The organism is Sphingobium sp. AntQ-1 (genome assembly GCF_028538045.1).
GTDB classification, from domain to species: Bacteria; Pseudomonadota; Alphaproteobacteria; order Sphingomonadales; family Sphingomonadaceae; genus Sphingobium; species Sphingobium cupriresistens.
On record NZ_CP117159.1, the window covers coordinates 200,001 to 256,540 of the forward strand.

The 56,540-nt window shown below is 65.0% G+C and carries 55 protein-coding genes and 3 pseudogenes (1 of these 58 only partly in view); 22 read left to right on the plus strand and 36 right to left on the minus strand.

Going from position 1 to position 56,540, the window contains the following annotated elements; genetic code table 11:
* The 4 genes from sphantq_RS19740 to sphantq_RS19755 all read right to left on the minus strand — a co-directional run.
* Positions 1-196, minus strand: the 5' portion of a protein-coding gene (locus sphantq_RS19740) for an aldo/keto reductase (protein WP_129927712.1). Its footprint begins 815 nt before the window's first position; the window shows 196 of its 1,011 coding nt (coding positions 1-196); its start codon is at positions 194-196; the stop codon falls past the left edge of the window.
* Position 197: 1 nt separating this feature from the next.
* Positions 198-1,367 (minus strand): 4-hydroxybenzoate 3-monooxygenase, encoded by a 1,170-nt coding sequence (pobA, locus tag sphantq_RS19745; RefSeq protein ID WP_066609207.1) that lies wholly within the window; start codon positions 1,365-1,367, stop codon positions 198-200.
* A gap of 168 nt (positions 1,368-1,535) precedes the next feature.
* The gene (locus tag sphantq_RS19750; protein ID WP_443021581.1) at positions 1,536-3,959 is read right to left on the minus strand and encodes a hypothetical protein; all 2,424 of its coding nucleotides are present in this window, start codon (positions 3,957-3,959) and stop codon (positions 1,536-1,538) included.
* A gap of 3 nt (positions 3,960-3,962) precedes the next feature.
* On the minus strand, positions 3,963-4,133 hold the full coding sequence (locus tag sphantq_RS19755; protein ID WP_169793972.1) for a hypothetical protein: 171 nt from the start codon (positions 4,131-4,133) through the stop codon (positions 3,963-3,965).
* 54 nt (positions 4,134-4,187) lie between these two features.
* Between sphantq_RS19755 and sphantq_RS19760 the strand changes: the two genes are divergently transcribed.
* From sphantq_RS19760 to sphantq_RS19770, 3 genes are all read left to right on the plus strand, one after another.
* A complete protein-coding gene (locus sphantq_RS19760) occupies positions 4,188-4,751 on the plus strand; it encodes a DUF3237 domain-containing protein (protein WP_244884548.1) in 564 nt (187 codons plus the stop codon).
* Between the two features lie 140 nt (positions 4,752-4,891).
* The gene (locus sphantq_RS19765) at positions 4,892-6,094 is read left to right on the plus strand and encodes an MFS transporter (protein ID WP_443021582.1); all 1,203 of its coding nucleotides are present in this window, start codon (positions 4,892-4,894) and stop codon (positions 6,092-6,094) included.
* A 53-nt stretch (positions 6,095-6,147) separates the two neighbouring features.
* The gene (locus sphantq_RS19770; protein ID WP_066609209.1) at positions 6,148-6,423 is read left to right on the plus strand and encodes an HU family DNA-binding protein; all 276 of its coding nucleotides are present in this window, start codon (positions 6,148-6,150) and stop codon (positions 6,421-6,423) included.
* A 169-nt stretch (positions 6,424-6,592) separates the two neighbouring features.
* Here the strand turns inward: sphantq_RS19770 and sphantq_RS19780 are convergent, their stop codons facing one another.
* The 3 genes from sphantq_RS19780 to sphantq_RS19790 are packed head-to-tail and all read right to left on the minus strand — an operon-like array spanning position 6,593 to position 8,308.
* On the minus strand, positions 6,593-7,114 hold the full coding sequence (locus tag sphantq_RS19780) for a hypothetical protein (protein ID WP_242496158.1): 522 nt from the start codon (positions 7,112-7,114) through the stop codon (positions 6,593-6,595).
* Between the two features lie 43 nt (positions 7,115-7,157).
* Positions 7,158-8,159: an IS3 family transposase gene (locus sphantq_RS19785; RefSeq protein ID WP_239659610.1), complete on the minus strand. Its 1,002-nt coding sequence runs from the start codon at positions 8,157-8,159 to the stop codon at positions 7,158-7,160.
* On the minus strand, positions 8,042-8,308 hold the full coding sequence (locus sphantq_RS19790) for a transposase (protein WP_048575054.1): 267 nt from the start codon (positions 8,306-8,308) through the stop codon (positions 8,042-8,044). Before sphantq_RS19790 ends, sphantq_RS19785 begins: the two co-directional genes overlap by 118 nt.
* Before the next feature lie 134 nt (positions 8,309-8,442).
* Here sphantq_RS19790 and sphantq_RS19795 point away from each other — a divergent pair.
* From sphantq_RS19795 to sphantq_RS19805, 3 genes and pseudogenes are all read left to right on the plus strand, one after another.
* Positions 8,443-8,799: pseudogene (locus sphantq_RS19795) on the plus strand (glycoside hydrolase family 3 protein); the annotation flags it as partial.
* Between the two features lie 162 nt (positions 8,800-8,961).
* On the plus strand, positions 8,962-9,213 hold the full coding sequence (locus sphantq_RS19800) for a fibronectin type III-like domain-contianing protein (RefSeq protein WP_242496085.1): 252 nt from the start codon (positions 8,962-8,964) through the stop codon (positions 9,211-9,213).
* 11 nt (positions 9,214-9,224) lie between these two features.
* The gene (locus sphantq_RS19805) at positions 9,225-10,889 is read left to right on the plus strand and encodes an alpha-L-rhamnosidase-related protein (protein WP_272800482.1); all 1,665 of its coding nucleotides are present in this window, start codon (positions 9,225-9,227) and stop codon (positions 10,887-10,889) included.
* Between the two features lie 282 nt (positions 10,890-11,171).
* Here sphantq_RS19805 and sphantq_RS19810 read toward each other — a convergent pair whose 3' ends face one another.
* The 6 genes from sphantq_RS19810 to sphantq_RS19835 all read right to left on the minus strand — a co-directional run bounded on the left by sphantq_RS19810 (position 11,172) and on the right by sphantq_RS19835 (position 16,922).
* Positions 11,172-12,113, minus strand: coding sequence for a Gfo/Idh/MocA family oxidoreductase (locus sphantq_RS19810; protein WP_129927121.1), 942 nt, complete (start codon positions 12,111-12,113; stop codon positions 11,172-11,174).
* Between the two features lie 158 nt (positions 12,114-12,271).
* Positions 12,272-13,168, minus strand: coding sequence for a class III extradiol dioxygenase subunit beta (locus tag sphantq_RS19815; RefSeq protein WP_272800483.1), 897 nt, complete (start codon positions 13,166-13,168; stop codon positions 12,272-12,274).
* Position 13,169: 1 nt separating this feature from the next.
* Entirely contained in the window at positions 13,170-13,625 is a 456-nt protein-coding gene (ligA, locus tag sphantq_RS19820; RefSeq protein WP_066609102.1) for a protocatechuate 4,5-dioxygenase subunit alpha, read from the minus strand.
* Complete coding sequence (locus sphantq_RS19825; protein ID WP_066609103.1) at positions 13,622-14,647, minus strand: amidohydrolase family protein; 1,026 nt, start codon at positions 14,645-14,647, stop codon at positions 13,622-13,624. The genes ligA and sphantq_RS19825 overlap by 4 nt, the downstream gene beginning before the upstream one ends.
* Positions 14,648-14,713: 66 nt before the next feature.
* Positions 14,714-15,601 carry an NAD(P)-dependent oxidoreductase gene (locus sphantq_RS19830; protein WP_272800484.1) on the minus strand — a complete coding sequence of 296 codons (888 nt, stop codon included), beginning with the start codon at positions 15,599-15,601 and terminating at the stop codon, positions 14,714-14,716.
* A 175-nt stretch (positions 15,602-15,776) separates the two neighbouring features.
* Entirely contained in the window at positions 15,777-16,922 is a 1,146-nt protein-coding gene (locus sphantq_RS19835) for a LysR substrate-binding domain-containing protein (protein WP_443021583.1), read from the minus strand.
* A gap of 143 nt (positions 16,923-17,065) precedes the next feature.
* Between sphantq_RS19835 and ligK the strand changes: the two genes are divergently transcribed.
* The 3 genes from ligK to sphantq_RS19850 all read left to right on the plus strand — a co-directional run bounded on the left by ligK (position 17,066) and on the right by sphantq_RS19850 (position 19,833).
* Positions 17,066-17,740, plus strand: coding sequence for a 4-carboxy-4-hydroxy-2-oxoadipate aldolase/oxaloacetate decarboxylase (gene ligK / locus sphantq_RS19840; protein ID WP_066609217.1), 675 nt, complete (start codon positions 17,066-17,068; stop codon positions 17,738-17,740).
* 99 nt (positions 17,741-17,839) lie between these two features.
* Positions 17,840-18,901, plus strand: a complete 1,062-nt coding sequence (locus tag sphantq_RS19845) for a 4-oxalomesaconate tautomerase (RefSeq protein WP_129927122.1) — start codon at positions 17,840-17,842, stop codon at positions 18,899-18,901.
* 59 nt (positions 18,902-18,960) lie between these two features.
* On the plus strand, positions 18,961-19,833 hold the full coding sequence (locus sphantq_RS19850) for an amidohydrolase family protein (RefSeq protein ID WP_066609106.1): 873 nt from the start codon (positions 18,961-18,963) through the stop codon (positions 19,831-19,833).
* A gap of 53 nt (positions 19,834-19,886) precedes the next feature.
* Here sphantq_RS19850 and sphantq_RS19855 read toward each other — a convergent pair.
* Positions 19,887-20,069, minus strand: a pseudogene (locus sphantq_RS19855) (hypothetical protein); the annotation flags it as partial.
* A 215-nt stretch (positions 20,070-20,284) separates the two neighbouring features.
* On the opposite strand from sphantq_RS19855, the gene sphantq_RS19860 reads away from it, so the two are divergent.
* Positions 20,285-21,277, plus strand: a complete 993-nt coding sequence (locus sphantq_RS19860; protein ID WP_272800486.1) for a hypothetical protein — start codon at positions 20,285-20,287, stop codon at positions 21,275-21,277.
* 585 nt (positions 21,278-21,862) lie between these two features.
* Here the strand turns inward: sphantq_RS19860 and sphantq_RS19865 are convergent.
* The 6 genes from sphantq_RS19865 to sphantq_RS19890 all read right to left on the minus strand — a co-directional run bounded on the left by sphantq_RS19865 (position 21,863) and on the right by sphantq_RS19890 (position 29,017).
* Positions 21,863-23,110 carry a replication initiator protein A gene (locus tag sphantq_RS19865; protein WP_244884553.1) on the minus strand — a complete coding sequence of 416 codons (1,248 nt, stop codon included), beginning with the start codon at positions 23,108-23,110 and terminating at the stop codon, positions 21,863-21,865.
* A gap of 107 nt (positions 23,111-23,217) precedes the next feature.
* Positions 23,218-24,237: a ParB/RepB/Spo0J family partition protein gene (locus sphantq_RS19870; protein WP_272800487.1), complete on the minus strand. Its 1,020-nt coding sequence runs from the start codon at positions 24,235-24,237 to the stop codon at positions 23,218-23,220.
* Complete coding sequence (locus sphantq_RS19875; protein WP_272800488.1) at positions 24,234-25,427, minus strand: AAA family ATPase; 1,194 nt, start codon at positions 25,425-25,427, stop codon at positions 24,234-24,236. Before sphantq_RS19875 ends, sphantq_RS19870 begins: the two co-directional genes overlap by 4 nt.
* Positions 25,428-25,840: 413 nt before the next feature.
* Positions 25,841-27,232 (minus strand): carboxylesterase/lipase family protein, encoded by a 1,392-nt coding sequence (locus tag sphantq_RS19880; protein WP_272800489.1) that lies wholly within the window; start codon positions 27,230-27,232, stop codon positions 25,841-25,843.
* A gap of 16 nt (positions 27,233-27,248) precedes the next feature.
* A complete protein-coding gene (locus tag sphantq_RS19885) occupies positions 27,249-28,298 on the minus strand; it encodes an oxidoreductase (protein ID WP_272800490.1) in 1,050 nt (349 codons plus the stop codon).
* Positions 28,295-29,017, minus strand: coding sequence for an arylesterase (locus sphantq_RS19890; RefSeq protein WP_272800491.1), 723 nt, complete (start codon positions 29,015-29,017; stop codon positions 28,295-28,297). The genes sphantq_RS19885 and sphantq_RS19890 overlap by 4 nt, the downstream gene beginning before the upstream one ends.
* On the opposite strand from sphantq_RS19890, the gene sphantq_RS19895 reads away from it, so the two are divergent.
* The 3 genes from sphantq_RS19895 (at position 29,016) to sphantq_RS19905 (ending at position 33,076) form a co-directional block, all read left to right on the plus strand.
* Positions 29,016-29,717 carry an ABC transporter ATP-binding protein gene (locus tag sphantq_RS19895; RefSeq protein WP_272800492.1) on the plus strand — a complete coding sequence of 234 codons (702 nt, stop codon included), beginning with the start codon at positions 29,016-29,018 and terminating at the stop codon, positions 29,715-29,717. The genes sphantq_RS19890 and sphantq_RS19895 overlap by 2 nt on opposite strands.
* Positions 29,714-32,236: an ABC transporter permease gene (locus tag sphantq_RS19900; RefSeq protein WP_272800493.1), complete on the plus strand. Its 2,523-nt coding sequence runs from the start codon at positions 29,714-29,716 to the stop codon at positions 32,234-32,236. Before sphantq_RS19895 ends, sphantq_RS19900 begins: the two co-directional genes overlap by 4 nt.
* A 114-nt stretch (positions 32,237-32,350) precedes the next feature.
* Complete coding sequence (locus tag sphantq_RS19905) at positions 32,351-33,076, plus strand: cupin domain-containing protein (protein ID WP_272800494.1); 726 nt, start codon at positions 32,351-32,353, stop codon at positions 33,074-33,076.
* 64 nt (positions 33,077-33,140) lie between these two features.
* Here sphantq_RS19905 and copD read toward each other — a convergent pair whose 3' ends face one another.
* On the minus strand, positions 33,141-34,004 hold the full coding sequence (copD, locus tag sphantq_RS19910) for a copper homeostasis membrane protein CopD (protein WP_272800495.1): 864 nt from the start codon (positions 34,002-34,004) through the stop codon (positions 33,141-33,143).
* Positions 34,004-34,378, minus strand: a complete 375-nt coding sequence (gene copC, locus sphantq_RS19915) for a copper homeostasis periplasmic binding protein CopC (RefSeq protein ID WP_272800496.1) — start codon at positions 34,376-34,378, stop codon at positions 34,004-34,006. The genes copD and copC overlap by 1 nt, the downstream gene beginning before the upstream one ends.
* A 153-nt stretch (positions 34,379-34,531) precedes the next feature.
* On the opposite strand from copC, the gene sphantq_RS19920 reads away from it, so the two are divergent.
* From sphantq_RS19920 to sphantq_RS19945, 6 genes are all read left to right on the plus strand, one after another.
* On the plus strand, positions 34,532-34,795 hold the full coding sequence (locus sphantq_RS19920; protein ID WP_244884557.1) for a hypothetical protein: 264 nt from the start codon (positions 34,532-34,534) through the stop codon (positions 34,793-34,795).
* Complete coding sequence (locus sphantq_RS19925) at positions 34,792-35,229, plus strand: periplasmic heavy metal sensor (protein ID WP_272800497.1); 438 nt, start codon at positions 34,792-34,794, stop codon at positions 35,227-35,229. Before sphantq_RS19920 ends, sphantq_RS19925 begins: the two co-directional genes overlap by 4 nt.
* Positions 35,226-35,789 (plus strand): RNA polymerase sigma factor, encoded by a 564-nt coding sequence (locus sphantq_RS19930; RefSeq protein ID WP_272800498.1) that lies wholly within the window; start codon positions 35,226-35,228, stop codon positions 35,787-35,789. Before sphantq_RS19925 ends, sphantq_RS19930 begins: the two co-directional genes overlap by 4 nt.
* 24 nt (positions 35,790-35,813) lie before the next feature.
* Positions 35,814-37,556, plus strand: coding sequence for a copper resistance system multicopper oxidase (locus sphantq_RS19935; protein ID WP_272800499.1), 1,743 nt, complete (start codon positions 35,814-35,816; stop codon positions 37,554-37,556).
* Complete coding sequence (locus sphantq_RS19940) at positions 37,553-38,515, plus strand: copper resistance protein B (RefSeq protein WP_272800500.1); 963 nt, start codon at positions 37,553-37,555, stop codon at positions 38,513-38,515. Before sphantq_RS19935 ends, sphantq_RS19940 begins: the two co-directional genes overlap by 4 nt.
* A gap of 137 nt (positions 38,516-38,652) precedes the next feature.
* Positions 38,653-39,366, plus strand: a complete 714-nt coding sequence (locus tag sphantq_RS19945) for a copper resistance protein B (protein ID WP_129927139.1) — start codon at positions 38,653-38,655, stop codon at positions 39,364-39,366.
* A 41-nt stretch (positions 39,367-39,407) separates the two neighbouring features.
* Here the strand turns inward: sphantq_RS19945 and sphantq_RS19950 are convergent, their stop codons facing one another.
* The 6 genes from sphantq_RS19950 to sphantq_RS19975 form a co-directional block, all read right to left on the minus strand.
* Complete coding sequence (locus tag sphantq_RS19950; RefSeq protein WP_129927140.1) at positions 39,408-40,562, minus strand: M20 aminoacylase family protein; 1,155 nt, start codon at positions 40,560-40,562, stop codon at positions 39,408-39,410.
* A gap of 16 nt (positions 40,563-40,578) precedes the next feature.
* Positions 40,579-41,073 (minus strand): Lrp/AsnC family transcriptional regulator, encoded by a 495-nt coding sequence (locus tag sphantq_RS19955; protein ID WP_066609125.1) that lies wholly within the window; start codon positions 41,071-41,073, stop codon positions 40,579-40,581.
* An 18-nt stretch (positions 41,074-41,091) separates the two neighbouring features.
* Entirely contained in the window at positions 41,092-42,480 is a 1,389-nt protein-coding gene (locus sphantq_RS19960; RefSeq protein WP_272800501.1) for an aminotransferase class III-fold pyridoxal phosphate-dependent enzyme, read from the minus strand.
* A gap of 142 nt (positions 42,481-42,622) precedes the next feature.
* Entirely contained in the window at positions 42,623-43,699 is a 1,077-nt protein-coding gene (locus sphantq_RS19965; RefSeq protein ID WP_272800502.1) for a tartrate dehydrogenase, read from the minus strand.
* A gap of 102 nt (positions 43,700-43,801) precedes the next feature.
* A complete protein-coding gene (locus tag sphantq_RS19970; protein WP_272800503.1) occupies positions 43,802-45,265 on the minus strand; it encodes an NAD-dependent succinate-semialdehyde dehydrogenase in 1,464 nt (487 codons plus the stop codon).
* Positions 45,262-46,134 carry a GNAT family N-acetyltransferase gene (locus sphantq_RS19975; protein ID WP_272800504.1) on the minus strand — a complete coding sequence of 291 codons (873 nt, stop codon included), beginning with the start codon at positions 46,132-46,134 and terminating at the stop codon, positions 45,262-45,264. The genes sphantq_RS19970 and sphantq_RS19975 overlap by 4 nt, the downstream gene beginning before the upstream one ends.
* A 204-nt stretch (positions 46,135-46,338) precedes the next feature.
* Between sphantq_RS19975 and sphantq_RS19980 the strand changes: the two genes are divergently transcribed.
* The 3 genes from sphantq_RS19980 (at position 46,339) to sphantq_RS19990 (ending at position 48,448) form a co-directional block, all read left to right on the plus strand.
* A complete protein-coding gene (locus tag sphantq_RS19980; protein ID WP_272800505.1) occupies positions 46,339-47,811 on the plus strand; it encodes an aldehyde dehydrogenase family protein in 1,473 nt (490 codons plus the stop codon).
* Positions 47,812-47,876: 65 nt separating this feature from the next.
* Positions 47,877-48,164 (plus strand): CopG family ribbon-helix-helix protein, encoded by a 288-nt coding sequence (locus sphantq_RS19985; RefSeq protein WP_066609130.1) that lies wholly within the window; start codon positions 47,877-47,879, stop codon positions 48,162-48,164.
* Positions 48,161-48,448, plus strand: a complete 288-nt coding sequence (locus sphantq_RS19990; protein WP_066609131.1) for a type II toxin-antitoxin system RelE/ParE family toxin — start codon at positions 48,161-48,163, stop codon at positions 48,446-48,448. Before sphantq_RS19985 ends, sphantq_RS19990 begins: the two co-directional genes overlap by 4 nt.
* Positions 48,449-48,457: 9 nt before the next feature.
* Here the strand turns inward: sphantq_RS19990 and sphantq_RS19995 are convergent, their stop codons facing one another.
* The 8 genes and pseudogenes from sphantq_RS19995 to sphantq_RS20030 form a co-directional block, all read right to left on the minus strand.
* Positions 48,458-49,591: an NAD(P)/FAD-dependent oxidoreductase gene (locus sphantq_RS19995; protein ID WP_272800506.1), complete on the minus strand. Its 1,134-nt coding sequence runs from the start codon at positions 49,589-49,591 to the stop codon at positions 48,458-48,460.
* Positions 49,588-50,961, minus strand: a complete 1,374-nt coding sequence (locus tag sphantq_RS20000; RefSeq protein WP_272800507.1) for an FAD/NAD(P)-dependent oxidoreductase — start codon at positions 50,959-50,961, stop codon at positions 49,588-49,590. Before sphantq_RS20000 ends, sphantq_RS19995 begins: the two co-directional genes overlap by 4 nt.
* Positions 50,943-51,248, minus strand: a complete 306-nt coding sequence (locus sphantq_RS20005; RefSeq protein ID WP_129927148.1) for a (2Fe-2S)-binding protein — start codon at positions 51,246-51,248, stop codon at positions 50,943-50,945. The genes sphantq_RS20000 and sphantq_RS20005 overlap by 19 nt, the downstream gene beginning before the upstream one ends.
* A complete protein-coding gene (locus sphantq_RS20010) occupies positions 51,245-52,168 on the minus strand; it encodes an ABC transporter ATP-binding protein (protein WP_272800508.1) in 924 nt (307 codons plus the stop codon). The genes sphantq_RS20005 and sphantq_RS20010 overlap by 4 nt, the downstream gene beginning before the upstream one ends.
* Before the next feature lie 400 nt (positions 52,169-52,568).
* Positions 52,569-53,066, minus strand: a pseudogene (locus sphantq_RS20015) (ATP-binding cassette domain-containing protein); the annotation flags it as partial.
* Positions 53,063-53,890, minus strand: coding sequence for an ABC transporter permease (locus sphantq_RS20020; protein ID WP_066609136.1), 828 nt, complete (start codon positions 53,888-53,890; stop codon positions 53,063-53,065). The gene sphantq_RS20020 and the pseudogene sphantq_RS20015, both read right to left, overlap by 4 nt.
* Complete coding sequence (locus tag sphantq_RS20025; RefSeq protein WP_207212418.1) at positions 53,887-54,867, minus strand: ABC transporter permease; 981 nt, start codon at positions 54,865-54,867, stop codon at positions 53,887-53,889. Before sphantq_RS20025 ends, sphantq_RS20020 begins: the two co-directional genes overlap by 4 nt.
* A complete protein-coding gene (locus tag sphantq_RS20030; protein WP_272800509.1) occupies positions 54,867-56,399 on the minus strand; it encodes an ABC transporter substrate-binding protein in 1,533 nt (510 codons plus the stop codon). The genes sphantq_RS20025 and sphantq_RS20030 overlap by 1 nt, the downstream gene beginning before the upstream one ends.
* Between the last annotated feature and the right edge of the window lie 141 nt (positions 56,400-56,540).

The window sequence follows — 56,540 nt, forward strand, 5'->3', positions numbered from 1 at the left end:
ATTCCTCATTCGCGCCGAAGCCATAAAGCGCCGCGGTGTCGAAGAAGGTCACGCCGACGTCGAGCGCATGGCGCAACAACCGCTCAGCCTCCGCCGTATCGGGCCGCGGCAGATAGGCGTGGGACAGGTTCATGCAGCCAAGGCCGATGGCCGAAACAGTGAAGGGGCCGACAGTCCGAGTGGGGAGGCTGGTCATATTATAAAGGCAATCCTACATAATTTTCCGCGATCGTCGTCTGCGCCGCGACCGAGGAGGCGATATAGTCGAGGTCGGCGACCTGCATCCGGCGATCGAACGCATCGCTATCGGGGAAGCGGTGCATCAGCTTCGTCAATTGCCATGAAAAGCGTTCGGATTTCCAGACGCGGGCCAGCGCCTTGTCCGAATAGCCGGCCACCGCGTCGCTGTCATGACGTTTCAGATAGGCGATCAGCGACTGCGACAGGTAATGCACGTCGGACATGGCCAGGTTCAGGCCCTTGGCGCCGGTCGGCGGCACGATATGCGCGCTGTCGCCCGCCAGCATCAGTCGGCCATGGCGCATCGGTTCGAATACGAAGGAGCGCAGCGGCGCGATCGACTTTTCCAGCGCGGGGCCACGGGTGATATGCGCCGCCGCCTCCGGCCCCAGCCGGATCGCCAGCTCGTCCCACAGCCGGTCGTCGGACCAGTCCTCGACTTTTTCGTCCAGCGCCACCTGCACATAATAGCGGCTGCGCGTCGCCGACCGCATCGAGGCCAGCGCAAAGCCGCGCTCGTGATTGGCGTAGATCAGCTCATGGTTGCACGGCGGCACATCCGCCAGGATGCCGAGCCAGCCGAAGGGATAGACCTTCTCATAATGGCGCGCGACCGACGCCGGCATCGCCTTGCGCGAGGGGCCGTGGAAGCCGTCGCAGCCGCACAGGAACTGCGCGTCGATCCGATGGGTCGCGCCGTTCTTGCTATAGGTGATGTAGGGCGCGTCGCCATCGACATCGTGCAGCGCCACATCGGCGGCGTCGTAGATGATCTCCAGCCCGCGTTCGGGCGCAGCCTCCATCAGGTCGCGGGTCACTTCGGTCTGACCATAGACCATCACCTGCCTGCCGGTCAGCGCCGCTATGTCGATGCGGATCAGCCTTTCCCCATCGGCCAGATGAAAGCCGTCATGCGGCAGCCCCTCCGCGTGCATCCGCGCGCCCAGCCCCAGCCGGTCCATGAGGTCGGTGGTGGTGCGCTCCAACACCCCGGCGCGGATGCGGCCCAGCACATAGTCGGGCGACGCCCGCTCGACGATGACCGCCTCGATCCCCTCGACCCGCAGCAGATGCCCCAGCATCAGCCCGGCGGGTCCAGCGCCCACGATCGCGACCTGCGTCTTCATGATCATCCTCTCCATGTCCTTTGGCATTGGAGGACATGATGCCGGGTCGCCAAGCGCACGCCCATGGCGGGACCAGCCGCTTATTTGGACGATTCAACCGACCTGGCGCCGTCGGATCAGCACTTCAGGGGCAACGCGACCAAGCATGAATGGACTATCCGCCGACGATCAGGCCGCAGGCAGCGTCACCACGCTATCGGGTGCGTCGCGCAGCCGCAAATAGAGTTTGCCGTCCTGCGGCGCGGGCGCCTTGAGCGCAGAGCCGGTATAGCCATGCGCCACCTGCGCCGCCTGGTCGAGAGTCGGCGTCGCGCCCACCGCATCGATCAGGAACAGGTCGCGCCCCGTGATCGTGCAACCGTCCGCCTTCGCTGCGCACGAAACCGCCGCGATCTGCGGCAGCCGCGCCAGCGTCACCAGCGGTTGCCAGTCGCTCGCCTCGCCCCCGCGCAGCAGGCGAAAGCGCAAGGGGCCAAACAGGGACGGCGCCATCGCCTTGGGGTCCAGCGTGGCGACCATCACATAGGGACTTTCCAGCCGCAGGCCATTGGCGGCGGTCAGTCGGATCGTCGCGCCATCCTCGACCGGCGCAACCTCGATCGCGTCGCTCGCGCTCAATTTCGTGCCCTCGCCCGCCCGCACCGAAAAGACGAGCTGGCCATTGTCCGGCAACAGATTGTCGCCATTGAGCGCCAGCACCTTGCCGTTCGCGGGCGGCGCGCCCAGGCTGACATCCTTGCTCAGCAGTCCTATCTGCGGTCGCGCGTCCGCCACCGTCAGGGCAAGGCTCACGCTCCGCTCGTCGCGCAGCTTGACCCGCGCCGTCGCCGCGCTGCCGGCTTCGAGCGCGACCGCATCGCTCTGCCCCACCAGCCGCAGCCGGTCCACCGCCCCGTCGCGCGTCAGCCCGTCCGGCCGCATCACCAGGCCGTTCACATCCACGCTCTCCACTTGGTCCAGCCGTTGCCCGGACAGTAGCGCCGTTTTGTCCCCGGCATGGAGCAGCAGTCCGTCCAGTCGGCTCGCCTGCGCATAGCTGCGCAGCGCAATCGCCGACGGCTGGGCGACGCCCTGATATTTGACCTCGATGCTGAGCGCGCCGGGCTTGCGATCGGTCAGCGGCACGGTCAGCGCCAGCGCGTCGCGCCCCTGCACCTTCCATTCCATCGGTTTGGGCGCGCCCTCCCCCTGTCGCAACATCACGCTTTCGACGCAGGCGGGCGTGCCACCCTTCAGCACCAGCCCATTGTCGCGCCCGACGACCAGAGCGGCGCTATCGCCCTCCACCGTCCATCCGCCCGCATCGGGCATCTGCACCATGAAGTCCGGCCCCTCGAACCGATCGAAGCCCCATCGGCCAAAAAGATGGCCCTGCACCGTTCCTTTGAACACTGGCGGCGCATCATCGCCGGTCAGCACATAACCGCCCCGGTCGGCGCGCGCCTCCAGCGGCAGGTCTACCGTCTCGCCCGACGCCGTCTTCAGCGCCAGCTTCACCTCGCGCGCATAGGGGGTGGAGAAGATCAGCGGAGCGCCCTCCACTGGCAACACCGTGCCCGCACGCGCCACGCAGATCGGCGCGTCGCCGCTGCGGCGCAGGCGCGGCGGACTGTCCGCCTCGATCGAGGGCATGGCGACCACCATCACAGACTTGGGTTTCTGGAAGGACGGCGCGGCGTTCAGCAGCAGCGACATCCCCTCTGGCTTGCGCACGCTCAGGGTCGGCAGATAGTCGAATTGCGGGCTGCTGAACGCGCCGAATATCTTCGCGATGTCGCGCACCACTCCGATATAGGGGCTGTAAAAGCCATAGCCCGCCTCGCGCGTCGCGGCCAGTTGCAGCGCCAGGTCGGTGGGCGCCCCGGTCAGCGTTTCGGCGATCGAACTGCTATGGACGTCCGACAACACCAGCGCGTCGCGATTGTCGAGCAGGCAGGCCGCCTGCATCTCGACCACCTTGGACAGGCATTCCTCGTTCAGCTTCATCGCCAGGCTGCGCGCCAGCGTCGGCGCGACGCTGCGCAGATATTCGGGATGGCTGTTTTCCTGCGCCTTGATCGCCGACATGAAGGCGTCCAGCCGCGACCGGTCCAGCGACGCCTGGTTCAGATCCTGCGTCGCGCGCACGAATTCGCCAGGCTTCCCCCGCACCGCGTCGGACAATACGCCCTCCGCTCCGCCGGTGTCGGGCACCAGGAACAGCACCATCTGCCGCGCGCCCTTGGGCACCGTCAGCACCAGCGCCTTGTCCTTGTCCTTCTTCTTCCAAGTCTCGGCGAACCGGACCCAATCCTTGGGCGGCGGATTGGTCGCGCCGCGCAGGAAGGCGGACACCAGGATGAAGCGCGCGCCCTGATCGGCGGGCAGATCCGCCTCGATCGACAGCCGGTCGCCTTCGGACAGGCTGGGCACTTGCGCGATCGGCAGGCTCTGGTCGCCGCGCATCACCAATATGTCCAGCGCCGGGCCGGGCAATTCGAACGGCGCAGGTTCCGCCGCACCCACCGCGGCAGGCGCCAGCATGGCCAGCGTCAGCCCACCCAGCGCGCAACGGGCGGCCCGCATCATCCTGTCGATCGGCAACGGCTTCATAATCTATCCGGCATCCAGTTTCACGCACGCCCCCCAGCGCCTTTCCCAAATGGTCAGGCATAAGCCAAGCGGAAGGATGAAGTCGCCAGCCTCCGCCCGGTTCACCCACACCGCACCGCGCGTGCCGGAACCGACCTGGTTTTCGGCAAAATCATGGACCATATTTGCCATCACGCCATCATCCTTTATGCCTGTGGCAAACGCCGCCACGTCGGCGGGCAGGGAGAGATGATGACGAGCGACATGCACCGCCGCGGCCTGCTCACGGCCTTGCCCGGCCTGGCTCTTGCCGGCGCCGCCGCCCCGCTCGCCGCGGCGCCCGGCGGCGCGCTCGCCACCCCCTCGCTCAGCCTCGCCATGCGCCTGCGCGTTCTGATCGGCGCGCCGCAGGAACTGGGCATGGTCGATGGCGTGCGTAAGCGGGTCATACCCATCACCGGCGGCAGCGTCGATGGCCCGCGCCTCACCGGCAAAGTGCTGCCCGGCGGCGCGGACTGGCAATCGATCCGGACGGACGGCACCGCCGACATCCTCGCCCGCTATTCGCTGCAAGCGGATGATGGCGCGGTCATCTCCGTCGTCAATCCCGGCTATCGCCATGGCCCCGCGCCGGTGCTGGCCCGCATCGCGGCGGGCGAAGTGGTGGACCCATCTCTCTATTATTTCCGCACCACCCCGCGTTTCGAGGTGGCGGGCGACGGCCCCCACGCCTGGCTCGGCCGCACCGTCTTCCTGTGCGCCGCCGCCCGCTTCAAGGACCATGTCGCGCTGGACATTTTCGCGGTCGGCTGACACTGACGGATGATAAAGTATAGGGGGACGGGACCAAGGATGACCGACATCAGGCATAGGCTGGACGAAGCCCCCATGGCCGGCTCCAGATCGCGGCGATCATCCTGTGCATCCTGCTAAACGCGCTCGACGGCTTCGACGTGCTGGCCATTAGCTTCGCCTCGCCCGGCATCGCCGCGGAATGGGGGATTGATCGCGCCGCGCTCGGCCTCGTCCTGTCAATGGAATTGATCGGCATGGCGATCGGATCGGTGCTTCTTGGCAACCTGGCCGACCGCATCGGCCGCCGCCCGACCATATTGGGCTGCCTCGTCGTCATGGCGGCGGGCATGGCCGGCGCGACCCAGGCGTGGGACGTAGTGTCGCTCTCGCTTATCCGTCTGCTTACCGGCCTCGGCATCGGCGGGATGCTCGCCTGCACCAACGCCATGGTCGCCGAACTGTCCAACGCCCGCTCGCGCAGCCTCGCCGTCGCGATCATGGCGGCGGGCTACCCGGTCGGCGCGATCCTGGGCGGGTCTGTCGCCTCGCACTTGCTGGTTGCGGGCGACTGGCGCGACATCTTCCTGTTCGGCGGCGGCGTTACGGCCCTCTTCCTGCCCGTCTCGCTCTGGCTGCTGCCCGAATCGATCGGCTTCCTGTTACAAAAGCGCCCCAAAGGCGCCTTGGCGCGGATCAACCGCCTGCTTGCCCGCATGGGCCACGCCCCTGCCGACGCCTTGCCCGCGCCCGATCCTACCGCGACAAAGCCGTCCTTCGCGGCTCTGTTCGCACCCGGCCTTGCACGAACCACCATATTGCTGACGCTCGCTTATTTCTGCCACATCATGACCTTCTACTTCATCCTGAAATGGGTGCCCAAGATTGTCGTGGACATGGGTTTCGCACCATCCGCCGCGGGCGGCGTGCTAGTCTGGGCCAATGTCGGCGGTCTCGCCGGCGCGCTGCTGCTGGGCGCGCTCAGTTGGCGGCTACCGCTGCGCGCACTTGTCATGTTGGCGATGGTCGCCTCCACCGTGATGGTGACGCTCTTTGGCCAGGGGCAGACGACGCTCGTCGGCCTCAGTCTGATCGCCGCCTGCGCGGGCTTCTTCACCAATGGCGCGGTGGTCGGCCTCTATGCGCTGGTAGCCCATTCCTTCCCGACCGCGGTGCGCGCCGGCGGGACCGGCATCGTCATCGGCATCGGCCGCGGCGGAGCAGCACTGGGTCCGATCCTCGCAGGCTTCCTTTTCACGCTCGATTTCGGCCTCCCGGCTGTGGCTCTCGTCATGGCGCTCGGTTCGCTGGTCGGCGCAACCCTGCTCGCGATGCTGCGGCACCCAATTAAAATCAGGCTTTGATACGATCGTTGCAGCCTCTAATGGAAGCGCTTCACTATCAAGAAGGATGCGATATGAACAATAGCGACCTAGCCGACGCCCTCGCCGGCGAGCATGACCTCACCAAGGCTGATGCTCGCAAGCTCGTCGACGCCGTATTCGTGCAGATCGCCGGCGCTGCTGCGAAAGGCGAAGAAATCTCGCTAAACGGCTTCGGCAAATTCAAGGTCAAGGATAGCCCGGCCCGTGAAGGCCGCAACCCCTCGACTGGCGCGACCATTCAGATCGCTGCGTCGAAAAAGCTTACGTTCACGCCGGCGAAGGCCGTGAAGGATCAGCTGAACGGCTGATCTTGTGCTGGAGGCGTTCCACATCAGGGGCGCCTCCTCTCATGCGACATCTCGATGGTGACGCATTTCGGGGCGATGGCGATGCCGGGGTAGAGGATGCGCTCGCTTCCAACAAGCGCCTCGTCGCCGCCCGCGATGCCGGCGTGCCGGTGATCTTCACCAACCTGGTCTATGAGCCGGGCGGCGCGGATGGCGGCATGTTCTTCCGAAAGGCGCCAGCGTTGCGCGCCTTCCCACGCGGATCGCCGGACGGCGCTTTCCCCGACACATTGCAACCGCGCGCGAACGAGATGGGCGTGGACACGGTAATGGTGACAGGCTTTTCAACCAGTGTCGCGGGCACCTCCGCGATCGCAGTCCAGCTTGGGCAGAGGAGCGGCGTGTCGCGCACCATGGTCACGCCATGGTCGCTCATAAAATTGGCGACCTCCGCATTGGCGACAGGGTAATAGGGCGACAATGCCGCTATTTTCCTGATTCCGCCATGAGCGTTGAATGCGGCGATCAGCGATTGCGCGCCCGTGCAAAGCGGAATGCCTGCGACATCCTCAATCGCCTTCGACCACCGCGCTGATCCTTCCGCACCGCCGTAGAAGGTGACGGCGGACAGCGCGTTGGCATCCTCCACGATGATGCGGCTGTAATGATTGGTGACGCCGGCACGCAGATCGTCGAAATCGGGCTGCACCACCGTTGGTCGATGGCCGCTGACGTGCTCCCCTGATTGTTACCAGTCAGAGGTAGAGTCCGGCTCCTTCATGATGGTTGGTTGAGGTGATGGCAACCTGTCTGGGGGCATGCCCCCAGACAGGTTCGCCGGCTTTCTCGGCGGGGGTTCTCCCGCCCAGTTTCGAGTGTGGCCTGACGTGGTTGTAGTCGTGCCGCCAGGCATCCAACACGAACCGGGCATGCGGCAGCGACGTGAACAGGGTCTCGTTGAGGCATTCGTCGCGCAAGCGACCGTTGAAGCTCTCGACGAAGCCGTTCTGCATCGGCTTGCCCGGGGCGATGTAATGCCACTCGACCCGCCGCTCTTGCGACCAGCGCAGGATGGCCGACGAGGTCAGTTCGGTGCCGTTATCGCTGACCACCGTATGCGGCTTGCCGCGTATCCCGATCAGCCGCGTCAGTTCCCGCGCGACCCGCACGCCCGACAGCGACGTGTCCGCCACCAGCGCCAGGCATTCGCGCGTGTAGTCGTCTACCACGCACAGGATGCGGAACCGGCGGCTGCAGGTCAGGGTGTCGGAGACGAAGTCCAGCGACCAGCGCTGGTTCGGCCCATCCGGCAGCACCATCGGCGCCCTGGTGCCCAAGGCGCGCTTGCGGCCACCTCGGCGACGGACCCGCAGGTTCTCTTCGCGATATACCCGCAGCAGCTTCTTGTGGTTGGGCGTCATGCCCTCGCGCGCCAGCAGATAGCCCAGACGCCGATAGCCGAACCGGCGACGCTCTGCCGCCAGCTCCCGCAGACGCTGCCGCAACGGACCATCGTCCGGCCGCGACGATCGATACCGGATCACCCGCCGGCTCACGCCGACCAGGCCGCACGCCCGACGCTCGCTCAGCCCGTGGTGTTCACGAGCATGAGCGACGGCTTCCCGCTTAGCGCCGGGCGTTACCATTTTTTTGATGCCAGATCCTTCAGCACCACGTTGTCCAGCATCGCCTCGGCCAGCAGCTTCTTCAGCTTCGCGTTCTCGTCCTCGAGCGCGCGCAGTCGCCGCGCCTCGGATACCTCCAGCCCGCCATACTTCGACTTCCACTTGTAAAACGTCGCCGAGCTGATCCCATGGCGGCGACACACGTCCACCGTCGCCATGCCCGCCTCCTGCTCCTTCAAGATCGCAATGATCTGCTCTTCGCTGAACCTGCTCCGCTTCATGTTCGTCCGACTCCTTTGCGTCGGACTCTACTCAAAATCGGTCACATTTCAGGGGAGCACGTCAGACGCCGCAACAGCGCGAGGCCAATTACCGCCACGCTGTCGAAACCGCGGCAAAAGCCAAGAAGGCTGTCGTCTTCGCCTGGGCGCGGCAAAATCCCATCTTCGGCCTCACCCCTGAGCAGAACAGGCTGATCGATGATGTGAGCGCGGCCAACCCCAACACCATCGTGGTGCTGAACAGCAGCTACCCCGTCGCCATGCCTTGGTTGGGCAAGGTGAAGGCGGTGCTCAACATGTGGTGGGGCGGCGACAAGGGCGGCGAGGCGACCGTCGACATCCTGACCGGCCGGGTCAGCCCGGCGGGCCGTCTGCCCTTCACCTGGGGCAAGGCGCTGGAGGATTATCCCGCGACCGACCCCCGTCATCCCGAACGCGGCGCGCGCGAAGATGGCGTCGTCACCTATTCGGAGGGGCTGGATGTCGGCTATCGCTGGTTCGACCGGCAGAAAAAGGAGCCCCTCTACGCCTTCGGCCATGGCCTCAGCTACACCAGCTTCGCCTATTCTGGCCTGACCGTGAAGCCCGCCGCCGACGGCGGTCTGGACGTCCGTTTCACCGTCGCCAATACGGGAAAGCGGGCATCGGACGAAGTGGCGCAGATCTATCTGGGGGCGCCCGCCAATGCCCCCAGGGGCATCGCCTTCCCGGTCAAGGCGCTCGCCGGATTCGACCGCGTCCATCTGGCGCCATCGGAATCGAAGACGGTGTCGATTCATGTCGCGCCACGCAGCCTGCAATATTGGGATGAAAGGGCGGCCAGCTGGACCACGCCGCAGGGCGTGCGTGCGGTTTATGTGGGCGGCTCCTCACGCGACCTGCCGCTTGCCGCCAAAAGCCGGTAGGGGATTGCGATATGCAGGGGCAATCGCTCGCCATCCGCAGGCGGCAGATCCTTGGTGGCGCGCTGGGCGTTACCTTCGCCACCCTGCTGGCGGGACCGAAGGTGCTGGCGCAAAATAGCCGTTTTGCGCCAGCGATTGCGGGCGAACCCAATGCCGAATGGGCGCGCAAGGCCGACGCTCTGATGCCGACGCTGCATAGCATCGAGCAACAGCCGGTCGCTCTGGTGAACATGATCCCCGACCCCGCGCAGATATTGCGTTTCCGCGTGGAAAAGGCCGCCACCATCGCGGACTTCGCTACCCGCAGCTTCCGCAAGGGCGACAGCTTCATCCTCGATTTCGAAGGGCACCGGACGGGTTATCTGTCCTTCGACCTCGAAACGGTCGGGCGCGAACCGGATGCGCCGGTGCGGCTGAAACTGACCTTCGGCGAAGTGCAGACCGACGTCGCCGAACCGCTGCATCCCTATAAGGGCAAGATCAGCGAAGCCTGGTTGCCCGAAGAGATCATCACCGTCGATTATCTGCCGCAGTCGGTGAAGATGGCGCGACGTTACGCCTTTCGCTATGTCCGGGTCGACGTGATCGACACTTCGCCGGGCTTTGCGGTAAAGTTCCTCAATGTCCGCGCTCACGCGGTGACGTCGGCTGGTCCCATGCCCGCGCCCATGGGCGCGACCCCGCGCCTGCGCCGGATGGACGAGGTCGCGATGGCGACGCTGCGTGACTGTATGCAAACCAGTTTCGAGGATGGTCCGCGCCGAGACCAGCGACTGTGGGTCGGCGATCTGCGGCTTCAGGCGCTCGCCAATTATGCGAGCTTCCAGAACAACGATCTGGTCAAGCGCTGCCTGTATCTGTTCGCGGCCTATCGCGACAAAGACGGGTTGGTCGCCGCCTGCGTCTACGAAAAGCCACATCCCCGCTACGGCGGTATGCACATCGTCGATTATGCCGCGCTCTTCAACGTCACCCTGCGCGATTATGTGCTGGCGACCGGCGATGTTGCGACCGGGCGCGACCTGTGGCCGGTGGCGCGACGCCAGCTGGAACTGATCGCGCGCTGGATCAATGCCGACGGGCTGTTCGTCGATCCGGGCAATATGTGGATTTTCATCGACTGGGCGGACAAGCTGGACAAGGGCGCCGCGATCCAGGGCCTGCTCACCTTCGCCTGGAGGGCGACCGCGGAACTGGCCCGACGACTGGGGATGAAGCAGGAGGATGCCAGCCTATCCCATAGGGCTGGAACGATGACCACCGCCGGCCGCGCCGCCTATTGGGACGCGCACAGCGGACGGGTGGTCAGCGGCCCCAGGCGACAGGTCAGTTGGGCCGGCGCGAGCTGGATGATGCTGGGCGGACTCCTGTCGCCGCGCGAAGGGCGCAAAGCCCTGTTCGCTACGCTGGACGATCCGGCGGCGATCAAGCCCTCTACCCCTTATCTTTATCATTATGTCGTGGAAGCGCTCATCGCATGTGGCGAAAAGAAACGCGCCATGGCGCTGCTCGAAAGCTATTGGGTGGCGATGATCGACGCGGGTGTCGATACCTTCTGGGAAGTGTTTGATCCGACCACTCCGCTGTCGTCTCCCTATGGGGACATCCATATCAATAGCTATTGCCATGCCTGGAGCTGCACGCCGTCTTATTTTCTCAGGCAGAAACTCTCCTGATGGCCCCATTCTGACATTCGCTACCAACAAGACGTGCGCTTGTTCGATGCGGGCGAAAAAGCCTTCCATGCCCATCGGCGTCGACAAGCGATGACATCATAGGGCAGGCGAACGCTGCGATGTCGGGATCATCGAATACCGCCTCGAATATCCGTTCGATGACCCCTTGCTCGACCCAGCGATAATAGCGCCGCTTGGCCGTTGCGGGAATCGCTACAGCCTAGAAAGGGCGCGACCGGTTGCCCGGCCACGCCCTTACTGCGCGCCCGAAATTATGGTTGATCAACCCGCCAGCTGCGTTTCCAGTTCACCCAGTACGCGATAGCAATCGAACACCTTGGCGACGCTGCTGTTCGGATCGCGGCCTTCGCGGATGGCGCTGATGAATTCGCGGTCCTGCAATTCGATGCCGTTCATCGACACGGCGACCTGGCTGACGTCGATCGCCTCTTCCTTGCCGTTCACCAGATCGTCGTAACGCGCGATATAGGTGTCGGTATCGCCGATATAGCGGAAGAAGGTGCCGAGCGGCCCGTCATTGTTGAACGACAGCGACAGGGTGCAGATGGCGCCGGTCTCGCTCTTCAGCTGGATCGACATGTCCATGGCGATGCCCAGGTCCGGATGGATCGGCCCCTGGAGCGCGTGCGCCGACACGATTCTGCCCGCCTGATAGGCGAACAGGTCGACCGTATGGGCGGCATGATGCCACAGCAGATGGTCGGTCCAGGACCGCGGTTCCCCCTTCGCATTGATATTCTTGCGGCGGAAGAAATAGGTCTGCACGTCCATCTGCTGGACATTGAATTCGCCCGCCTCGATACGGTTGTGGACGAACTGGTGCGACGGATTGAAGCGGCGCGTGTGGCCGACCATGCAGACGAGACCGGTTTCCTCCTGCTTCTTGAGTACCGCCTGCGCATCGGCCCAGCTATCGGCCAGCGGAATTTCCACCTCCACATGCTTGCCCGCATCCATGCAGGCGATCGCCTGCGCCGCGTGCATCTGCGTGGGCGTGCACAGGATCACAGCGTCCACATCGTCACGCGCCAGCGTCTCGTTCAGGTCGGTCGTCACATGGCCGATGCCATATTTCTCCGCGACCTTCTTCGTCGCCTCCAGTTCGCGGCCGATGATCGAGGTGACGGTGACGCCATCGATATTCTTGAGGCCATCAAGATGCTTTTCGCCAAAGGCGCCGGCGCCAGCCAGGGCAATACGCATGAAAAACTACTCCAAAATAAGCCCCTCCCTTTTAAGGGAGGGGGAAGGGGTGGGTGCGAGCGAAGCGAGCCAGCGCCCATCTTGAAGGCAGAAGCGATTGCTAACGCAACCGCCCCCACCCCAACCCCTCCCCTGAAGGGGAGGGGCTTTAAGTTGGTTTATTCAGCCGCGATCGCGTTCACCGTATCGTTGCCGGTCATGTCCAGCCCTTCGCCATTGTCGGGGCGCAGCACCATATGGCCGATCGCGGTGTTGGAGCAGGGCACATGATAATGGCGATGCAGCGCGCGGGTTTTCTTGCCCAGCGCCCCGCGCATCACCAGCCACATCACCATTTCGATGCCTTCGCTGCCGGTTTCGCGCAGATATTCGATATGCGGGATGCGGCGCAGATGGTCGCTCTCGCCGATCAGCCCGTCCAGGAACATATTGTCCCATTCCTTGTTGATCAGCCCGGCGCGCGGCCCCTGCAACTGGTGGCTCATGCCGCCCGTGCCCCAGATCTGGACGTTGAGGTCTTCGGGGAAGCTCTCGACCGCCTTGCGCACCGCCTCGCCCAGCGCCCAGCAGCGATTGCCCGATGGCGGGGGATAGGTGACGACATTGACCGCCAGCGGCACGACCTTGCACGGCCAGGCGTCGGGCTTGCCGAACATCATGGAGAGCGGCACGGTCAGGCCATGATCGACGTCCATCTCGTTGATGATCGTCATGTCGAACTCGTCCAGGATCAGGCTCTGCGCCATGTGCCATGCGAGGTCGGGATGTCCCTCCACGTCCGGCACCGCGCGCGGCCCCCAGCCTTCGTCGGCCGACTTGTAACGCTCGCCACAGCCGATCGCGAAGGTCGGGATGATCTTCATGTCGAAGGCGGAGGCGTGGTCGTTATAGACCAGGATGATGACATCGGGCTTTTCGGCCTTCTCCCATGCGCGGGTCCAATCGTACCCGGCAAAGATCGGTCCGAAATAATCGTCGCGATCCTTGTTGAAGTCCGACGCCACGCCCAGCAGCGGCACATGGCTCGACGCCACGCCAGCAGTAATCCGCGCCATATCAGCGATCCTCTTTCTTCGCGGCGGCGGCCGCCGCTTCATTGGCCTTGATCGACCGGGCGCCTTCGGGCGAACGCCCGCCCCGCATCATCATTTCCCGATATTCGGGGAACGCCATGTCTGTCATGGTGCTGACCGCCTCGGCAAAGGGAACGCCGTCGGTCGAAAACAGCTTGGACAGGAAATAGACATTGCCGCCCAGGTCCAGGCACTTGTTATAATCGCGCGCCAGCACGCCCAGCTTCTGCTCCTCGGTCAGCGGCCATTCGTCCAGATAGGCGCGCTCGTCCGCCTTGAACTTCGCGCGATTTTCATCCTTCATCAGGCTCATCGCAAACTGGTTCAGATGATAGCCCTGCCGGGCGCGCTTGGCGGTGAAGACGCGGGTGCCCGGAATATCCTCCATCTCGGCGAGATATTCGTGGATGTCCTGATGTTTGGGATCTTCTGTTATCATAGTCCCCTCTCCTTCAATTGGGCGTCGAGGCGCGGGAAGACGCGACGGGCATTGCCCGCGAAGATTGCGGCGCGTTCCTCGTCGCTCACGTCCAGCGCATCGACATAGCGTTTGGTGTCGTCGAAATAGAATCCGGTGGTCGGGTCGATGCCGCGCACCGCGCCGACCATTTCCGACCCGAACAGGATATTCTTATTCTCGATCACGTCGGCCAGCAGGTCCACGCCCGGCTGGTGATAGACGCAGGTGTCGAAGAAGATATTGTTCATCAGGTGCGTCGACAGGTCGGGCTTCTTGAGCATGTCCGCCAGCCCGCGATAGCGCCCCCAATGATAGGGCACCGCGCCGCCGCCATGCGGGATGATGAAGCGCAGCGTCGGGAAATCCTTGAACAGATCGCCTTCCAGCAACTGCATGAAGGCGATCGTATCCGCCGCGATATAATAGCCGCCGGTCGCGTGCATCGCCGGGTTGCAGCTGCCCGACACATGAATCATCGCCGGCACGTCCAGCTCGACCATCTTCTCGTAGAAGGGATACCAATATCTGTCGGTCAGCGGCGGATGGGTGAAATGCCCGCCGCCCGGATCGGGATTGAGGTTGCAGCCGATAAAGCCCAGTTCGGTGACGCAGCGCTCCAGCTCCGCGATGCTGTTGCTCATGTCGGCCTTGGGCGACTGCGGCAACATGCACACGCCGACGAAGGTTTCGGGGAACAGGCCGACGACGCGCGCGATCAGGTCGTTGCAGCGGATCGCCCATTCCTTCGCCACCGCCTCGTCGCCCACATGCGGCGCCATCGCGGATGCGCGGGGCGAAAAGATCGTCAGGTCCGCGCCGCGCTCCTTGATCAGGCGCAACTGGTTCGCCTCGATCGTCTCGCGAATCTCCGCGTCGCTGATGTCGGGATAGGGCGGGCACGGCGTCCCGGCCTTGAACGCCGCCTTCTGTTCCTCGCGCCAGGCGTCATGGCCCTTGGGCAGGACGGTGTAATGACCGTGGCAATCGATAATCAGGCTCATCGCGTCTCTTTCCTCAACCCTTATTCCGTCACCCCAGCAAAGGCTTGGGCCTCAGGCGACAGCACGCTACGCCCGCCCCAAAAACTCCGTCACTTCCGCCTTCGCGGAAACGCCGTCGGAAGAAATCACCCCGATCTTCGCGCCCAGCCCTTCCGGCGGCGCCTTCACGCCCAGTGCGCCGATCGCCGCCTGCCGCGCCACCGTGCCGCGCGTCATCGCAGCCCCGGTGCCAAGGCCATCCAGTGTCTTGACGACTTCCTCCATCTCCGCCGCGCGCCGCGTGCCATGCACCAGCATCCGGTCGAGATTATAATCCGCCCGCACGCCCCAAGTCTTCGCCTTCTCGCTCGCATCGAGCGAGGTCAGCACCTCGTCCAGCACATCCGCCTGCGCCGCGGCCATCACACATTCGGCGGTCAACGCCTCGATCCCCTTGACCATCACCGAGCGGATCATCTTGATCGAGGAGGCCCGGCCGACATCCGCGCCCACGACCCGCGTCTTCGCAAAACCCAGCGCGCGCAACCGCGCCTCCGCCTTTTCCGCCCGCGCCCCGCTCAGCAACAGCGGCACCGCCATGCCCGCCGGATCGACCGGCGCCATCACCGCGACATCGACATAATGGCCGCCCGCCGCCGCGATCAGCGCGGCCGCCGCCTGCTTGGTCTGCGGCGCAACGCTGTTCATGTCGCAGAACAGCGTCCCCGGCCCAATCAGCGCCGCGGCGTCGCGCGCCACCGCCAGCGCCTGGTCCGCCGTCACCAGCGACAGGATCATCGGCACGTCCCGCACCGCATCGCCCAGCCGATCGCGACAGGCGACGCCCTGCTGCGCCATCACGCTGGCCCGCGCCGGATCGCGGTCATGCGCCAACGCGCGCGCTCCCCACGCGCCAGCCGCAGCGAATGTGCTGCCCGCCTCGCCAAATCCGATCAGGAGAATATCGGTCGTCATGGCGGGAAATCTGCCTGCCCATGCCCTCGGCGACAAATCGGATCAGCCGCATAGCCATAAGCTGGCGCTGAATATGATCCTATGGCGCAGCCCGTCCCTCTCGCCGATCATCCGCCACCGTCATGGACAATGCCCGCACGGACGGCGCACAGGGCAGCGCATATTCTCCGCTGCGTCACCCCTGCGACACCGCCTCCAGATCGGCCATGAATTCGCCCTGCACCGTGGTCGGGCGCCAGGAGGCCCGCGTTGTCACGCCGATAGATCGGCTGGCGGGCGATACCGGCGTGTCGATCCGGCACAGCCACCCCGCCTCCAGCTCCACCGTCACCTGATCGGGTGACAACAGGGTCAGGAAATCATTGTCGATCAGCAATTGCCGGATGGTCATGACCGATCCCGATTCGATCGGCACGACCGGCAAAGCGATGCCATGTTCGCTGAATAACGCCTCCCAGCTTTCGCGCAGCGGCGCGCCCGGCGCGGCGATGATCCAGGGATAGCGCGCCAGATCGCTCATGGCGGGCTGTGTCCCGGCCAGCGGATGACCTGCCCGCGCGATCACCACCGGCCGGTCTTCGAACAGCGCCGCCTGCTCGAAATCCGCCTCCAGCAGCGGCAGGCGCAACGCCCCCACCATCATGTCGATCGCGCCGTTGCGCAACGGCTCGATCAGTTCGGCGCGCGACCCTTCCAATATGGTGATGCGCACGCCCGGCCGCCGCCGCAGGAAGCGCGACACGGCGGCGGGCAGCACCCGCGCGCGAGACAGCGGCATCGCGCCAATGGCGATGCTGCGCGTCTCATGCCCCTTGAGCGCCGCCAGTTCGGCCAGCGCCGCCATCAACTCGACCCGCGCCAGGCGAAAGGCGCGCGCCATCCGCACACCGGCATCGGTCAGCATCACCACCTTGCCGCGCCGCCGCACCAGCGGCCGCCGCAGCGACAGGCTAAGGTCGTTGACCGCGCGATGCAGCGAAGGGATCGACAGGCCGGTCGCGGCACTCGCCGCAGGGTAACTGCCCGCATCCGCCAGCGCGATCAGCGCGCGGAACCGCGCCATCGTCACATGCGGGCTGGCGATATGGTCCAGCGCGGCGTGGAAACGCGGCACCAGCAGCGCGCCCGCATCGGTCACCGTCATCCCGTCATGGCGGCGGTCGAACAAGGGCACGTCCAGCATGGCTTCGAATCGGGCCAGCGCCTGGGTTATCGCCGGCTGGGTCAGGTTTACCGCCGCGGCGGCCGCATTCATGGTTCCGCGATCCGCGATTTCCACGGTTGCGCGCAGGTGACGAAGGTTGATGTCGGTCCAGTCCACATTGCCATATTTAGTGAAAACTAATGGCTTGGCCAGATTTCCTTTTTGCCCTTTCCCCCGAACGGGTCCAGCCACCATCCTGTCCCGCGCCGCCCAACCATCCGCTTGGTCCGTGCGCCGTCATGAATAAGGAGAAGGTCAGCATGTCCGGCATCGTCGTCCAGAATATCGAACGGGCGGACCTTAGCGTCGTCGACGGCCTCGCCAAATGCGGCGTCGCCACCGTCCATGAAGCGCAGGGCCGCACCGGCCTGCTCGCCTCGTACATGCGTCCGATCTACACCGGCGCGCGCATCGCCGGCAACGCCGTCACCATCTCCGCCGCGCCCGGCGACAATTGGATGGTCCATGTCGCGATCGAGCAGTTGAAGGAAGGCGACGTCCTCCTCCTCGCTCCCACCAGCCCCTGCACCGACGGTTATTTCGGCGACCTGCTCGCCACCTCGGCCCAGGCGCGCGGCTGCCGCGGTCTCATCATCGACGCGGGCGTGCGCGACGTGCGCGACCTCACTCAGATGAACTTCCCGGTCTGGTCGAAGGCGGTCCATGCCCAGGGCACGGTCAAGAACACGATCGGATCGGTCAACGTCCCCGTCATCTGCGCCAATGCGCTGGTCAATCCGGGCGACGTGGTGATCGCCGACGATGACGGCGTGTGCATCGTACCACGCGCCGACGCCGCTGCGGTCCTCGAAAAGGCGCAGGCCCGCGAAGCCGCCGAAGAAGCCAAGCGCGTCCGCCTCGCCGCCGGCGAACTCGGCCTCGACATCTATAATATGCGCCCGCGCCTGGAAGAGATGGGCCTGAAATATATCTGACCGCCTGCCCCCTGTCGCGTCCCCCTCTCCGTTCGGTTCGAGCTTGTCGAGAACCATCGCGCAGGGTTCTCGACAAGCTCGAACCGAACGGAGCTGTAGATGACAGCACATAGCCAATCCCCCGTCCTGTGGATGCGCGGCGGCACGTCCAAGGGCGGCTATTTCCTCGCCCAGGACCTGCCCGCCGACACCGCCGCCCGCGACGCCTTCCTGTTGCGCGTCATGGGTTCCCCCGACCCGCGCCAGATCGACGGCATGGGCGGCGCCGATCCGCTGACCAGCAAGGTCGCGGTCGTGAAAAAGTCACAGCGCGACGGCGTCGATGTCGATTATCTCTTCCTTCAGGTCTTCGTCGACAAGGCGGTGGTCAGCGACGCGCAGAATTGCGGCAACATTCTCGCCGGCATCGGCCCCTTCGCGATCGAACGGGGCCTCGTCGCTGCGCAACAGGACGAAACCCGCGTCGCCATCTTCATGGAAAATACCGGCCAGATCGCCATCGGCACGGTGCAAACACCCGGCGGCAAAGTCCGCTATGACGGCGACGCCAAGATCGACGGCGTCCCCGGCAGCGCCGCCCCCATCCCGCTGGAGTTTCGCGACACCGCCGGCTCCTCTTGCGGCGCCCTTCTTCCCACCGGCAACGCCTTCGACGAAGTGGAGGGCGTGCGCGTCACCCTGATCGACAACGGGATGCCCTGCGTGGTGATGAAGGCGCAGGACGTCGGCATCACCGGCTATGAAGACCGTGACACGCTGGACAATGATACGGCGCTGAAAGCCCGTATCGAAAAAATCCGCCTTGCCGTCGGCGAACGCATGAACCTGGGCGACGTAACCGACAAGTCGGTGCCCAAGATGATGCTGGTCGCCCCGCCCCGCAACGGCGGCGCAGTCACGGTGCGCAGTTTCATCCCGCATCGCGCCCATGCTTCCATCGGCGTGCTTGGCGCGGTCAGCGTCGCTACCGCCTGCCTGGTCGAAGGATCGCCCGCGGCCGAGGTCGCTTCCATTCCCGGCGGCGATCGCAAGACGCTCTCGGTCGAACATCCGACGGGCGAAACGACCTGCGTCATGGAACTGGACGACAGCGGCGCCGTCACCAGCGCCGCCATGCTCCGCACCGCGCGTAAATTGATGGACGGCGTCGTCTTTTCTTAAACCAGAAACTAGGGCCTATCGCCCTGAGCCTGTCAAAGGGCCGAACGGAGTTGGAACCAATGACCCGCATCACCTCATGGCATGGCGCGCCCTCCAGGCCGCTCTATACGCCCCCCGCCGGCGCGATCGACGCCCATTGCCATGTCTTCGGCCCGATGGCAGACTTCCCCTTCAGCGCGAAGGCGAAATATCTGCCCGAAGATGCCGGCCCGGACATGTTGTTCGCATTACGCGACCATCTGGGCTTCGCCCGCAATGTCATCGTCCAGGCGAGCTGCCACGGCACCGACAATAGCGCGACCCTGAACGCCATCGCAAAGGCGAACGGTAAGGCGCGCGGCGTCGCCGTGGTCGATCCGGCCATTTCCGATGCCGATCTCGCCGCCCTCCATGATGGCGGCATCCGCGGCATCCGCTTCAATTTCCTCAAGCGTCTGGTGGACGACGCCCCCAAGGACAAATTCCTCGACGTCGCCAAACGCCTGCCCGCCGGCTGGCATGTGGTGATCTATTTCGAAGCCGACATCCTCGAAGAACTGCGCCCGTTCATGGACGCCATCCCGGTCCCGCTGGTGATCGACCATATGGGCCGCCCCGATGTGACCCAGGGACCGGACGGCGTCGACATGAAGGCCTTCCGCGCCTTTCTGGAGAGCCGCGACGACATCTGGTTCAAGGCTACCTGCCCCGACCGGCTCGATCCTACTGGCGATCCCTGGAACGCCTTCGCCGACGCGGTCGCACCGCTGGTCGCCGACTATCAGGACCGCGTGCTGTGGGGCACCGACTGGCCGCACCCCAATATGCAGGACGATATTCCAGATGACGGCCATCTGGTCGATATGATTCCCCGCATCGCGCCCACCGCCGAACTCCAGCGCAAATTGCTGATCGACAACCCGATGCGCCTCTACTGGCCGGAAGAAGCATAAGTAATTGATATATAATGACAAGAGCGGCGCTGGTGGGCGCCGCTCTTGTCATTTCAATTGTCCAACTCGCCGTCTCGGTCGTCAATATTGCGGCGGAAGGTTTCCGGCAGGAACAACAGTCCGATGACCGCCGTCGCCGCCGCGATGACGACCGGATACCAGAGGCCGTAATAAATATCCCCGGTCGCCGCGACCATGGCGAAGGCGGTGACGGGCAGGAAACCACCGAACCAGCCCGCCAGATCGCCGACAGTCCTCTCTAGCGTGTGGACGCCAATCGGTCGAAAAGATGAAGGATTGGCGTTCGGGCGGAGAGCGTATAGGATCAAACTAGCTTAAATGGCCATATCGTTTAATATATCATATTATATCATTGATATTAGCTTATATATTCTAGGATATGATATCCATGGGAAGGTTGTCGTGTAGGGATGATTGCGACCAAGGGACCATGGACGATGTCACCCTACTCTCTCTCTACGCCGAAGCGCAGGCGGCGCTCGCACGGATCGAGGAGCGGCGACGGCTTAGCCCGGTGCGTCGCCCTTGGAAGATACGATGCTTCATCACCGAACGCCAGGCCTTGGCATGGCTCGATACGACATCGGTTGAGGCGAGCGCGTTCACGGTCAATGGCCGCGGCAGCGTTGGTGGAGCCGCCTACGACCTCACCCATTGGCGGCAAGCCGTCGGAGCGCCGGTAACGCTTGGTACGCTGCGTGCGGACAGCATCGGCCTTCTCGATTGGCTGGGCGTGCATGACGCCCCCGCCCCTGCTGGCCCGTGGGCAACCCCCGGCCTCCCGCTCGCAGACGTCCGACAGCGGGTCGCGCAATGGCAGGCGGAAGCGGCGACCCTGCCCCCCTCCCCTCCCCTGCTCCATGGCGCGCGCCTTGCCCTGGCATGGAGGCGTCGCGCGCCGATCGGACGGGGCGATGCGGTGGCCAGCTTCCTCATCGGCGATCGCCACGGTCCGGGTCGATGGGATGCATCATTCGGTGGTCTTGTCTCCCTGGGCTTTCGGGCCAGCGGCGCCGCGTGGAAGATCGCCGACCCGGCCCAGTTCGATCGTCTATGGCTTCGGGCCATCGCCTTGGGCGCCTGCGATCATCTGGATCAGGAAGTTCGTCTGCGTGCCTATGCGGAGCGCGCCGCAGCCCATATCGCATCGCGTCGTCGGCCCGGCCGTCTGAAGGATGTATTGATGATGGCAATGTCGCGACCGTTTATCACCAGTCGGCTCGTCGCCGATCAATTGAACCTGACTTCTGCCGGGGCGATCAAATTGCTGGGCATCGCAACCGACGCCGGACTCCTGCTAGAACGATCGGGGCAAAGCAGTTATCGCAGTTATATCATTCCGGTGAGCCACGCGCCGCACGCCTCTACCGCGCCAGATCCGCTTATTGATCCTCAAATCACCGATTTTTGGTCCGAAGCCTAGAAAATAGTCCTCGCCAGAAGGCCGCTGAGGGCGGCTCCTGCGGCCTCTATTCGCATTTTCAGCTTTTGTTCTCTGCGCCGGTCGAAATTTTTTTTGTTCGAGCGCTCCGACCTCTCCCGGCGACCTGCGTCAAAGCAAGGACGACGTCGATTGCATGTGGCCCATACAGGCTGGCTAGCATCCATCTGGGCAACTCCGTGCCGATGCAGATCGCCAATCTATGTCGTCCACCAGATCCAAAAACACGTCTAAGCTCGCCCTCAACATCCTCTAACGTGAGATGCCCGTCTGCCTTTCGGGCTCGGCACTGAAATGGCGATACAAGGCAGAAGGGTCGATAGGGGTAGGGCGCGCGCGATGGCTTTTCACGCGATCATCGTGTTTTCAGAATCACGGCCACAGGGGCAATCGCAACATCATTTTATCGCCATCACGATCTGTCGCGCATCAGCAAAACGGTCAGACGCACGCTTTTCCCGCTATTATTAATGTCCGTTTCGCACGGTCCGACAAGCGAATCAAAGCCAAGTCGCGCGATACTTCATCCGAAACACGCGATTCTGAAAACACGTCGATCGATAGCTGTCAGGGACGCAGCCGATATTTGTTGCGGCGGTGGTGTTCCTTCACGAAGCCATAAAAGCGCTTCGAATAGTTACGCGGCAGCTCATGCGGGTTTGCGCCGAGGAAAGCGTCGAATCGGCGCATCAACTCATCATAATCCCAGCCCGGAAAATCGCTGCGAATTGCGGCATGAATGTCGGCATCCAACATCTCGCGGGCGCGGCCACTGACCACCGGCGCACGACGCGCCTTGCTCTTGTCCGCACCCGGACTGCGCAATCCGCCCGCTGCCTGCGCGATCAGCTTCATCGCCTGGCGCGGATCGATCATTGCGTCGATGTCATCGGGAGCCGCCTGAGCGGTGGGGGAGGGGAGGGGGGCGGCGCGCCCGGCACGGACCCGTTCGGCCATATGGCGGCGCATCACCATGCGCATCTTGGGCTTTGGACTATCGGGATTGACGACTTCCAGACTGATGTCCGGCAACTCGTTGGTGCGGGCCAGGTCGAGCAGTTTGCGCTTGAACACTGGATAGTTGCTTTCGCTGCCGCTTTTCTGATGCAGCGTTTCGAATCCGATGACGAAGCCGTCCGCGCCATTGCCGCCAGCATGTTTGCGCGACGCGCGGTAAAGCCATTTGCCCAGCCCGCTGGTGATCTCGAAATAGAGCGGCGATATGGCGAGCACATTGCGCTTGTCCATCACGCCGTCGAAGAACCATTTGGACAGGGTGATTTCCATGCCCAGAGATCGCTGCGTCCTCTCGTCCACCAAATGCGTATAGCTGTCGATCCAGGAGAAGGTTGTCTCCCGGCTCTTGGCGCTGGCGCGAATGTTGGTCTTGATCGTTGTCGCCTGTAACCGGTCGAGCGCGCTTACCAACCGTTCATAGGCCCGGCCGCTGGTGCCCCAGCAGATCCGCTTGAGCAGGTCGCCAGGCTGGAGCCGAATGACCGGAGTCAGGTCGTTTAGCCCGCGCTCGCGCAGTTCGTTCAAGTGCGACGCCAGATAGATCATGATGTCCGCATCCCAGATGGTCGCCATGCCATATGTCGGATTGGCGGAGACATGGACCGTCACCGACCTGTCGGGACTGATATATTCAATGGGCTTCACCCGCTTGCGTTTTGAAAGGCTGAAAAAAGGGCGCTGCATCGTCTCTTGGTAGTCGCGCAGCGAAATGTCGCTGAAATCGGGCAGGGTGAAGAACATTTCGAACTGGACCTTGCGCTCCTTCAGCGCCGTCTTAAGTTCGCCTTCATTCCCCACTGCATCATCCCGTTCCCGCTGTCCCCCCAAGGGGAAATTTGCATAACAAACTGAAATATAAGGGTTATTCCGCTATTTTCAGCTTTTCATCCCCGCATGATCGCCTGTCAACGTCGTCTCGCGCTCCGAATTCGCGCTGCATCGATCACCGGCCGCAATGCCTCCAATATCGCATCGGTCGACAGGTCGGACGGTGTAAGCGACAGCATCAATATCTTCTGCTGGTCTTTCACCACCTCGCCGATCGCTTTGCCATCGCCAACCGCGATCGCCGCCTTCTGCACGCGCCCCTTGACGGTGACGGCCTTGAGCAATCGGCCCATCACCTCGGCGCCCGCGATGGGCTGCTCGTCGCCCGACCGGCGGAAACTCTGCTCCGACGCGATCTGGTCGGCCGCCGCCTCCAGCTTCGTCCGGCTGGCCGGATCACGCAGTAAGGGCAGAAGCCGCTCGCCATATTTGGCTTGCAAATCCATCGGTGAATGGAAGGCGCTGACTAGGAAGGGGGGGATCTCGGTCAGGGCGATATAGCGCGACAATTGCGATTTGGAGATTTTCAACCGCTCGGCCATCCGCAACTGAACGCCGCCATAGAAGCGATCGACCGCCGCCTTATAATTGACGCCCCGCTCTAGGTCGGAAATATCCTCCCGCTCGCGATTCTCGATGTCGGCCAGCCGGAACGCCGCCTCATCGTCTAGATCTTCGATGATTGCGATCAGGTCAATGTCGGGATAATGATTGCTGTTGAGCCAGCTGATCGCCCAGTGCCGCCGCGTCCCTGTCACCAGTTCATAGGGCAGGGGGCCATTGGGCGTGCGCCGCACCACCGCGGGAATACGATTGCCGCCTTCCGCCAACACCGAATCGATCAGGCTGCGCAGCCGATGTTCGTCCAGCAACGTATAGTCGCGCGCATTGCCTGGCCAGATCGAACATTCCGCCGGCTTTAACCGGATGGTCGGTCGCTTCACGATTCGCGCGGCTTCGCCAAAAGCTTCCAGGCGCTTATTGGTGAAATTGACGCGCCCGGCTGTGGCCGTCGCTTCCGCTTCTGTGGGCGCGATAGGCGCCGGTTCATTAGCGACGGCGGCCAGCGCCTCGCTGATCAGTGACCGCCGGCTCATGCCGCCACGCTCACGCCAGCATCGACGCCGGTCAGGCTGGTCGATGGCCATTGTTGGCGGATCTGCTGCTCGACTTCCCCGAACACCGCGTCCAGATTGTCGCGGCATCGCGTATAGGTTTGGTGCGATGCCGACGGCTTGGATTCATAGATGGATCGAAACGCCTGCGTTGCGTTCTTGATTTCTTCGGACGCCAATATGGGTTGCCCCAGCAACAGCCCGGCATAGGTCGCCTGCATGATCCGCCACATGTCATTCTCGCCCGGCTTGTTGGGCGAGAAGGTCGAACATACGACGCGGATGAAGCCATAATTGACCGGCGTGCCATTTTGTTCGAGAATCTCGATATTGTCCGCGATCGTGTCCATGAAATGGATGGTCGACAGATAATCCAGTTGGCGCGCCGGCACCGGGATCAGCAATCCCGTCGCCGCGGCCATCACGTTGAGCCCCAGGAAACCCATGGCTGGCGGCGGGTCGAGCAGGATGACGTCGAAATCCTTGGTCACGCTGGCGATGCCGATACGCAGCGCTTGCAAACTTTCGCGCACTGCCTGCCCGCCTTCGCGCAGGGTAGAGGTCAAATCCCATTCCGCGTCTTGCAGACCCAGGCTCGACGGCACGATCTTGATCGTCGGCCAGGGCGTGTCACGAATGGTTTCGGCAAAATTGCTGAAGGTGCTGCGCGGGGACAGGAACGCGCCAAGCGTCTGGTCGTCGTCGATCAGCGTTTCGGGCTGGATGTCGAACATAGTGGTGGTCGACGCCTGCGGATCGCAATCGATCACCAGCACGCGATAGCCATGCAGCGCCAGATAATCGGCCAGATGCTTGGTGATCGTGCTTTTTCCGACGCCGCCCTTGAAATTCTGCACCGCCAGCACGACCGCATCCTCGTCCGGTTGCTTGCCGACATGGATGCCCAACGCTTCGCGAATCTGGGTCAGATCTTCCAGCGTATAATAGCGACGGCCATTGGGCAGTTGCTTGGGCTGGGGCAGGCGCCCCTTGGATTCCGCCTTGGCCAAAGCCTCCGGCGTGCGTCCGATCAATTCGGCCGCGATGGTCGGGCCGAATGTGATGTCGAGCGTCTTGTGCGCGTCGGGACGGAACACGATCGTCTTGATATGATCGCGCATTTGCTGACATGCTGTCGTGACGTTGCGCAGCGTGTTGACGGTAAACGACATAGCGCCCCTCATAACCGAATCATGACGATAAACTGGTTGGTATTTTATGCGCTCAATATCGAACGAAAGTCAAACCGATGGATAAGTGCCGCTACGAAGGCGTCCCTCATCTGCTGCGGTGCGTCAAAAGACAACCGGAAGGTGAAGCACAGCGGGAAGGGATTGGACCTGGTTGATAGCCCTTCAACCTTTAACCGCGGCATAGCCTGCGGGGCCAAGCGGCTTTAGGGATTTTATTGAGGGATTAGAGGGGTTAACCGATCAAAATCCGGTTTAAAACCCGCAAAATAACGCGAGTCGCCAATGAAGCCCAAAATCCGATCCCACGTTCATGACCGTGCGATAACACGCTACGATGATTCCGAAAGCACGATCGATCAGTTGTGATAGCACGTCGCATCATGGCGCCGATCTCAACGATCGGGGACCGCCTTGGCGCTGTCCTCCACACCGATATCCATAATCTCTGGCGATGCGGGATCATAGCGTCGCCAGCCTGGCAGCTCGCCGCCATTAGGATCGCCCTTCTGAACGAAATTGACCAGATAGCGGCTGCTGATCCGGGCGATCGCGCGATCCGTGGCCGTCGTCGCGGCGCCATATTTCACTGCGACCGTATCGAAGAAATAGGGGATTTCGCTGGCATGACCCGCGCCCTTCGTCTCCCCGTTCCGCAGCGCCTGTGCGACATAGGAAAAGCGATAATGATAGGTCGGCACGCGCGCCCGCGCGAATAGCTGCGCCATCGTGCGGGCGCCTGTCACCATCGGCCCGGCCGGCCCGCCAATATCGTCGCTCGTCGCGCCGATCATCACCGGCGCCTTGGCGAAACGTCCCGCCCGATAGGCGTCCAGACTGCCCACCGCGACGCGGCCGTCGGCGATCGGGCTGCTATGGGTGCGCGGGCCGCTCGCAAACAGCGCGGCCAGGTTCAGCCCATCGACCACGGCGTCAGCGGGCAACGCCCGCAATTGCGCCAGCGCCTGGGGATCGTCTGGCGCTATCCCCTTCTTTCGCCCGAACGCCGCGCCGATCGCCTCGGCGGCCGCCAGCGTAGCGTCGCCCATCGGCATCGGTCCGCCGGACTGGATCACCGCTTTGTGGAACAGCCCCTGAGCCATTGGCGAGGTCAGCAACGCATGGATCGACATGCCGCCCGCGCTTTCGCCGATGATGGTGACGTTGGTCGGGTCGCCGCCGAATGCCGCGATATTGTCCTGCACCCAGCGCAGCGCCGCGATCTGGTCCATATAGCCATAATTGGCCAGCCGCCCCTCGTCCGCATCCGCTTTGGTCAGTGCGGGATGCGCAAAAGTGCCAAAGCGCCCCAGCCGATAATTGAAGCTGACCACCATGATGCCCTGCCGCGCCAGCGCCACCCCCGCATAGGTCGGCGGCGACGAACCGCCATTGACGAAGCCGCCGCCATAGATCCACACCATCACAGGCAGCTTGGCTATCCGCCGCTGCGGTTTCCATACATTCATATAAAGACAATCCTCCGCCGGCGGCGTGCCGAGCGGCGCGGCATCGCTGGGGAAGGGGAGTTGCATACAGTCATGGCCGTACAGGCTGGCGTCGCGCACGCCTTGCCAGGGCGTCACTGGCTGCGGCGCGCGCCACCGCAGATCGCCCACCGGCGGCGCGGCGAAGGGAATGCCCTTGAAGGCGACGACGTCCTCTTCATTGACCCCGCGCAGCGCGCCGTCCGCGATGGTGATGACCGGCGCCGTGTCCGACCGCGCGCTGGCGACGGGCGCGGTCAGGGCAGCGGCCAACAGCAAGGCGCGCAAAGGCAAAGCCATTTCTTTCTCCCATCGTTCAAGGCAGCGGCATCGCCACGACCCGGTCCTTGCGCGCCGACAGTAGCGCCGCCTCGATGACTTCCTGCACCGCCACCGCTTCGTCCAGCAAAATCGGCGCGACGCTGCCGCGTGTCCATGTATCGGCCATCTGCCGATAAAATTGTTCCTGGCATCCCCTCGTCGCCGGACGCAACGTCATCCCGCCAGCGCCGTCATATACTGCGACCGGATCGGAATCGACGCCCCACCCGGCATCGCCCGGCCGCATCCCGCCGATCAACTGCGCCTCCTGCGGATCAATTCGCCGTTTGATCAGCGATCCTTTATCACCATGCACGGCGAAGCGCGGACTCCCGCCGCCGCCATCATCCGGCGCATTCAGGCTAGCGTGCAACACGACGCGCATCCTTTCATAGCGCAGCACCACATGCGCCCAATCGTCCGCGCCCGATCCGGGGCGCAGCGCGACGATATCGGCGCTCACCGCCAGCGGCCGCCCGAACAGCGCCAGCGCCTGATCGACCAGATGCGGCCCCAGGTCGAACCACACGCCCGATCCGGCCGACCCGTCTTCGCGCCAGCGGTCGCGCACTTCCGGCCGAAACCGGTCGAAATGCGACTCGAAATGCGTCACCTGACCGATTGCGCCTTCCTCTATCGCGGCCCGGATGCTGAGAAAATCGCTGTCGAACCGGCGATTGTGGAACACCGCCAATCGCCGTCCGCTGTTCCGGGCCAGCGCTGCCAGCGCCTTTGCCTCGTCCAGCGACAGGGCGAAGGGCTTGTCCACCACCACATGCTTGCCCGCCCGCAGCGCATCCGCCGCAATCGCTGCATGTGTCGCACTCGGTGTCGCAACCACCACCGCTTGTATGGCCGGGTCGGCCAGGAGATCGGCGGTGAGCGCCACGCAGGGGATCGCCGGGTCGAGCGCGTCGACCGCCTCGGCCCGGCTGGTGACGATCGCCGCCAGTTCCAGTCCCGGCGCGGCGCGGATCAGCGGCGCATGAAAGACGCGCCCCGCCATGCCATAGCCGATCAGGCCGACCCGGATCCGCGCCGTCAAGATGGCAATGCCTCGGCAACCACCGGCGCCAGCTTGCCGACGATGACGGTCACGCCCTTGTCATTGGGGTGGATGCCGTCGGGCAGTTGCAGCGCCCGGTCGCCGATCACCCCGTCCAGCATGAAGGGATAAAGCGTCGCATCATATGTGCGCGCCAGATCGGGGAAAATGGGGTTGAATGCTGCGGCATAGTCCGGCCCCATATTGGGCGACGCCATCATGCCCGTCAGCAGCACCGGGATGCCGCGCTTCTTCAGTTCCGCCAGGATCGCGTTCAGATTGGTCCGCGTCTCGGCGGGAGCAAGCCCGCGCAGCATATCGTTGCCGCCCAGCCCCACCAGCATCAGGTCGGGCTTGCGCGGTAATCCGTCCAGTGTAAACGTCAATCTCGCCAGCCCCGCAGCAGTCGTATCGCCCGATACCCCGGCATTGACCACCCGCGCCTTCACGCCGCGCGCCTTGAGCGCCGCTTCCAGCACCGGGGCCAGCCCCTTGTTCTGGTCCAGATTATAGCCGGCATAAAGGCTGTCGCCGAACGCCACCACAAGCCGCTCGTCGGCTGCCGGCGTCGCCACTATCGCCGCGTCAACGGCCTGCTGCTCATGCCCGACCGGCGCTGGCGCCGCTGCTTTATCCGAACAAGCCACCGCCAGTTGGACAATCAGCGCCAACGCCCCATATTGCATCCACCTGCCCGCCAAGGAGCGCTCCTTTTCCATGCATTTGCCCATCGATCCCACCACTATCGCGATCCGCGCGCAGGATGTCACCCTTTCGCTGGGAACGCGCGACGCGCCGGTGGCGATCCTCAAGGGCGTCGACCTCACCATATTGCGCGGCGAAAGTCTGGCCATCCTGGGCGCATCTGGATCGGGCAAAAGTTCGCTGATGGCGGTGCTGTCGGGCCTGGAGCGCGCCAGCGGCGGCAGCGTCAGCGTGGGCGGCGTCGATTTCGGCGCGCTGGACGAGGACGCTTTGGCCCGCGCCCGGCGTGGCCGCATCGGCATTATTTTGCAAAGCTTCCACCTGCTCCCCACCATGACCGCGCATGAAAATGTCGCCGTGCCGCTCGAACTGGCGGGCCATGCCGATGCCTTCGATCGCGCGGCCGACGAACTGCGCGCCGTGGGCCTGGGCCATCGGCTCGACCATTATCCCGCCCAATTATCGGGCGGCGAGCAGCAGCGCGTCGCCATCGCCCGCGCCGTCGCGCCGCGCCCCACCCTGATCTTCGCCGACGAACCGACCGGCAATCTCGACGTCACGACCGGCGCCACCATCATGGACCTGTTGTTCGAACGGCGGCGGGCGGCGGGCGCGACCCTGGTCATCATCACTCATGATCCGGCACTGGCCGAACGCTGCGGCCGGATCGTGGAAATGCGCGACGGCCTCGTCGTCTCGGACCGCGCCGCATGAACGCCATCGGTTGGGGCGCAAGCTGGCGCATCGCCCGGCGCGACCTGCATCTGGGCTTTCGCGGGCTGCGGCTGCTGTTCCTCTGCCTGTTCCTGGGCGTCGCCACGCTCGCCGCGATCGGCAGCCTGACCGCCGCGATCACGCAGGAACTCAGCGATCGGGGCCGCAACTTGCTGGGCGGCGACATCGAAATCGCCATGACCCAGCGCGAAGCGCGGCTGGGCGACAAGGAAGCCTTTCGCCAACTCGGCACGCTCAGCGAAACCATCCGCCTGCGCGCTATGGCTCAGCATGAAGGGCAGGGCAGGGGGGATGCCCCGCCTGCCGTGCTGACCGAATTGAAGGGCGTCGATGCCGTCTATCCGCTTTATGGCACGCTTGCGCTGCGGCAGGGCGCTTATCGCCCGCTCGACCCCGACCATATCCTGATCGGCGATGCCTTGGCGGAGCGGCTCGACGTCCGCCCCGGCGACCGGCTGCGCTACGGCGTCGCCAGATTCACCGTCGCGGCCATCATCGCCGACGAACCCGATCGCTTGGGCGAAGGCTTCACTCTTGGTCCGGTCGCCATCGTTTCGCTCGACGGCCTGCGCCGAACCGGCCTGATCCAGCCGGGCAGCCTCTATTCCGCCAAATATCGCATCCGCCTCGCCCCCCGTTTCGACGCCGCGACCGTGCGCGCCGACATGGAAAAGGCGCACGATGCCGACGGCTGGACCCTCAAGGACCGGGATCGCGCCGCGCCCGGCGCCAATCGCTTCATCGATCGAATGGGGCAGTTCCTGTCGCTGATCGGCCTCGCCGCGCTGGTCATCGCCGGCATCGGCGTCAGCAACGGCGTCGCCTCCTATCTCGCGGCCAAGCGCGGCGGCATCGCCACCTTGAAGGTGCTGGGCGCGACCGCGACCGACATCGGCCGCATCTACCGGATGCAGGTCGGCGCGGTCGCCCTGCTCGGCATCGTGACGGGCCTGATCGTCGGCGCGCTCTTGCCGCCGCTGATCGTCGCGCTGGCGGGCGACGTCCTGCCGGTCAGCCCCGGCTTCCGGCTCCACCCGCTGCCGCTATTGACCAGCGCCGCCTATGGTCTGCTGATCGCCTTCCTCTTCACCTTCCCGCCGCTCGGCCGCGCCCGCACCCAGCCGGCCGCCGCTATCTTCCGCGGCGCGGTGGAAAGCGGTAGCGGTACCGACCGGCGCAGCCTGGCCGCCATGGCCGGAGCGGGCGCGCTGCTGGTCGCCTTGGCGCTGCTGACCGCGCGCGAACCGCTCTTCTCCGCCGCCGTGCTCGGCGCGACGGCCGCCGTCCTGCTGCTGCTGCTCGGCCTCGGCTGGGCCGTCCGCCGCCTCGCCCTCATCGCTCCGCGCCCGCGTCGTCCGCTGCTCCGCCTCGCCGTCGCCAATCTCCATCGCCCCGGCGCGCAGACCGCCGCGCTCATCGTCGCGCTCGGCCTCGCGCTCACCCTGTTTGTGACGCTGGCGGGTATCCAGACCAGCCTCGACAGCGAAATCCGCAACGTCGTGCCGGAAAAAGCGCCCAACCAGTTCGTCCTCGACATCCCCTCGGCGCAGGTCGGCTGCTTCCGCACCATCGCGATGCGCCAAGCGCCCGAAGCGGAGCTTAACATCGTCCCGTCGCTGCGCGGCACGATCGTCGCCTATGGCGCTCAGCGCGTCGCCGACCTCAAGGAACTACCCGAAGGCGCCTGGTTTCTGCGCGGCGAACGCGGCGTCACCTACAGCGCCGTCCTGCCGCAGGGCAGCGATCTGACCGCCGGTCAATGGTGGCCGCGCGACTATGCCGGCCCGCCGCTCGTCTCGCTTGATGAGGAAGCGGCGAAGGTCATGAATATCGGCATCGGTGACACGCTGACCGTCAGCATATTGGGGCGTGAGATCACAGCGCGCATCGCGTCGCTGCGCAAGGTCAACTGGGACACGATGGGCTTCAACTATATATTGGTTTTTTCGCCCAACGCGCTGGCCGCAGCACCCCATAGCATGACCGCGACCATCACCATGGACCCCGGCCGCGACGGCGGCATGACCCGCGCGCTGCTGTCGGCCTTCCCCGGCATATCAGTGATCGCGGTCGGCGACGTCATCGATCAGGTCGGCACGATCATGACTCAGATGTCGCGCGCGATCGTTGCCGCTGCCTCGGTGGCGATCCTCGCGGGCATCGCCGTGCTGGTCGGCGCGATCGCCGCCTCGCGCCAGGCGCGCAGCTATGACAGCGTCATCCTGAAGACGCTGGGCGCGACCCGCTGGCAGATATTGGGCGGCCAGGCGCTTGAATATGGCCTGCTCGCATCCATGCTGGCGCTCGTCGCGCTGGCGCTCGGCACGACCGCCGCCTGGTTCGTCATCGTGCGCATCTTCGACTTCACCTGGTCGCCCGACTGGGCAGTGGTGCTGGCGACGCTGGGCGGCGGCGCGCTGCTGACTTTGGGCATCGGTCTTGCCGGGGCCATCCCGCTCATGTCGGTCCGCCCGGCGCGCGCGCTGCGGCAGTTGTAGCGGCCTGACCTGCGGCAAACGGCAGAGCGCACGGCCAGGCCTTGCGCTCTTGGCGCATAGTGCCGCGCGCACCGGATATCCTGCTCCCTTCCATTCTCTCCAAGGAGGGTCGGCATGACCAGCACCGCAACCCAAACCCGCACCCGTTCCTTCATCGACCTGCGCGCCTGGGCGGCCGATGCGCGTCCCGCCACGCCGTCGGCCGATCCCTTCCTGACCGCGCGCGCAGACCTGCCGCTGGCGGACGGGCCGATCAGCGTCGGCCTCATCGCGCTGCCGCAGGGGGCGGGCGAAGTAACGCTGCTGCCCGCCGAAGAATTTATCATCGTGGAATCTGGCGCGTTGCGCATCGAACAGAGCGGCGCCAGCATCGCTCTGGCCGAAGGCGCCAGCATGCTCCTGCGCGACGGCGCGGCCTTCACCTGGTCTGCGCAAGCCGACACCCGCCTGCTGTTCATGCGCCGCCGCGGCGGTCCGGCCGGCGACGGCGCGATCATCCCGGTCGACACCGACGCCCCGCTCGAACCTTCAGGTGCGCCTTTGGCCGAACTGCTGGTTGGCCCGACGCCGCAATGCCGCAACCATGGCGATTACAAGTCGTCGGATGGCGAACTCATGGTCGGCACCTGGGATTCGACACCCTATTATCGGCGCGCCATGGCCTATCGCCATTATGAACTCATGTATCTGCTCGACGGAGGCGTCACCTTCATCGACGCAGCCGGAACCGAAGGCACGTTCGCCAAGGAGGACATCTTTCTGGTGGAACAGGGCGCCAGTTGCAGCTGGGACAGCCAGGTCCATGTGAAGAAAGTCTATTGCATCTACCGCCCGGCCTGAAACGCCTCGCGGCGTTCGCTAAACATCAGTGTTCCCGCGCAGGCGGGAACACGCTATTCTATATTCACCCCATCGGATCGAGCGTCCCCAGCCAGCCCACCAGCCCGATAATGGCTACAGCCGCGCTTGTTTCCACCAGCAGCGACAGCCGCAGATGCGCGATCGCACGTTGCGGGGTCCCGCTCTCCAGCATCGGCGTCAGGCGCCAGCGGTTCAGTCCCGCCAGCGCCAGCATCGCCCCAAACAGCGCCAGCTTGGCGCCCAGCAGCCAGCCATAAAGGCTCCCCGCCAGCTCCGGCAATTGCGCCAGCCCCACGATCATCGCGCCATTGATCGCTCCACTGACCAGCAACGTGCCGACGATCAGCGTCCCCATCAGGGCGAAGCGCGATAGCATCGTGGCCACGCGCCGTATCGCCGCCGCCGTCGGCCGCAGCGTCAGCACGGCATGGCACAACACCACCAGCGCGCCGATCCACCCCGCCGCCGCCCAGATGTGGGCGATATCGGCGACGCGATGGACAGTCCCGGCGATATCCTCGGTCGCCCCCGCATGGCCGGTCCAGGCCAGCGTCGCCGCCGCGACGGCAGCGGCTACTAACGTCAGTCGCGGGCGGTTCAAGCCCGTAAAAACCAGCGCCAGCAACAGCGCGCCACCACGCACCGTCAGCACCGGGCCGATCGGCATCATGGTCAACAAAATCTGCGCGCTGACCCAATCCGGGGCCGTGATCGGCGTGCCGGTCATCGCGGCGACGCTCGCCATCAGCCACAGCGCGGACAGCGCTATGCCCCCCAGCGCCAGCGCCACTAACACACGCCGGTCCCCCGCCATGCCCATCACCCACCAGAACAGCGGCAGTCCCATGAGCAGGGCAAGGTCGATCATCAGCGCAAACCGCGCGCCGATCAAAGCCCCTTCGATCATTACTTGACCTTGAAGCTGTAGCCGCCTTCCATCTTATGTTGGTCCGCGCCCACGATATGCCATTTCAGGTCATAGCTGCCGGCGGGCAGGGCGCGGGGAAAGGTCAGCGTCATGGTCTTGCCCTCGATCGCGGTCTTGAAACCCTTGATTGGCATGGCGGGATGGTCGCTCATGCCGGGCATCCCGGTCATCACCAGCTCAGCGCCGCTCATCGGCGCCAGGAAAGTCTCGGAAAAAGTAAGCACCAGCTTGGTCGGCTTGGCCACGGTCGCATTGGCGGCAGGGGTGGACGACAACAGCTTGCTGTGCGCGCTCGCAACGCCCGGCAGGGCCAGCGCGAAAGCGGCGGCGGCGGTCAGGAACAGGCGGGTCATATCGGCATCTCCAACAGATGGGTGGGACAGGGGGTATCAGGGGGATTTACGCATGGACTTGCCGGACCCCTCGCCCCATGCGCATAATTTTTACGCCTCGTGCCATGAGGGATGCACGTCCCCCGCGCGTATGCGGGAATGAGGATGGAGACGATGATGACCGATCTGGATCAGTTGCTGGGCACGGTGCGCGCGATGCCGACCGATGCGCGGCTTGCGGACATGGACGTCGCGGTGATGGGCGGGCTCGCCGAACGCCGCGACCGGATGACGGCGCGGCGCAGCCTGGCGCTCGCAGGGCTGCTCGCGATCGGCATCGGCTGGGCCGGCAGCATCGTGCCGTCCGCACCCGCGCAAGCCGCGCCCATGCCGATCGGCATGTCCGACTATGCGCCGTCGCGCCTGCTCGGCCAGTGACCCTGCGCCGCTACGCGCTGGTCGCGCTGGTCGCTTTCGCCGCCGCGCTGGCGGCGGTGCTGGTCGCACGCACCTGGCTCGCACCCACGCCGCATGTGGAAAGCGAAGTCCACGCCCTGCTGCACCAGCGGATGACGCTCGACGCCGCGCAGGAACAGCGCATTCACGCCCTGGAGGCTGCCTTCGCCCAGCGCCGCGAAGCACTGGAGGCGGAAATGCGCGCCGACAATGAGCGGCTCGCCGCCGCGATCGAGGGCGAACATGGCTATGGCCCCAAAGTGGCCGAAGCGGTCGACCGCTCGCATCATGTCATGGGGCAACTGCAAAAGGAAACGCTTCAGCACATCTTCGCGATGCGCGGCGTGCTGCGGCCCGATCAGGCGGCGCAATTCGACGCCGCCATCGTCAAGGCGCTGACCCAGCCCGCCCGGTGAGTGCGGCCGACTCCGAACCCGACGACCGGACGCTTGCTACCCGCGCGCTGGCGGGGCATCAGTCCGCCTATGGCGCGTTGATGGCGCGCCACCGCGACGCCGTCTGGCGCCTCGCTCGCGGCCATGTCAGCGATGGCGATGAGGCGCTCGACATCACGCAGGAAACCTTCGTCGCCGCTTTCGCCGCGCTCGCCCGCTATGATGGCGCTCGCCCGTTCCGCGTCTGGATCGCGCGCATCGCGCTCAACAAATGCCGTGACTGGGCGCGCCGCCGCACGGTGCGGCGCTTCTTCGCCTTCGCCAAACCGCTCGACGACGCGCTCGATATCGCCGCGCCCGACGCCACGCCGGAGGAAGCCGCCCATTCCCATCGCGAAGTCGCGCGCATCAACGCCGCCATCGCCAGTCTGCCCGCCAATCTCAAGGACGTGCTCCTTCTGCGCACCATCGAACAGATGAGCCAGGCGGAGGCGGCGCAGGTGTTGGGCATCACCGAAAAAGCGGTCGAAACCCGCCTCTACCGCGCCCGCGCAAAATTGACCGAAATTGTGAGGGTTTAGCGCCCCGTCTGCGTATGACAGGGCATGACGACATCCATCGCCCTTGATCGCCGTACCCTTTTCAAAAGCGCCGCGGCGCTCAGCCTCGCGGGGGCTTTCCCCGCCTGGGCGCGCAGCGGCACGGCGGGCCTGCGCCCAGCACCCGGCGTCCTGTCGGGCGACCATATTGCGCTCACCGTGGGGGAAAGCCATTTCGGCACCGGGGGCCGGTCCGCCCATGCGATTACGATCAACGGCACCGTCCCTGCGCCGCTCATCCGCTTGAAGGAAGGGCAGCGCGTCCAGATCGCCGTCACCAACAGGCTGAAAGAGGACACCTCGATCCACTGGCACGGCCTGATCGTCCCCTTCCAGATGGACGGCGTGCCGGGCGTCAGCTTCCCCGGCATTCGTCCGGGCGAAACCTTCACATACGACTTCCCCATCCGCCAGTCTGGCACCTACTGGTATCACAGCCATTCGGGGATGCAGGAGGCGATGGGCCATTATGGCCCGATCGTCATCGACCCCGCCGGGGTCGATCCGGTGCAGGCGACGCGCGAACATGTGATCGTGCTGTCCGACTGGTCGCCGGTCCATCCGCATGTGCTGCTGAAACGCCTCAAGCAGATGGGCGGCTATCATAATTTTCAGCGTCAGACGCTTGCTGGCCTGCTCGCGGGCAAGGACCAGAGCCTCAGGGAGCGCATGGACTGGGGCAAGATGCGCATGGACCCGACCGACATTTCCGATGTCACCGGCTCCACCTACAGCTTCCTCATTAACGGCCATGGTACGCCCGAAAACTGGACCGGCCTGTTCACGCCCGGCGAGCGCGTCCGCCTGCGCATCGTCAACGCATCGGCCATGACCAATTTCAACGTCCGCCTGCCCGGCCTGCCGATGACCGTGGTCCAGTGCGACGGCCAGCATGTCCAGCCGATCGACACCGACGAGTTCCAGATCGGCATCGCCGAAACCTATGACGTCATCGTCCGGCCGGCCGAGGCGAAAGCCTATGGCCTGATCGCCGAAGCCATCGACCGCTCCGGCCAGGTCCGCGCCACCCTCGCGCCGCAGCTTGGCATGGTCGCGCCGGTCCCGGACCTGCGCAAACGCCCGCTGCTGACCATGAAGGATATGGGCATGGACATGTCCGGCATGGATATGGGGCAGGGGGGCGTGATCGACCTCAGCCAGCCCGCCAATGACAGCATGTCCGGCCACAGCATGAAAATGCTCGACCCGTCAGTCGCCCCCGACGTGCCGATGGGACCGGGCGTCGCGACCCTCTCCGCCATGCCCGCCGATCGCACCGCGGATCGGCCGACGGGTCTGGAGGATGTCGATCATCGCGTCCTCACCTATGCGGGCCTGCGCGCGCTGGAACCCAATCAGGACATCCGCACTCCCACCCGCACGCTCGACATCCACCTGACGGCGAACATGGAACGCTATATGTGGTCCTTCGACGGGGTGAAGCTGTCCGACGGCGCTGACCCTATTGCCTTCCGCCACAATGAACGGGTCCGCGTCACCCTCATCAACGACACGATGATGCCGCACCCCATCCACATCCACGGCCATTTTTTCCAGTTGCTGACCGGCGACGATCCGCTCCACAACCCGCGCAAGCATACGGTGAACGTCCTGCCCGGCGGCAAGGTCAGCTTCGATCTCACCGCCGATGCGCTGGGCGACTGGGCCTTCCACTGCCACATGCTGATGCACATGCACGCCGGGATGATGCGCGTCGTCACGGTCCGTCCCGCGGAGGACGCGGCATGAAGCGCCTGATCGTCGCCACCCTGCTGGCCGGCATCGCAACGCCCGCGGTCGCGCAGGACCATAGCCAGATGGACCATAGCGCCCATCAGATGCCGCATCCGGAAGCGGCTCCGGCCGCCCCAGAACCCGCCGATCCGCACGCCGGCCATAGCGACCCTGCGCCAGCCGAACCGTCCAACCCCCATGCCGGCCACGCCATGCCCGCATCCGATGACGCGGTGCCCAAAGGAGTCGCGCCTCCGATCCCCACCGATCACGCCGCCGATGCCCTCTACGATCCCGCCACCATGGCCAGCGCCCGCGCCGCCATGACGAAGGAAAATGGCGGCATGACTTTCTCCCAGCTCATGATCGACCGCTTCGAATATCGCGCGCAAAAGGGCGGCGATGGCTATGCCTGGGAAGGCGAAGGCTGGATCGGCGGCGACATCGACCGCCTTGCCATCAAGTCGGAAGGGGAGGGTGAAGCCGGCGGCCGCCTGCACCAGGCCGAACTTCAGGCGCTCTACAGCCGCGCGATCGATCCCTGGTGGAATATCGTCGCGGGCGTCCGCCAGGATTTCCGCCCCCAGCCCCAACGCACCTATGCCACCATCGGCATCGAAGGCCTCGCCCCCTATTGGTTCGAACTGGAGGCGCAGGCCTTTCTCTCCGACAAGGGCGACGCTCATCTGCGGCTCGAAGGCAGCTACGACCAGCGCATCACCCAGCGCCTCGTCCTGCAACCCGCCGCCGAAGTGAATATCGCCGCGCAGGACGTGCCGGAACTCGGCGTCGGGTCCGGTCTCTCGACCATCGAACTGGGCCTGCGCCTGCGCTACGAAATCGCCCGCGAATTTGCGCCCTATATCGGCGTCAATTGGGAACGCAGCCTCGGCGACACCGCCCGTTACGCCCGCGCGGCGGGGGAGGGGGCGTCTGCCACCAGCCTGGTGATGGGCATCCGCTTCTGGTTCTAATGCAAGTCATGTCGGCATAAGCTGCCGCATCCCGGCAATAATTTGTCATCAACGCGGCGACCGGTGACAGGCTTCGCGCAATCGCGCCGTACCGCCCGTCTAGTCTCTGCCCGATACCGCAAAACGGATGAGGGTAGATGCTGCGTTCCGCCTGTCTGGGCTTGTCCTTCCTGAGCGCGCTGGTGATGGCGTCGCCGGCCGCCGCCCAGGCGGACGATAGCGGCGCATGGGCGCTTAGCGGCGGCTTCGATCTCATCGAATTGCGCGCCGGCAAGGGCGACGATGTTTTCCTGTGGGACGGCACTTTCTCCCTCGGCAACGCCACCGACCAGTTGATGCTGGTGACGCAGGGCGGCGGGGCGCTCGGCAACCAGATCGACGAAGTGCAGGCCCGGCTTTTCTACGGCCGCACCATCGGCAATGCGACGCTGCTCGTGGGCGTGCGCAAGGATTTCACCCCCCATCCGCGCGACCTCCACGCCATCATCGGCGTACAGGGCAATGTCGGCACGCGCCTCAGTTGGGAAAGCTACGCCTTCCTGTCGGACAATGGCCGGCTGACCGGCGAGGGGCAGATCGTCTATCAACTGCCGATCACCGACAGCCTCTATCTGGAACCGCGCGTCGGCGTCGGCTGGTCGGCGCAGGGGGTGGCGGTGGATGCGGTGGAATCGGGCTTTACGGAGGGGGAGGGGACGCTGCGCCTGCGCTACCGCCTGACACCCAAGCTCAACATCTATACGGCGGTCGTCCATGAACGACTGCTCGCCGGCACCCGCCGCCTCGCTCGCGCTCAGGGCGATACGCTGCAATCGACCATGGCGGTGATCGGCTTCGGCTTCAGCTTGTAATTTCTACAGATGTTCCCGCCTGCGCGGGGGCACGCAGCGCTCTAGTCACCCAACGCCAAATGCCGCTCCGCCAGCGCGACATGCAGCCTGATACCCAGTTCCAGCACATCGTCATTGAAATCATAATGCGGGTTGTGCAGCGGTGCGGACCCCTCCACCTTCGCCTGACCAAGCCAGATATAGGCGCCCTTGCACGCCTGGAGCATGAAGGCGAAATCCTCCGACGTGAAGGCCGGATCGGGCGCCAGTTGCGCGACGCCCACCGTCGCTGCGGCGTCCAGCGCCTCCTGCGTGGCTTCCGCGTCGTTGATCGTCGCGGGATAGTAGCGCTGGTAATCGACCGTCGCCGTCAGTTCGCCCGCCAGCGCCACCCCCGCCACGATCTGTCGGATCGAATCCTCGATCCGATCCTGGACGGCCGGATCGAATGTGCGCACGGTGCCTGAAACTGTCACCAGTTCAGGGATCACATTATGCGTATGCCCGCCATGGATCTGTGTGATGGACAGCACGGCCGACGCCGTCGGCGCGATCCGGCGGGACACGATTCCCTGTAATTGCTGCACCAATGCTGCTGCAGCAAATATCGCGTCCGGCGTATCCTGCGGTATCGCCGCATGGCCGCCGCGCCCTTCCAGGCGAATCTCGAACTTGTCGGCCGCGCCCATGATAGGGCCGGGCCGCGTTGCGATCGTGCCGGCCGGCAAGTCGGGCCAATTGTGCAGCCCGAACACCCGGTCGCAGGGAAAACGCTCGAACAGCCCTTCATTGACCATCTCCCGCGCGCCGCCCTGGCCTTCCTCGGCCGGCTGGAAGAAGAAATTGACCGTGCCGTCAAAATGGCGGCTCCGCGCCAGATGCTGCGCGGCCCCCAGCAGCATCGCGACATGCCCGTCATGACCGCAGCCATGGAAGGTGCCGGGCGTCGTGCTGGCATAGGGCAGGCTGGTCTGCTCCTGGATCGGCAAAGCGTCCATGTCCGCGCGCAGCCCGATGCTGCGCGAAGACGTCCCGTTGCGCAGCACCCCGACCACGCCGGTTCGGCCGATCCCCTCATGCACCTCCAGCCCCAGCGCGCGCAGTTGCTCGGCTATGCGACCCGCGGTGCGATGTTCGCAGAAACCCAGTTCGGGATGGGCGTGAATGTCGCGCCGGAACGCGACGAGCGGTTCGATCAGGTCGGCAATGTCGGTCATGCTTGGAAACTTAGCCCTATCGTTGCTCGCCGAACAGATGCTGGATCGGATAATGATGTTTGATGAAGGGCGACTTGATCACGACATAGCTGAAATATTTCTCGATGCCGTAATCGCTTTCCAGCATCCCTTCGATAATCGACTGATAATGGCCCACGCCGCGCGTCACGAATTTCAGCAGATAGTCATAGCCGCCGCTGACCAGATGACATTCGACAATCTCGTCCAGCTTGCGGATGCGTGTCTCGAACCGGGAAAAGTCGCCGGCGCGATGCTCGGTCAGCGTCACTTCGGTAAAGACCGTCAGATATTCGCCCAGCTTGTGCAGGTTGATATGCGCGCCATAGCCGGTGATGTAACCGGCCTTCTCAAGCCGCTTGACTCGCGTCAGGCAGGGACTGGGGGACAGGCCGACCGCATCGGCCAGCTCGACATTGGTGATGCGGCCTGATTGCTGAAGCTGTGTCAGGATCTTGAGGTCGATCCTGTCCAGTCTGGGTCCGCCCAACATATCCTTTGCTCCCCCTTTTTATCCCAGCGCCGCGCGAATATCCGCTTCTTCGAGCAGATCGTCCAGCGTCTTGGCGATGCGGGCGAATATCTCGTCCATCTCGCCGTCGCTTGCGCAAAGCGCGGGCGCCAGGCCGATGATATTGTCGGCGAACGCGCGGAAGATGACGCCATTGTCATAGGCTTTGGCGAACAAGCGGTCGGCCAGTTTCAGGCCCGGATCGAACCGCGCCTTGCTGCCCTTGTCCGCGACCAGCTCGATCGCGCCCAGCAGGCCCCGTCCGCGCGTATCGCCCACCATGGGATGATTGGCCAGGCCAGCCAGCCCGGCGTCGAAGCGCGTGGCGACCCTTTGCCCGTTCGCCAATATGCCGCCATCGGTATAGAGGCGCAGCACTTCCAGCCCGACGGCCGCGCTGACCGGATGGCCCGAATAGGTCGCGCCATGGCCGATCGCGACTTCGGGCGCCGCGCCATTGGCAATGCCCTCATAGACCTTGCCCGACATCAGCAACGCCCCCATCGGCACGTAACCGGCGGTCAGCCCCTTGGCCAACGTCATCAGGTCTGGCGTCACGCCTTCGGCTTCGCACGCGAACATGGGGCCAGTGCGGCCAAAGCCGGTGATGACTTCATCGGTGACGAACAGGATGTCGAGCTGCGTGCAAGTCTCGCGCATCGCTTTGAGCCAACCGACGGGCGGCACGATCACGCCGCCCGATCCCTGGATCGGCTCGCAGAAGAAGGCAGCGACATTGTCCGCGCCCAGCTGCGCCACCTTGTCCTTCAATTCCTGCACCGACCGCGCGATGATCGCGGCGTCGTCGCCCTCCAGATCGCTGCGATAGGGATAGGGCGACGCGATATGATGCTGCCAGCGCAATGGCAGGTCGAAGCCACGATGGAAATTGGCCAGCGCGGTCAACCCTGCACCCGTGCTGCTCGACCCGTGATAGCCGCGCTCCAGCGCGATGAACTGCTTCTTTTCCGGCTTGCCGATCGCGTTGTGATAATGGGTGATGTATCGGATCGCGCTGTCCACGGCGTCCGATCCGCCCAACGTGAAATAGACATGGTCCAGTCCTTCGGGGCTCAGGTCCACCAGTTGCTGCGCCAGCTTCACTGCCGGCTCGCTGCCAAAATGGAAATAGCCTGTCGCGTAGGGCAGGCGGCGCATCTGCTCGGCCGCTGCCTCGGCGATGCTGTCCTGACCATAGCCGACATTGACGCACCAAAGGCCGGCAAAGGCGTCGATCAATTCCCGGCCCTCGACATCCTTCAACCACATCCCCTTGCCGCTTTTCAGCAGCAGCGCGCCATGCGCTTCATGCCCGCGGAAGGAAGTGACCGGATGGATCAGATGGTCGCGGTCGATGTCCAGAAGGGACCGATTGGAATGCAGCGTCATCTTAGGGGCTCGCCATTGTGGTTCTGAAGTTCAGCCTATCCTTATGCGGCAGGGCGAAAGCCCGATATGGGGCGAATAGGCACCCTCGCCCGCTTTAAACGGGAACCGACGCAGCATATTCTGCCGCGTCCGTTCGCAGCAGTCAGGCCAGCGCGTCGGCGACAGCCCTGCCGCACTGCTCGGTATTCGCCTTGCCCTTCAGGTCGCCGGTGCGCAGGCCCGGCTCGGCCAGCACCGTCTCGACTGCGCGCATGATCGCGGCGGCGGCGTCCGCCTCGCCCAGATGCTCCAGCATCATCGCCGCCGACCAGATTTGCCCGACCGGATTGGCGACCCCCTTGCCGGCGATGTCGGGCGCGGAGCCGTGGACCGGCTCGAACAGCGAGGGCGCGGTGCGATCCGGGTTGATATTGCCCGACGGCGCCACCCCGATCGTGCCGGTGCAGGCCGGGCCAAGGTCGGACAAGATGTCGCCGAACAGGTTGGACGCCACCACCACGTCGAAGCGATCCGGGTTCAGCACGAACTGCGCGGTCAAAATATCGATATGATATTTGTCATGGGTGACGCTCGGATAGTGTTTCGCCATCTCCTCCACCCGCTCGTCCCACCAGGGCATGGTGATGGCGATGCCGTTGGACTTGGTCGCCGACGTGACATGCTTGCGATCCCGCGTCGCGGCCAGTTCGAAGGCGTAGCGCAGCACCCGGTCGGTGCCGTGCCGGGTCATCACCGTTTCCTGGATCACGATCTCCCGGTCGGTGCCGGGAAACATCTTGCCGCCGACCGAACTATATTCCCCTTCCGTATTCTCGCGCACGACCCAGAAATCGATATCGCCCGGCTCGCGCCCGACGAGAGGGCAGGGGACGCCGGGCATCAACCGCACCGGGCGCAAATTGACATATTGATCATATTCGCGCCGGAACTGGAGCAACGATCCCCACAGCGAAATATGGTCCGGCACCGTATCGGGCCAGCCGACCGCGCCGAAGAAGATCGCATCGGGTTTGCCGATCTGCGCCTTCCAATCGTCCGGCATCATCTGGCCATGCTTGGCGTAATAATCGCAGCAGGCGAAATCCTGCCATTTCTGATCGATGGAAAAGCCATACAGGCTCGCCGCGCGTTCCAGCACGCGAATGCCTTCGGGCATGACTTCCTCGCCGATCCCGTCGCCGGGAATGACGGAGATGGCATAGTTGCGTGAGTTAGTCATAGCCTACTCCCGTTCGCCCTGAGCCTGTCAAAGGGCTTCACTTTTCTGCGAGTACAAGAAATGGGCTTCGACAGGCTCAGCCCGAACGGATGGAAGGACCGATTAAAGTTTAAGCCCCGCAATGTGGAACGCCTTGGTTTCCAGATATTCCTCGATCCCCGCATGAGCGCCTTCGCGGCCCAGGCCCGACATCTTGACCCCGCCGAACGGCGCGACTTCCATGGCGATCGCCCCGCTGTTGAGCGCGACCATCCCGGCCTCCAGCCGTTCCGCCACGCGGAAGGCGCGATGCAGATTTTCGGTGTAGAAATAGGCGGCCAGGCCATAGCTGGTGGCGTTGGCCAGCTCGATCCCTTCCTCCTCATGGGTGAAGCGGAACAGCGGTGCGACCGGCCCGAACGTCTCTTCTTGCGCCAGCCGCATGTCCCGCGTCGCCCCGGTCAGGATGACCGGCGTCGCAAACCGGGCACCCGTCGCATCATTGGCCGCCTGCGCGAACAAAGTCGCACCATGCGACAACGCATCCTCGACATGCGCCTGCACCTTCTCGACGGCGGCGACGTTGATCAGCGGGCCGATCGTGCTGCCCGTCCTGTCGCCCGGCGCGACCTTCAGCGCGGACACCGCCCTGGCCAGCTTCTCGGCGAACTGGTCGTAGACCCCGTCCTGCACCAATATGCGGTTCGCGCATACGCAGGTCTGGCCTGCGTTGCGGAATTTGCTGACCATCGCACTGGCGACGGCGATGTCCACATCGGCATCGTCGAACACGATCAACGGGGCATTGCCGCCCAGCTCGAAGCTCACCCGCTTGATCGTGTCGGCGCATTGCCGCATCAGCAGCGACCCCACCCGCGTCGATCCGGTGAAGGACAATTTGCGCACCACCGGACTGGCGGTCAGCGCCCCGCCGATCGCCGTCGGCAGGCCGGTGACGATATTGAACACACCCGCCGGGATGCCGGCTTCCTCCGCCAGCTTCGCCAGCGCCAGCGCGGTGAAGGGGGTCAGCTCCGACGGCTTGACCACCACCGGGCAACCGGCCGCCAAAGCCGGCGCGCATTTGCGGGTAATCATCGCGGCGGGGAAATTCCACGGCGTAATCGCCGCCGAAACCCCCACCGGCTCTTTCATCACCAATATGCGGCGATTGGCCTCCGGCGCGGGCACGATGCCGCCATCGACGCGGCGGCCTTCTTCCGCGAACCATTTGATGAAGCTGGCGGCATAGCGAATCTCGCCCTCGGCCTCCGCGATCGGTTTGCCCTGTTCGGCGGTCATGATCCGGCCCAGATCGGCGACATTGGCCAGCACCAAAGCGTGCCAGCGCTCCAGCACGGCCGCGCGATCGCCTGCCGTCCGCGCCTTCCATGCCGGGAAAGCCGCCTCGGCCGCGGCGATGGCGGCCAGTGTATCGGCCTCGCCACAATCGGGCACCGTGCCGATGATCGCGCCAGTGGCGGGATTATCGACCGGCACGGTCGCGCCGGATGTCGCGCCGACCCATGCCCCGCCGATGAAGGCGCGTTCGATGAAAAGGGCGGGATTGTCGAGGATAAGGGTCATCCGAGCGCCTGCGTGGTGAGAGAGAAGGTCGTGACCGAAGGATCGATCGTCGGTTGCGGCCCGCGCACCATGCGCACGACCCGGCCGACACAGGGCAGGCCCAATTCGTCCAGCCAGCCGCCAAGCCCGCCTTCTTCGGGTATGTCCAACCGGCAGAACATGCCGCTATTGGACCCCAGCCAGTGGGATATCAGCGCCTTAGCCCCGCCCCTGTCGGGCGCGATCGTCGGCCCGACGACATAACCCCGGCCAAAGCGCCGGAACAGCGCAAAGCCCACCGGCTCATTGCTGCGCGTCAGCACCACGCCCTGCGCGCCGGGCGCCAGCGCGTCGAGTAGCGCATCGCGGTCCATCCCCGTCGCGCGGCGCGCCAGGTCATGCAATGTCCCCATATCCTTGGCGCCCAGCGGGCGCACCCGCTCGTCGGGGATCAGTTCGGCCATCGGCACGGCAAAGGCGGCGCCCTGATGCTGGAACACCGGGCCGATGGTTGCGAACCCCAGCTTGCGATAAAGCGGCGCGCCTTCGTCCGTGGCGTTGAGCAGCACGGTGCGCGACCCCAGATCGCCCAGCACCGCTTCCATCAACCGGCGGCCCAGCCCCATGCCCTGCGCCTGCGGGGACACGATCACCATGCCCAGCGTCGCGGCATCCTCGCCATAGAGCCAGGCCATGGCGGTGCCGATCACTTCCCGTTGACCCTCTGGGCCATCGCGCTCGACGACATAACCGAAACCCAATCCGAACAGCATCTCCCAATCCTCGATGCGATGCGGCCATTTCTGTTCGCTCGATAGGGTATGGGCGGCGGCCAGATCCTCGACGGTCATCCGCCGCAGGTCCACCATCGCCTCTATGCCTGTCGCCATGCGTCTTGCTCCTTGGCGGGAAAGGAACGCCCGCCTGCCTCTGTTCGGAATCAATGGCCGGACATTAGAAGGCCGCGCCAAGCATTGGCTGCCGCCTTCGCCCTGATTTTGGAAGATTATCGCGCACATTTTCCCGTGCAATTGCAACAAATGCCGCGACGCGCGCCTATTTTGTCGGAATGTCCGCATGAAGGAGATTATGCCGTGGCCGGTTTCAACCCCGATCAGATCAGCCTGCCCCATGCGCATAATTTCATCGGCGGGCGCCGGGTTGCAGGTCACGGGCCGGCCCTCATCGTGCGGCGACCGTCCGACGGCCGGATACAGGCCGAACTCGACAGCGCCGATGCCGATCAACTGGTCGAAGCGGTCGTAGACGCGCAACGCGCCTATAAGCGCAGCGGCTGGGCGCAGACCGATCCGCGCGGCCGGATGAAGGTGATGCGTCGCTGGGCCGACCTGATCGAAGCCGATGCCGCGACGCTCGCCCCGCTCGAAGCCTTGGGGTCCACCCGGATGCTCAAGGAAATCACCGCCTGGGATTTGAGCTACACCGCCGAAACCATCCGCTTCTTCGCCGAATGGGCGGACAAGGTGGGCGGCGAAGTCGCGTCCACCACGCCCGACAAGCTGGGCCTCACCATCACCGAACCCTATGGCGTCGTCGTCGCGATCGCGCCGTGGAACCTCCCGCTGGTGATGGCTGCGTGGAAGATCGCGCCTGCCATCGCCGCGGGCAACAGCATCGTCCTCAAGCCGTCGGAAATGACGCCCTTCAGCATCGTGCGCCTCGCCGAACTGGCGATCGAGGCGGGGCTGCCCGCGGGCATCTTCAACATCGTGCAGGGCGACGGCCGCTCGGTTGGCGATCCATTGGTGCGCCGCCCCGAAGTGGCGAAGGTCACCTTCACCGGCTCCACCCGCACCGGCGCCGCCATCATGGCCGCCTGCGCGGAAACCGGGCCGAAGCCGGTGACGCTGGAACTGGGCGGCAAAAGCCCGCAGATCATCTTCGCCGACGCAGAATTGAACAAGGCGTCAGCCATCGTCGCCCGCGCCATCACCCTCAATGCGGGTCAGGTCTGCGTCGCCGGATCGCGCCTGCTGGTGCAGGACAAGGTCGCGGACCAGGTGATCGATCGCCTCGTCGCCGCCTTCGCCGCGCACCGGCCCGGCCCAACCTGGGCCGCCGACACCACGCTGGGGCCGATCATATCCGAAGGCCAGCTCGACCGCATGGCCGGCATCGTCGGCCGCGCTGTCGCGGCAGGGGCGGAAGCGCTCACCGGCGGCGGCCGTGCAGCCGCGCCGGAGGAGGGCAGCTATTTCGCGCCGACCCTGCTCGCCAATGTCGACCAGAAGAGCGAGGTCGTGCAGGGCGAAATCTTCGGCCCGGTCCTCACCGTCCAGACCTTCGCGGACGAAGAGGACGCCTATGCGCTGGCAAACGACAGCGACTATGGCCTGGCCGCCGGCGTCCATACCGGCGACATTGGCCGCGCCCTGCGCGCCACCCGTTCGCTGGAAGCCGGCACCATCTGGGTCAACCGCTACGGTCGCAGCAACGACTTCATCCTGCCCACCGGCGGCTACAAGCAATCGGGCATCGGCAAGGATCTCGGCCGCGAAGCCTATATGGCGAACCTCAAGACCAAGGTCGCGCTGATCGAATTCTGATATTGGGCGGGCCGGCTCCATGTGTTACAATGCACTGCATATGCAACACATGGAGCCGGCCCGCCATGAATGAGGCGACCTTCACCTTTCGCGTGGATCAGGAACTCAAGGGCCGCTTCGCCCGCGCGGCCAAGGCGCAGGATCGCACCGGCGCGCAATTGTTGCGCGATTTCATGCGCGATGTCGTACTGCGCGAGGAACAGGCCGAAAGCCATGACGCCTGGTTCCGTCGTCAGGTCGACGCCGGACGCGCATCCGCGCAGGCAGGCCACCTCATCGCCGGCGATGAAGTCGAGGCGCATTTCGCCGCACGACGCGCCGCCACGCTGCGGACATCAGACGGCGAGCGATGAGGCTGCGCTGGACGGCCGATGCCGTCAGGGATCGTGACGCCATTTACGACTATGTCGAAGCGCGCAGCCCGCGCGCGGCGATCAGGCTCGACACGCTCTTTTCGCAAAGAGCAGCCGACCTGTCCCGGCTCCCTGCCATGGGCCGGCCTGGCCGGGTGCCGGGAACGCGCGAACTAATCGCGCATCGCAACTATATTCTGGTCTATGACCTGACCGATACGGACGTGCGCATCCTGCGCCTGCTTCACGCCGCGCGCCTGTGGCCGCCACAAGAGCGGCGCTGACTCGATGAATCAACCCGCCGCAAACCGCCCGATCCGATAGGGTTCCATCGGAATGTCCGTGCCGCCTTTCGCGATGATCTCCGCCATGGTCTCACCCACGCCCGGTCCGATCTGGAATCTCGACCCGGAAAAGCCGAAGGCGTAATAGAGGCCGCTGGTCGTCGCGCTCGGCCCCATCACCGGCTGGCTGTCGGGCAGATAGCCCTCGATGCCGGACCACACCCGGATGATATTGAGCTTGCCCAGCGACGGCGCTAGCCGACGGATCTGTTGCAACTGGCTCATCGTATTCTGCGGCTCGACATAGGCGCGATACTGGTCGGGGAAGGATGGCCCCCGCGTGCTGCCGCCCAGCACGATGTTGCCGCGCGCCACCTGCCGGAAATAGACCGTTTCCTCCTCGATCGGCGTCATCACGCCGACGGCGGGCAGGATCGCATAAGGCACAGGCTCGGTCACGCTCATATTCGGCCCGCGCGGTACGATCGGCACCGGCTCGCCAAATTGCGACGACAGCGCATTGCCCCATGCCCCTGCCGTCACCAGCAGGGTCGGCGCGCGGAACGTCCGTCCATCCGCCGCCGTGACGATGAAATCCTCGCCTATTTTCTGCGCATCCACGATCTTCGTGTTTTCGTGGATCACCGCGCCCAGTTTCCGCGCAGCGCGGGCGAAGGCAGGAGCGGCGAGCCGGGGATTGGCATGGCCGTCGGTGGGCGAATAGGAACCGGCCAGAACATCCGGCCCGAAAAAGGGAAATTTGTCGCGCAGCGCGTTGCCGCTCAGCAATTCCAGGTCCAGCCCTTCCGCGCGCGCCTGCGTCGCATACTCCTCCATCGACCCGACCAGTTCGGGCCGCTCGCGATAGCAGACCCGGATATGGCCGGACTGGAGATATTCGACATCCGCGCCCAGCAGTTCGCGCGACTTGCGCCAGATGGCGATCGCGCGATTGGCCAGCGGCAACTGGTGGATGCCGCGTCCCTGCCGCCGGACATTGCCGAAATTGGTGCCGCTCGCCTGCCGCCCGATCAGGTCGGTTTCCAGCAAGGTGACCGAGATGCTATGCCCCCGCAGGAACAGCGCGGCAGACGATCCCATCAACCCGCCGCCCACGATGATGACGTCGCTGGCGGCGCTCATTGTCCGTCTCCGATCGCGATAGGTAGCGGCTTGACCGGCGCCTGTCCGCGCAGGCGACCGACCTGTTCCACCGGCACGCCGGCTTCGGCTGCGATCAGTTCGGCGGCGGCCAGCCCGCAATAGCGTCCCTGGCACCGCCCCATGCCGACCCGGCTGAACGCCTTGGCGCGATTGGCTTCCTGCGCGCCAGTTTCGCGCATCACCGCCCGCAGGTCGCCCGCCGTCACGCCCTCGCAGCGGCACAATATGGCGTCGTCGGGCAGGGCTGGGGCCTGTCGGGCGGGCCATGGAAAGGCCTTCGCCAGCCCGCGCGCGAACCTGGCATATTGGCCGACCTCGCTGCGTAGCGAGGTCATCTCGCCCTTGTCGACCGGCAAGCCAAGATCGCCCAGCGCCGCCAGCGCCGCCAGCCGCCCGCTCGCCTCGGCCGATCGCGCGCCCAATATCTTCGCGCCGTCGCCGGCCAGATAGACGCCCGCCACGCTCGAACGCCCGTCGCCGTCGCGCTCCGGCAACCATTGGCGCGTGCCGGGGTCGAAGGCGAAGGCGCAGCGCGCCAGATCGGCCAGTTGCGTCTCAGGCCGCAGATGATGGCCCATCGCCACCGCATCGCAGGCGATCGTTTCTTCACGGCCTGATCCGGCAAAAAAACGCACACCGCCGACGCCGCTTTCGGCATCGCCCATGATCTCGACCGGCGTCACGCCATGCTGCACCATCACGCCCGCGCGCTTCAGCGTCCGCGTCAGCGCCACCCCGTTCCACAGGACGGAGGGCATCGCCAGCAAATCCGGCAGCGCCTTCAACCGCGCGCCGAACGGCGACGTATCCAGCACCGCCGCCACCTCCGCACCAGCCTCCACATATTGGCTTGCGACCAGATAGAGCAAAGGCCCCGATCCCATGAACACGACCCTGTGCCCGATCGACACCGCCTGGCTTTTGAGCGCCACCTGCGCCCCGCCCAGACTATAGGCCCCCGCAAATTGCCAGCCCTTGACCGGCATCAGCCTGTCGGTCGCGCCGGTGCACAGCAGCAGCGCGTCGAACGGGATAGCCTCCTGACCTGTCGCACTCGCTGTCCAGATATGGTCCTTGGCGATGTTCCACACCAATGTTTCGGGTCGATGGTCGATCGCGCCTTTCAGCCCGTCGAACGTCTCGTGCAGCGCCTGCGCCCGTCCGGCCTCGGTGCCATAGAGTTTCCCATAGGGCCGGGTGAAATTGTCCGGCTGGCGGCGATAAATCTGCCCGCCGTCGCGCCGCCCTTCGTCGATCACGATCGGCCGCAGCCCCGCCGCGACACAGGCTTCCGCCGCGCGCGTGCCGGATGGCCCGGCGCCAACGATGATTATACGTGGTTCGGCCATGACGCCCCCGGCTGGCTGGTGACGACGCGCTGGCCCGATGCGGCCAAGGTGGAACAGGCGCGCAGACGATCGCCGCTCTCGGTCCACACCCAGCAATCCTGGCACGCGCCCATCAGGCAGAATCCTGCCCGCTTCTCCGGCCCGAACTCGCTCTGGCGCAACGTCCCGCCCCCGCTCAACAGCGCGACCATCAACGTATCGCCCTCCAGCGCTGCGACCGGCGCGCCATCGACATACAGGGTCACGGGCGGGCGATCAGTTTCGCCCAGTCGAACGAACCGGCTCATGACGCGATCAAGCTTTCATCTCCATGATGGCATAATATGCGGCTGACCCCGGCCGATCCCTTGTCCAGCCCATGGCGCGGTGGCGGGGTGATGTTGCACAGGCCGTCCACGCGCGCGGCGCAGCGCGGCAGGAATCGGCAAAGATCGGGATGGTCGCCCGCCGCGCCGATCGGCGGGGGCGCAGCCCCGGCATGGCTTTCCTCCAGCCAGCCCGTGCGCATTTCCGGGACCGATCCGATCAGCAGGTTGGTATAGGGGTGGAAGGGGGCGGTGGCGAAGGCTGTGCGCGGTCCCGTCTCGACCATCGTCCCCGAATAGAGGACCAGGATATCGTCGCAAATCGCCCGCACCGTCGAAATATCGTGGCTGATGAACATCGTCGCGATCCCCAGTTCGCGGCGCAGCTCCGCCATCAGCTCCAGAATCGCCGCGCCAACGACGGTATCCAGCGCCGACGTCACCTCGTCGCACAGGATGATTTGCGGGTCGGCCGCCAGCGCGCGGGCCAGGTTGACGCGCTGCTTCTGCCCGCCCGACAGCCCGCCGATATTGCGGTCGATCAGGCTGGCAGGGAGGCGGATCAGGTCCAGCAGTTCCAGCACTCGCAAATGCGCGGCATTGCCCTTCAACCCGGCATAGAAGGCCAGCGGTCGCGCCAATATCTGCCCCACGCTATGCGCAGGATTGAGCGCGGTGTCGGCATTCCGGAACACCAGTTGGATACGGCGAAACTGCTCACGGCTGCGCCCGTCCAGCCCCGGCGGCAACGGTTCGCCGTCCAGCAGCACCTGCCCGCTCGCCGGGGGCAGCAGCCCGGCGATGACGCGGGCTATGGTCGACTTGCCTGATCCGCTTTCGCCGATCACGCCCAATGTGCCGCCGCGCTCGATCGTCAGGTTGATGTCGCGCAGCACGGGCACGCGCGGCAATCCATCCTTGCCGATCCTGCCATAGCCGGCCGTCACATTGCGGATTTCCAGCAAAGGCGCAGTGGCGGGCAGGGCGACCTTGACCGGCGTCGGTCGGATTGCCGGGCGCGCTGCGGCCATCAGCGTGCGGGTGTAGTCGTCGGCCGGCGCGTGCAGGATCTGCGCCGCCGCGCCCGCCTCGCGGATGCGACCCTGGCTCAACCACGATCTGGTCGGCCATCTGCGCCACCACGGCCAGGTCGTGCGACACATAGATGGCGGTCGCCCCGCGCTCCAGCACCACCGCCTTGAACGCGCGCAGCACTTCGATCTGCGTCGTCACGTCCAGCGCCGTGGTCGGCTCGTCCAATATCACCAGTTCGGGATCGGTGATCAGCGCCATCGCCGCCATCAGCCGCTGCAACTGCCCGCCCGACAACTGGTGCGGATAGCGCGCGCCGATCGTGTCGGGGAAGGGCAGGGCGAGCGCGCGGAACAGATCGACCGCCTTCGCCTCCGCCGTGGCGCGCGGCATCAGTCCATGGATCATCGCCGGTTCGATCACCTGATCCATGATCGTGCGCGACGGGTTGAACGCCGACGCGGCGCTCTGCGCGATATAGGCGATGCGATTGCCGCGCAGCTCTGCCAGCGCGCTGCGGTTCAGCGTCGTGATCTCCGCGTCACCTACGCGGATGCTGCCGCCCGCGATGGTCGCGCCCGGCCGGGCATGGCCGAGCAGGGTCAGTGCGATCGTCGTCTTGCCCGACCCGCTCTCGCCGATCAGCGCCAGCACCTCGCCGCGTTGCAACGCGAAATCGATGCCGCTCACGATCGGAAAGCGCTCGCCCGCCGCATTGCGCGCGGTCACGGTCAGGCCTTTGACCTCGACATGGGGCTTTTCCATCATCGGCCTTTCCCCCGTCCCGGCAGCGCATCGATCAGCAGGTTCACGCCCACCGTCAAAGTTGCGATCGCCACCGCCGGCGCCAAAATCGCCAGCGCCCCTTCGCCCAGCCCGGAAATATTCTCCCGCACCAGCGAGCCCAGATCCGCGTCGGGCGGCTGGACGCCCAGCCCCAGGAAGGACAGGCCCGACAGCAGCAGCACGATGAACACGAAGCGCAGGCCGAAGTCGGCGAGCAGCGGGTGGATCATGTTGGGCAATATTTCCGTGATGGCGATGTGGAACCGCCCTTCGCCCCGCGCGCGCGCGACCTGCACATAGTCCATCTGCGCCAGATTGACCGCCAGCGCGCGGGCGATGCGATAATTGCCCGGCACATAGGTGATCGCGGCGATCAGCAGCAGCAGCGGCAGCGACGACCCGAAGGCTGCGACCAGCACCAGCGAGAAGATTTTGGACGGAATGGAGATCAACATGTCCATGAAGCGCGACAGCGGCTCGTCCACCTTCGCGCCGCCGACGGCCGCGGTCAGCGCCAGCGCCGTGCCGGTCGCGCTCGCCAGCATGGCCGCGGCCGCCGCCAGACCGACCGTATAGCGTGCACCTGACAACAACCGGCTCAGCACATCGCGGCCCAGATAGTCGCTGCCCAGCCAATGGGCGGCGGATTGCCCGTCGAACACGTCATAGGCCACGAACGCGCCGACCGGATAGGGCGCCAGCATCGGCCCGAACAGCGCTACGGCCAACCAGAAGAGGACCAGCGTCAGGCCGACCTTGCCCGACAGCGGCAGGGTTTTCGCCCGTTTGAAAGCGGAAGCGATCATTGTGCGCGCAGCCTGGGGTTGGCGAGGATCGCGGTCACGTCCGCGATCAGCATCAGGAGGAGATAGGCCGCGCAGAAGATCATCGCGCAGGCCTGCAACAGCGGCATGTCCCGGCTGGTGACGGCATTGACCATCAGGCTGGCGAGGCCGGGATAGTTGAAGATCGTCTCCACGATCACCGCCCCGCCCAGCAGGTAGGACAGGCTCAATGCCATCGCGTTGACGATCGGCGCGATCGCATTGGGCATGATATGCTTCAGCACCACCTGCACCGGCGCGACGCCCTTCAGCACCGCCATCTCGACATAGGGTCGGTCCATCTGGTCGATCACCGCCGCCCGCGTCATCCGCGCCATTTGCGCGATGACGACGACGCTCAATGTCAGGATCGGCATGGCGACCCCGCGCAGATAGTCGCCCCATCCCATCTCTTCGGAAGCCAGCGCGATGGAGGGCAGCCAGCGCAGCTTCACCGAAAAGATCAGCACCGCGATCGTCGCCACCAGAAATTCCGGCACCGCCACCATGGACAAGGTGGCGATATTGAGCGCCCGGTCGATCCTTCCCCCCCGGTTCATCGCCGATCCGATGCCGATCGTCAGCGCCACCGGCACGGCCACCAGCGCCGTCAGCGCGGCCAGCAGCAGGCTGTTGGGCAGGCGCTCGGCAATCACCCCCGCCACCGGCATATTGGCCACCATCGACTGGCCCGGATCGCCGCTGACCATGCCCGTCAGCCAACTGGCGTAACGCACATAGGCCGGGCGATCGAGGCCCATTTCATGGCGTAGCGCCGCGACCTGTTCTGCTGTGGCGCTCTGCCCCAGCGCTTCCTGCGCCGCGTCGCCGGGCAGCAGTTGCGCGATGACGAAGATCGTCACCGACACCAGCAGCAGCGTCAGCAACGACGATGCAAACCGCTTTCCGATCAGGCTTAGCGCGGCCTTCATGCCGCTTTGGGAGGATGCGCCCGCCATCAGCCTTCCCACCACACATGTTCGGCGAATTGATAGCCCATCAGGCCCCCTAGCGAGACGGGATACAGCCCCTTCAACCGCCGGTCATAGCCATCGATCAGGCTGATGAACACCGGGATGCCGACCCCGCAATGGTCGTGGACCAGCCCCTGCATCTCGCCATAAAGCTGCTTGCGCCGTGCCTGGTCCGCCTCGCCCCGCGCCTCCAGCAACAGCCGGTCGAAGCGCGGATTCTTCCACCCGCTCTCATTCCACGCCGCATCGGATTTGTAGAAAAGGCTGAACAGCAGGTCGGCGGTCGGGCGCGGGTTGGTGTTGCCGAAACCCAGCGGATGCTTCATCCAGTGGGTCGACCAATAGCCGTCCGCTGGCACCCGGTTGACGGCCAGCTTCAACCCCACGCGCGACCCATATTCCTGCAATATCGACGCCATGTCGACCGATCCGTCCGCGGCGGGCGAGGCATAGACGGGCAGGCGCACGCCGGTCAGGCCCGCGCGCTGCAAATGCCATTTCGCCTTGTCCAGGTCGAGCGACCGCTGCGGCAGGTCGGCGCGATAATAGGGGTGGAAGGGCGGGATCGGCTGATCGTTGGCGATCGTCGCATAGCCGCGATAGAGCGCCCGTTTGATCAGCGGCCGGTCGATCAGATATTGCATCGCCGCGACGAAATGCGGATTGCCGGTCGGCAACTGCCGCTGCTGCATGATGAGGTTGGTGTAGAGCCCTGACTGCGTTTCCAGCAGCGCATGGCCACGCGACGCCATGATCCGCTTGGTCGATCGCGGGTTGACCGCGATCACCAGATGGACGTCACCCGACAGCAACGCATTGACCCGGCTGACCTCGTCGGGAATGCCGATCAACTCGATCTCGTCCAGATAGGGCTTGCCCGGTTTCCAATAATTGGGATTGCGCCGCGCCAGCGTCCGCACGCCGGGCCGGAACTGCGCGCACAGATAGGGGCCGGTGCCGTTGGCGGTGCGAAAATCGCGCGTGCCGGCGCGCAGGATCAGGAAATGGGACTGCGCCAATATGGTCGGCAAATCCGCATTGGGCCCGGTCAGCCGGATTGTCAGCTCATGCCGCCCGGTCGCCTTGACCTGCGCAAACTGCTCGGCGATCTGCGCCATCTTGGAGCCTGTCGCCGCATCCTTGTGCCGCAGCAGCGACCAGACGACATCGGCGGCGGTCAGGTCCGCGCCATCATGGAAGGTCACGCCCTTGCGCAGCCGCACATGCCAGGCGATTTGGTCGGTGCTGTCCATCCGTTCGGCCAGCGCCGGCCGCGCGATCAATTGCCGGTCCAGCACGGTCAGCCCGCTATAGAACATATAATGGCGCACATAGTCGGTCGACAATGCGCCCTTGGCCGGGTCCAGCGTGTCGGCGGTCGAGCTGGACAGGCTGGCGACACGGATGCGCCCGCCCACTCGCGGCCTGCTCGCCGCCAGCGCGCTGTCGGGCAGCAATAGCCCGGCGCCAAGGCCAAGCCCCGCGCCGATCAAATCCCGCCGGGAAAAAGGCGACATCGCGTCCATCAATGGATCATATGTGGACGACCCCCACTTACAAGAACCCTGAACAGATATTTTGAACGGATCGCTTGCGATCATATGTCCGGCCTCGGTGTGCGGTCGCACATGACCGCGGGCCAAGATGGTTTCCGCCAC

Excerpts from the sequence above, each read along its gene's own strand:
- sphantq_RS19920 (WP_244884557.1), top strand. The coding sequence starts at position 34,532 with ATGATGACCGATCTGGATCAGTTGCTGGGCACGGTGCGCGCGATGCCG.
- sphantq_RS19960 (WP_272800501.1), bottom strand. The coding sequence starts at position 42,480 with ATGACGCTGCATTCCAATCGGTCCCTTCTGGACATCGACCGCGACCAT.
- sphantq_RS19995 (WP_272800506.1), bottom strand. The coding sequence starts at position 49,591 with ATGAGCGCCGCCAGCGACGTCATCATCGTGGGCGGCGGGTTGATGGGA.
- sphantq_RS19945 (WP_129927139.1), top strand. The coding sequence starts at position 38,653 with ATGCTGCGTTCCGCCTGTCTGGGCTTGTCCTTCCTGAGCGCGCTGGTG.
- sphantq_RS19890 (WP_272800491.1), bottom strand. The coding sequence starts at position 29,017 with ATGGAAAAGGAGCGCTCCTTGGCGGGCAGGTGGATGCAATATGGGGCG.
- sphantq_RS19880 (WP_272800489.1), bottom strand. The coding sequence starts at position 27,232 with ATGGCTTTGCCTTTGCGCGCCTTGCTGTTGGCCGCTGCCCTGACCGCG.
- sphantq_RS19860 (WP_272800486.1), top strand. The coding sequence starts at position 20,285 with ATGGACGATGTCACCCTACTCTCTCTCTACGCCGAAGCGCAGGCGGCG.
- sphantq_RS20030 (WP_272800509.1), bottom strand. The coding sequence starts at position 56,399 with ATGTCGCCTTTTTCCCGGCGGGATTTGATCGGCGCGGGGCTTGGCCTT.
- sphantq_RS19845 (WP_129927122.1), top strand. The coding sequence starts at position 17,840 with ATGACAGCACATAGCCAATCCCCCGTCCTGTGGATGCGCGGCGGCACG.
- sphantq_RS19970 (WP_272800503.1), bottom strand. The coding sequence starts at position 45,265 with ATGACCCTTATCCTCGACAATCCCGCCCTTTTCATCGAACGCGCCTTC.
- ligK (WP_066609217.1), top strand. The coding sequence starts at position 17,066 with ATGTCCGGCATCGTCGTCCAGAATATCGAACGGGCGGACCTTAGCGTC.
- sphantq_RS19825 (WP_066609103.1), bottom strand. The coding sequence starts at position 14,647 with ATGAGCCTGATTATCGATTGCCACGGTCATTACACCGTCCTGCCCAAG.
- sphantq_RS19895 (WP_272800492.1), top strand. The coding sequence starts at position 29,016 with ATGCATTTGCCCATCGATCCCACCACTATCGCGATCCGCGCGCAGGAT.
- sphantq_RS19985 (WP_066609130.1), top strand. The coding sequence starts at position 47,877 with ATGAATGAGGCGACCTTCACCTTTCGCGTGGATCAGGAACTCAAGGGC.
- sphantq_RS19950 (WP_129927140.1), bottom strand. The coding sequence starts at position 40,562 with ATGACCGACATTGCCGACCTGATCGAACCGCTCGTCGCGTTCCGGCGC.
- sphantq_RS19870 (WP_272800487.1), bottom strand. The coding sequence starts at position 24,237 with ATGAGCCGGCGGTCACTGATCAGCGAGGCGCTGGCCGCCGTCGCTAAT.
- sphantq_RS20000 (WP_272800507.1), bottom strand. The coding sequence starts at position 50,961 with ATGGCCGAACCACGTATAATCATCGTTGGCGCCGGGCCATCCGGCACG.
- sphantq_RS20005 (WP_129927148.1), bottom strand. The coding sequence starts at position 51,248 with ATGAGCCGGTTCGTTCGACTGGGCGAAACTGATCGCCCGCCCGTGACC.
- sphantq_RS19940 (WP_272800500.1), top strand. The coding sequence starts at position 37,553 with ATGAAGCGCCTGATCGTCGCCACCCTGCTGGCCGGCATCGCAACGCCC.
- pobA (WP_066609207.1), bottom strand. The coding sequence starts at position 1,367 with ATGAAGACGCAGGTCGCGATCGTGGGCGCTGGACCCGCCGGGCTGATG.
- sphantq_RS20020 (WP_066609136.1), bottom strand. The coding sequence starts at position 53,890 with ATGATCGCTTCCGCTTTCAAACGGGCGAAAACCCTGCCGCTGTCGGGC.
- sphantq_RS19965 (WP_272800502.1), bottom strand. The coding sequence starts at position 43,699 with ATGACTAACTCACGCAACTATGCCATCTCCGTCATTCCCGGCGACGGG.
- sphantq_RS19850 (WP_066609106.1), top strand. The coding sequence starts at position 18,961 with ATGACCCGCATCACCTCATGGCATGGCGCGCCCTCCAGGCCGCTCTAT.
- ligA (WP_066609102.1), bottom strand. The coding sequence starts at position 13,625 with ATGATAACAGAAGATCCCAAACATCAGGACATCCACGAATATCTCGCC.
- sphantq_RS19805 (WP_272800482.1), top strand. The coding sequence starts at position 9,225 with ATGCAGGGGCAATCGCTCGCCATCCGCAGGCGGCAGATCCTTGGTGGC.
- sphantq_RS19935 (WP_272800499.1), top strand. The coding sequence starts at position 35,814 with ATGACGACATCCATCGCCCTTGATCGCCGTACCCTTTTCAAAAGCGCC.
- sphantq_RS19975 (WP_272800504.1), bottom strand. The coding sequence starts at position 46,134 with ATGGCGACAGGCATAGAGGCGATGGTGGACCTGCGGCGGATGACCGTC.
- sphantq_RS19790 (WP_048575054.1), bottom strand. The coding sequence starts at position 8,308 with ATGAAGCGGAGCAGGTTCAGCGAAGAGCAGATCATTGCGATCTTGAAG.
- sphantq_RS19900 (WP_272800493.1), top strand. The coding sequence starts at position 29,714 with ATGAACGCCATCGGTTGGGGCGCAAGCTGGCGCATCGCCCGGCGCGAC.
- sphantq_RS20025 (WP_207212418.1), bottom strand. The coding sequence starts at position 54,867 with ATGGCGGGCGCATCCTCCCAAAGCGGCATGAAGGCCGCGCTAAGCCTG.
- sphantq_RS19815 (WP_272800483.1), bottom strand. The coding sequence starts at position 13,168 with ATGGCGCGGATTACTGCTGGCGTGGCGTCGAGCCATGTGCCGCTGCTG.
- sphantq_RS19760 (WP_244884548.1), top strand. The coding sequence starts at position 4,188 with ATGATGACGAGCGACATGCACCGCCGCGGCCTGCTCACGGCCTTGCCC.
- sphantq_RS19990 (WP_066609131.1), top strand. The coding sequence starts at position 48,161 with ATGAGGCTGCGCTGGACGGCCGATGCCGTCAGGGATCGTGACGCCATT.
- sphantq_RS19830 (WP_272800484.1), bottom strand. The coding sequence starts at position 15,601 with ATGACGACCGATATTCTCCTGATCGGATTTGGCGAGGCGGGCAGCACA.
- copD (WP_272800495.1), bottom strand. The coding sequence starts at position 34,004 with ATGATCGAAGGGGCTTTGATCGGCGCGCGGTTTGCGCTGATGATCGAC.
- sphantq_RS19955 (WP_066609125.1), bottom strand. The coding sequence starts at position 41,073 with ATGTTGGGCGGACCCAGACTGGACAGGATCGACCTCAAGATCCTGACA.
- sphantq_RS19905 (WP_272800494.1), top strand. The coding sequence starts at position 32,351 with ATGACCAGCACCGCAACCCAAACCCGCACCCGTTCCTTCATCGACCTG.
- sphantq_RS19770 (WP_066609209.1), top strand. The coding sequence starts at position 6,148 with ATGAACAATAGCGACCTAGCCGACGCCCTCGCCGGCGAGCATGACCTC.
- sphantq_RS19750 (WP_443021581.1), bottom strand. The coding sequence starts at position 3,959 with ATGAAGCCGTTGCCGATCGACAGGATGATGCGGGCCGCCCGTTGCGCG.
- sphantq_RS19810 (WP_129927121.1), bottom strand. The coding sequence starts at position 12,113 with ATGCGTATTGCCCTGGCTGGCGCCGGCGCCTTTGGCGAAAAGCATCTT.
- sphantq_RS19875 (WP_272800488.1), bottom strand. The coding sequence starts at position 25,427 with ATGTCGTTTACCGTCAACACGCTGCGCAACGTCACGACAGCATGTCAG.
- copC (WP_272800496.1), bottom strand. The coding sequence starts at position 34,378 with ATGACCCGCCTGTTCCTGACCGCCGCCGCCGCTTTCGCGCTGGCCCTG.